We start from the raw sequence: 57,671 nt of genomic DNA, 5'->3' as shown, positions 1-57,671 counted from the left end.
TTCAGCACGATCTTCAGCAGTTTTAACAGCTGGATTCCATTTTATGTAATTCCCTTTTGTTTTGTAATCTTCATCGGTAAACCAAAGATGGTGTACACAAACCTCAGCCGTAATTTTTTTATCTTCTAACGGAATTTTATTCGTAAACAATTCCATTTCCTTTGCAGTCGAAAGATGAAAAATATGAAGTCTTGCTCCTGTCTTTTTTGCCAAAGCAACCGCTTTTGAAGAAGAAATATAACAAGCCTCAGCACTTCTAATCAAGTGATGCGCCGTTACCGGAATATCTTCTCCATATTGTTCTTTAAATTTCGCTAGATTATTTTGAATTGTAGTTTCATCTTCGCAATGAACCGCAATTAACATTGGAGTACTTGAGAAAATTTTCTCCAAAGTCTCTTCTCTGTCAACCAACATATTTCCAGTTGAAGAACCTAGAAAAATCTTAATTCCTGCAACATTTTTTGGATTTGTTTTTAGAACCTCTTCCAAATTATCATTTGTTGCTCCCATCATAAACGAGTAATTCGCAAATGATTTTTGAGACGCAATCTGGTATTTTTCTTCTAATATTTCCTGAGTAACCGCATTCGGAACTGTATTTGGTTGTTCAATAAAAGAGGTAATTCCTCCCGCAACTGCCGCTCTTGATTCTGATTCAATATCACCTTTGTGCGTTAATCCCGGTTCTCTGAAGTGAACCTGATCATCAATCACGCCAGGAATTAAATAATTCCCTTCGGCATCAATCACTTTGCAATCTGAAGTTTTAAGGCTGATGCTGTCTGAAACCTCAACAATCAAATCATTTTCGATCAATACATCACCTTCAAAAATTGATCCTTCGTTTACAATTTTAGCGTTTTTTATTAAAATCCTGTTCATCGCCTTTTGTTTATAATGTATTGAATAATTTTTTTAATCGAAGAGAAATTACACCGAGAATAGCTTCCTTAATAATGGCGTTGCTCATTTTAGAAACTCCTTTTGTTCTGTCTGTAAAAATAATTGGAACTTCAGTTATCTCAAATTTACCACAATAAGTTCGATATTTCATCTCAATTTGAAAAGCATATCCAACAAATTTGATTTTGTTCAGATTAATTTTTTCCAAAACCTCTCTTTTATAACAAACAAAACCTGCTGTAGCATCATGAATTTTCATTCCGGTAATGAACTTAACATAAACCGAAGCAAAATACGACATCAAAACACGGCTTAAAGGCCAGTTTACCACATTTACACCGGTAACATAACGAGATCCAATAGCTAAATCGGCACCTCCAAAATGACAGGCGTCAAATAATTTTTCAAGATCATTTGGGTTGTGTGAAAAATCGGCATCCATTTCAAAAATAAAATCATATTTACGTTCTAGCGCCCATTTAAAACCATGAACATAGGCCGTTCCCAAACCTGATTTTTTTGCTCTTTTTTCCAAAAATAATCTGTCTGGATATTCTTCCTGTAATGCAATTACTTTATTTGCGGTATGATCTGGAGAATTATCATCAATAATTAAAAGATGAAAAGATTTATGTTGCGAAAGAACAGCTCTCACTATACTTTCGATGTTTTCAATTTCGTTATAAGTAGGAATTATGACAATGCTATCACTCATTTTTTTCTCGGTAATTTCACCGCAAAAGTAAACTTTTTATAGCATTTGCTTCATAATAAATCTATAATAAAACTATTGATATAAAAAATTACTAATTTTGTGACACTATGATTGAACACCTTCATCCACGAATTATTGAAAACAAAGACTGGGCAACTGCTTTATTTGTCCTGACTTTTGCCGTTGTTGCAATTACAAAATCTGCTTATGAAACCCGATTTTCGGAATTCAGTAAGCTTATTATTTCTGATAAATATGCCAAAATCTACCGCGATAACAGCCACATGAAAAGCAGTTTTACAGTTGGATTATTTTTTGTACAAATTATCTCGTTTGCTTTTTTTATTCAACTGGCGATGCATATTTTTTCAGAAAATTCAAAAGCCGCAGAAATTGTATTAAAAACCGACTGGATTTTATTTATTCAGATTGCAACATTCCTTCTTTATTTTATTTTGGCGAAGTATTTAGTCGAAAAAATTGTTGCAACTTCCTTTAATATTGAAGAATTTGTCGATCTTTTTAACTTACAAAAAGTCACATATCGAACTTATATTGGCGTTTTATTGCTTCCTATCAATGCGGTTTTATTTTATTATGACAATATTCCGAGCATTGTTCCGTTGGCAATCATAGGTATTTCGCTGTGTATAAGTATATACTCCTATTTTATTTCAATTAAAACGTATCAAAATGCAATAATCAGCAAGTTATTTTATTTTATTTTATATCTTTGCGCTCTTGAAATAGCCCCTTATTATTTTCTCTATTATTGGATAACAAAAGGGAGTGCTTAGAAAATGTTTATAATATGAAAGTGAAAACAATTTTGGTGTCACAGCCTGAACCTAAAGTGGAGAATTCTCCTTACTTTGAGCTCCAACAAAAACACAAAATAAAAATTGATTTCAGACCATTTATTCATGTGGAAGGGGTTAGCGCAAAAGAGATTCGATTGCAAAAAATCGATCTTAATCATTACACTGCGATCATTTTAACAAGTCGAAATGCTGTAGATCATTTTTTTAGAGTGGCTGATGAAATGCGTTACAAAGTTCCAGAAGGATTGAAATATTTTTGTCAATCTGAGGCTGTTGCATTTTACCTTCAAAAGTATGTTGTGTACAGAAAACGTAAAATTTACGTTGGAGCAAAAGATTTTGCAGACTTATCTCCGCTAATCAAAAAGTACAAAGACGAGAAGTTTTTACTTCCTGCATCTGACCAGTTAAACGCGGATGCTCCTGTAACACTAAACAACCTAAAAGTGGATTGGGCACAGGCTATTTTTTACAGAACTGTAATGAGTGATTTGTCTGATTTGGCAGATGTTTATTATGATGTTTTGGCATTTTTTAGTCCAACAGGAATTAAATCTTTGTTTAAAAACTTCCCTGATTTTAAACAAAACAACACCAGAATTGCCGTATTTGGAAGCACAACTCAAAAAGAAGCTTTAGATCATGGTTTAAGAATTGATATTCTTGCTCCAACTCCTGAAACTCCTTCTATGACAATGGCTTTAGAAAAATACATCGCCGAAGCAAACAAAGGAAAATAACCTAGAGAATAAAAATATACAATTTTTTAAAATCCAAATTCCAACTTAATCACTTGGGATTTGGATTTTTTGTTTTTATAACAATTCTTCGATTTCGGAATTTGGAATTTCCGTTTTCAGAGCAATTTAATTACATTTGATTTCTATTTAAAACCCAAATCACAAAAAATAGTTTCAAATTTTAAGTTATGAAAATTAATTCCCTAATAATTGAAATTGACGGTATCGACAAAGAGATTCTTCGTTATTTAATGGACGATGCCCGAAAACCCATATTACAAATCGCCAACAAAATTGGTATTTCTGGCGCTGCAATTCATCAGCGATTAAAAAAACTGGAGCAATCTGGTGTTATTTCAGGATCAAAATTCACTGTAAATCCAAAAGTTTTAGGCTACAATACAATGGCATTTATTGGAGTTTATCTGGACAAAGCTTCCCGAAACTCAGAAGCCGTAAAAGAATTGAGAAAAATCCCCGAAGTTTTAGAATGTCATTACACAACAGGAAACTGGTCGGTTTTGATTAAAATTATTTGCCGTGACAATGAGCATTTAATGTCTCTTTTAAATAATAAAATCCAAGCTATTGAAGGTGTTTCAAGAACGGAAACTTTTATATCGCTTGACCAGCAGATTGATAGACAGATTCAACTTTAGAATTAGAAAATGTGTCAATTTGATAATTAGATAATTTAAAAGCCAAATTTCACGATCAATGATTAACATAGCACGAAAAGAAATTAAAACATTAATTTTTTTTACCATCTACTTTATAATAGGGTTCTTGGCAGAGAAGGCAGTTCCAAGCGGTGTATGCACTCCAGGTGCAGGTTTTTTGCTGTTTTTACTTTCAATTCCAACAAGCATTGTTTTGGCTCTTGTACTTCTTTTTCAAATACTACAAATCAGAAAACATACAATATGTAAATTCATTTTACATTATACTCGGAATTTGGACAATTCTTTTTTTATTAATGTATTTCAACAATTAAAAATGTCATATTCCGAAATTCAATTAACTTGAAAAATAAAACCCGATAGGTTTTTGAAACCTGTCGGGTTTTATATAAAATTATCTAATTGACTAATTTTCTAATTATAAAATTAATTCCTCCTACTTCCCGAATAAATTGAAATATAGTATAACAATGTTGCAATTGATCCAATTGCTGCAACCACATAAGTTCTTGCCGCCCATTTTAAAGCATCTTTTGCCCCTGCTTGTTCTTGCTGTGTCAACATATGCTTATTTTCAAGCCATGCCAACGCTCTGTTGCTCGCATCATATTCGACTGGCAATGTAATAATCGAAAATAAAGTCGTTGCCGCAAAAAGCACAATTCCAACTAACAATAATTGCGGAAAAGCTTTAATCATTAAGATTCCTGCAAGTAAAATCCACTGCATGAAATTTGACGCGACATTTACAATCGGAACTAATTTTGAACGCATTGTAAGCCATTCATACCCGACAGAATGCTGTACCGCATGCCCACATTCGTGCGCTGCAACAGCCGCCGCCGCCGCGTTTCGATGATTGTAAACCGCTTCACTTAAATTTACTGTTTTATTTGACGGATTATAATGATCGGTTAATTGTCCCGGAGTCGAAATAACACGAACATCTGTAATTCCGTTATCAGCAAGCATTTTTTCAGCGATTTCTTTACCGCTCATTCCGTTTTGCAATTGCAATTTAGAGTATAACTCGAATTTGCTTTTAAGTTTTGAACTCACCATCCAGCTAAACAACATTATAGCTCCGGCAAGTAATAAATATCCACCTCCCATATTTGTATTTTTTTGATTGATTTTTAAAGTTACAAAATCAATCACAATTTCTGAACCATTTTAACAAAATGACATTTTGGCATTTTTCAGCACAAAAAAAGCTTTACAATACTGCAAAGCTTTCCGATTTAAGACTCTAATTGATTATTTACTTCCTCAAACTTTTCAATTAGACTGTTTATTTTTAATTGTTGTTTTTTAATTTGTTTCGGACGAATGTAAAACCAATTAAACAAAATCCATAGCAAAGTGATTCCGTAAGTCAAACTTGCGCCCAGAACGCTCATTCTGCTCGCATATTCATACATGTAAAGACAAATTCCCGTTGTTAAAAGCAAAAAGTACAAACTCATCATATTTGTCTGTAAAAATTGTTGTTTCTTTTGAATCAAAATTAATTTTTGAAGATATTCCTGATTCGTCTGCGTTGCATCAATGTCTTTATAATTGCTGAATAATTTATTCGAAACAAACAGATAAATTACCATTGCAAGTATTGTTAAAACAATTCCGATTTTAGTCGAAACAAATTGCGGCTGATAATAAATCCATATAAAAATTATAAAAGCACTGGTTGCAAAAAGCATAATATTTGTCATCCATAAACTACGCAAAGATGCTTTTTTAAATTTGCTTAATCTAGAAAGCAAATCCTGCATATCGGGCTGACTTACGGTTTGTTTTTTCCATAAATCGTTGAAGTTTATATTATTGTTTTCCATTTTCTTTAAATTTTTGAGTCAATTTTTCTTTAATTCTGTGAATCTTCACTCTTACATTTGCTTCTGAAAGACCAACGATTTTTGCAATTTCAGCTTGCTTCACTTCTTCTAACTCCAGCGAAATAATGATACGATCGGTTTCGGGCAATTCGGCGATGCATTTGTATAAAAACTGAATCTGCGGTTCGATTGATTGCTGTTTTTCTTCCGAAAGATGAATTGGTAATTCTGATTTTGGAAAACGCTTTTGCTTTTCAATTTGTCTCAAACAATTATTAGAAGCAATTCTAAAAATCCAGGTTCCAATGGCCGATTCGTTTCTAAATGTACCCAGCTTTTGCCAAACAATTATAAAAGTTTCCTGAGCTAAATCCTGTGCAATATCATAATCATTGACAAAACCCATGCAAAGCCTGAATATTCGATCCCAATATGTTTTGTAGATTTGTTCAAATTCCATTCTTATTATTTTATAAAAGTGTTTAATTGTGCCAAATACCAATCTTTGTCATCATACATAATAAAATGAAGACCTTTGTTTGCATATTGAAAATTGGCTGTTTTTAGATTTTTATACTGATCTTCAATTGCTGGTTTTAAATTTATAAAATAAGACTCTAATAAAATTAACGCCGGACATTTTATCTGTGCGATTTTAGCTCTTAAATCTGTATTTGAGAAATCACAATACATTTGTCCGAATGTTTTTCTATCTGATTTTGCACTCCAATCGACAACCATATCTAATTTTGAAGCATCAGCCAAAAGTCTTGGCATTGTTTTTTTCTGCATTTCAAGAAATTGAGCATCAGTCATTCCGGTCATTTGATTTACTACGGCTGTACAGTCATTATTTTCTTTTGATTTGAAAGAAGGATCCATTAGCGCAGCCATACACGGAAGCGCATCTACCACTACAATTTTCCCAATTAATCCCGGATAATCAGCAGCGATTGCTAATGCCAATCCGCCTCCCATACTATGACCAATTAGAATTGGTTTTACGATTTTGTTTTCTTTGATATAATTAGCGATTTCTGTTTTCCAATTTTCAAATGAAGGATTTTGTTCTGGTTTTACTCCAGCAAAACCTGGCATTGTAAGTGTATAACAAGTGAAATCTTTTTCGAAAGCAGTTTTGGTTTCATTCCAAACTTCGCCAGAAGAAGCAAATCCGGGAATGAAAACTATGGATTGTTTTCCTTTTCCAGTTTTAAGAACTTCGAAAGGATATGATTTTGTTTGTGCAAAAACATTTAAACATAATGCTGAAAATAAGAATGCGATAATTAAGATGATATACTTTTTCATTTTTAATAGTTTTAAGTTGTTAATTTAATCGGATCCGTCCTTTTGATACGGCAACTATTAAAATGTTACAAAAGTTTTTAAAAATTTAATTATTAAATTCAAAACTCCAATGTTGATGCAGGTTTTTAACCGCAAAGTACGCGAAGGTTTTTCGCAAAGAACGCTAGGTTTTCCGCCACGAATTCACGAATTAATAGAAAAAAATTCGTGAATTCGTGGCGGAAAAAAACTGCACAAAAAAAATCCCAAACTCCAATCGTAAAATTGGAATTTGGAATTTTTATATTGGATTTTTAAAATTAACCTACAAGGTTGATGATTTTTCCAGGAACGATAATCACTTTATTTGGTGTTCTACCGTCTAATTGTTTTTGTGTTCTTTCGTCTTTCATAACGATTTCTTCGATTTGTGCTGCGGTTAAATCCAAAGGCAATTCGATAGTGAAACGCATTTTTCCGTTGAAAGAAACTGGGTATTCTTTATTTGTTTCAACCAAATGACTTGCCTCAAAAATTGGGAAAGCTACTTCAGAAATTGAAGTTGTATGTCCTAATTGTGACCATAATTCTTCAGCAATGTGTGGTGCGTATGGCGAAACCAAAATTGCTAATGGTTCCAAAATAGCTCTTGAATGACAATTTTGAGCAGACAATTCATTTACACAAATCATAAATTGAGAAACCGAAGTATTGAAAGAGAAATTCTCGATATCTTCTGCTACTTTTTTGATTGTTTTATGCAATGATTTTAGGTTGTCTTTTGTTGGTTCGTCATTGTTTACGATTAAACCATTATCATCAAAATACAATCTCCATAATTTTTTCAAGAAACCAAAAACTCCAGAAATACCAGCCGTATTCCAAGGTTTTGCCTGCTCTAACGGACCTAAAAACATTTCGTATAAACGCAATGTATCAGCACCGTATTCTGCACAAATATCATCTGGCGTAACCACATTATAGTATGATTTCGACATTTTTTCTACTTCACGGCCTACAATGTATTTTCCGTTTTCGTCTAAAATAAATTCTGCTGTATTGAAATCTTCTCTCCAAGCTTTGAACTTTTCGATATTCAATTCATCCGAAGAATTAACAAAATGGACATCAACGCGAATTGGCTGTACATTTTGACCTTCAATTTTATTTTTAGATACAAAAGTATTTGTTCCTTCTAATCTGTAAACATAAGCCGTCGTACCTAAAATCATTCCCTGATTAATCAGTTTTTTGAATGGTTCTTCGGTTGGAGCAAAACCTTTGTCTTTTAAGAATTTGTTCCAGAAACGAGAATACAATAAATGTCCGGTTGCGTGCTCGCTTCCTCCAATGTATAAATCTACATTTTCCCAGTAAGCCAAAGCTTCTTTGCTTGCGAATTCATTTTCATTGTGTGCATCCATATAACGCATCCAATACCATGAACTTCCCGCCCAACCTGGCATTGTATTTAATTCTAAAGGAAAAACCGAAATATTGTCAACTAAATCTGTATTGACAACTTTGTTTTGTTTTGTATCCCAAGCCCAAACTGCCGCGTTTCCTAATGGAGGCAAACCGTCTTCAGTTGGCAAATATTTCTCTACTTCTGGTAAAATAATTGGCAAATGTTGTGTATCGATCATTTTAGGCAATCCATTCACATAATAAACAGGGAATGGCTCACCCCAATAACGCTGACGAGAAAAAACAGCATCACGCAAACGGTAATTCGTTTTTCCTGTTCCTTGACCTATTTTTTGCAATTCGCTAATTGCTGCGTAAGTTGCATTTTTATAATTTAATCCGTTTAAGAAATCAGAATTTGCGATTTCAACGTTGTCTTTTGATCCGTAAGCGGCTTCAGAAATATCAACATTGGCGAAGATATTTTTGATTTCCTGCATTCCGTTTTGACCTTTGAAGAAATTAGCAAACGCGTAATCTCTTTCGTCTCCGCAAGGAACCGCCATTACAGCACCTGTTCCGTAACCTGCCAAAACATAATCACCAATCCAAACCGGAATAGCTTCTTTTGTAAAAGGATGTTCAGCATAAGCTCCTGTAAATACTCCTGAAATGGTTTTTACATCAGCCATACGCTCACGCTCCGAACGTTTTGCTGTTTTTTCAATATACGCTTCAACAGCTTCTTTTTGTTCTGGAGTTGTAATTTTAGCAACCAAATCATGTTCTGGTGCCAAAGTCATAAAAGTAACTCCAAAAATAGTATCAGGACGAGTAGTGAAAACCTCGATTACTTCATCATGGCTTTTCACATTAAAAGTTATCAAAGCACCAATCGATTTCCCGATCCAGTTTCTTTGAGATTCTTTGATTGACTCACTCCAATCGATATCATTTAAACCTTGAAGCAAGCGTTCGGCATAAGCAGAAATTCGCATACTCCATTGTGTCATTTTTTTTCTTATAACAGGAAAACCTCCACGTTCCGAAACGCCGTTTACAATTTCGTCATTTGCCAAAACAGTTCCTAAGCCAGGACACCAGTTTACTTCGGTTTCTGCCAAATACGTCATTCTGTATTGCAACAAGATTTTTTCTTTTTGATCTTCAGAATAAGCATTCCATTCGTCAGCAGTAAAAATTGCAACGTTATCGTCGCAAACTGCTTCGACTAATTTATTTCCTTCTCCTTCAAATACTTTTACAAGCTCAGAGATTTCAAAAGCTTTTCCTTGTTTTCTGCAATACCAAGAATTGAACAATTGAATAAAAATCCATTGTGTATGTTTGTAATAATCCGGATTTGAAGTACGTACTTCACGTGCCCAATCAAATGAGAATCCGATTTTATCTAATTGTTTTCTATAACCAGCAATTTGTTTTCCTTCTTTGTCAACTCCACCGTCAATATTTACGCGAGTCGTATCTTCCGGACGCTGTCCTGTCTGAATTGCATATTGTTCAGCCGGTAATCCGAAACTGTCGTAACCCATTGGGTGCAAAACATTGAAACCTTGATGTCTTTTGAAACGAGAATACACATCTGAAGCTATATAACCCAGCGGATGCCCAACATGTAATCCTGCTCCTGACGGATAAGGAAACATATCGAGAACATAATGCTTCGGTTTTTCAGAGTTATTTTTTGCTGCAAAAGTTTGATTTTCTGCCCAATATTTTTGCCATTTGGCTTCAATTTCGTTTGGATTGTATTTCATTTCTAAGTGACTAAGATTCTAAGTTACTAAGGTTCTAAGCTTTTCACTAATTAATTATCGCGCAAATTTACATTTATTGTGGCTTGTTCCAAAGCTATTTCCTTGACAAACAAATAAAATAACAAAATACTTATTTTTAATTACGTAAAAATACTTATTTTTGCATTTAAAAATACGTATCAAATATTTCTTTTTTATAAAATATTTGAAAAAAAAGAACGAATACTTTTACGCATTAATGTTTATTTTTATAAAGTTATTAGAACAAAATGAGTATGGATAAAAAATATTCGATTGAAGTTCGGGTTTGGATTGAAGAAGCTGAAGGCGCATTTCTTGGAATTGGAAAAATTTGGCTTCTTGAAAACATCAAGAAAACCGGATCAATTACCAATGCAGCAAAAGAGATGAAAATGGCGTATCGTCAGGCTTGGCAATTGGTTGAAGAAATGAATCAACGTGCCGAAAGTCCTTTAGTAGAAAAACTTCTTGGCGGAAAAGGCGGTGGCGGTGCAAAATTAACCGAAGCCGGTGAAAGAGCAATTTCTGTTTTTTATGAAATTGAAAAACGTATTAAAGAATTTGCTCAAAAAGAAACTCTAAACCTGAAATTTTAAAATAAATTTCTTTAAAAAACTTTGAGAGTTGAACCGCAACGCATCATACAATTTTTATTTAAACTTATGCTAATACTATAGAGTTTGCAAAGCAATATAAATACAAAGCTTTGCGTTTTTTTGCTAAAGATTAAATGATTTACACAAATTTAAAAATCATTTTAAACCTTTTAATCTTGTTGCTATTCTCTTTTATTTTACTAACTCTTCGAAAGTCTTAGCGAACTTTGGAGTTAAATCACTTTATTTAGAAAATTTATTGAAAATTTGTGCACTTTTCGATGAAAGACAAATTTATTCAATATCTAATTGTACATTTATAGTATAAAAGTTCGTTAATAACTTTAAATAAAGAAATTCTTTATTATTTTTACCACATAATTTAAGCATACTATGAGTTCTAACTTTGATAAATTTCAAAAGCGCAGGTTAATTTCCTCTTATTTTTCGGTAGTATTAAGTGTATTCTTGGTTTTATTCCTTTTGGGAGTGCTGGGATTATTCATTATTAATTCTAAAAAATTGGCTAATGATTTTAAAGAAAAAATCGCAATGACGGTTTTCTTTAAAAATGAGGCTAATGATAGCGTTATCAAAGCATTCAATGCAGATTTAAAAAGAGCGCCTTTTGCAAAATCTTTTGTTTATGTTTCTAAAGAAAGAGCAGCAAAAGAGCATACTGATATCATTGGAGAAGATTTCTTGACTTTCTTGGGAGAAAATCCGTTATTGAACTCATACGACATACATCTAAAAGCGGATTATGTTGAAAGAGACAGTATTTCTAAAATTGAAAGCAAACTGCGCCAAAATACAATGATTGAAGATATTGTTTACGATAAACAATTGATAAATCTGGTAAACGACAACATCAAAAAAGTAAGTATGTGGATTTTGATTATCAGCGGATTCCTTGCTGTAATTGCAGTTTTATTAATAAACAGTTCACTACGTCTTTCTATACATTCTAATCGTTTTATTATTAAAACTATGCAAATGGTTGGTGCAACAAAATCGTTTATTCGTAAGCCTTTTGTTATGCGTAGCGTAAAATTAGGAATGTTAGGAGCAGCCTTAGCAATCGTAGCTTTAATTGCACTTTTAATTTATGTTGAAACTAATTTCCCTGGCTTAGGAATTTTAGAGGACAAAGTACTAATCGGACTGGTTTTATTGGCTGTTTTTGGATTAGGCGTTTTAATTACATGGGTAAGCACACATTTTGCAACACAACGTTTTCTGAATTTAAGAACTGACGATCTGTACTAATTTTAGATTTAAAACACCTCTGAATTCCCTTAGGATAGCACATAAATAACCTTAATTTTTGCAAGGTTTAACAAAATATAAAAATGAAAAACAACAATATTAAAGAAGGAAAACAAGATAACCACGAATTTCTTTTTGACGGCATTAACTACAAAATCTTATTAATTGGAATTGGAGTTATTGCGTTAGGATTTATTTTAATGTCAGGCGGAGGAAGTAACGACCCGAATGTTTTCAACGAAGATATTTTCAGTTTTAGACGTATTCGTTTAGCTCCAACAACTGTTTTAATTGGTTTTGGAATTACTATTTATTCTATTTTCAAAAAATCTAAATAGACTCCTTAGACATCTTAGACACCTTAGATCTTTAAATTAGTCTTTTCTAAAAAAATCTAAGAAGTCTAACATTCTAATAATCTAACAATCTAATAAATGGATACATTACAAGCTATCGTTCTTGCCATTATTGAAGGAATTACAGAGTTTTTGCCTGTTTCTTCAACAGGACATATGATTATTGCCTCTTCTTTTTTTGGGATTGCGCATGATGATTTTACTAAACTTTTCACGATTGTAATTCAACTTGGCGCGATACTATCGGTTATAATTTTATACTTCAAACGTTTCTTTCAGACGTTTGATTTTTATTTCAAACTTTTAGTAGCATTTATCCCTGCAGTTGTACTCGGATTATTATTAAGCGATTTTATTGATGGCTTATTAGAAAACCCAGTTACAGTCGCAATTTCACTTTTGATTGGAGGAATAATTCTATTAAAAGTTGACGAATGGTTCAATAGCCCAAATACAGCCGAAACTTCACAAGAAATCACTTATTTGCAAGCCTTCAAAATTGGATTATTTCAATGTATTGCCATGATTCCGGGAGTCTCTCGAAGCGGAGCAAGTATTGTGGGTGGAATGTCACAAAAATTATCAAGAACTACAGCTGCTGAATTTTCATTTTTCCTGGCAATTCCTACAATGTTAGGCGCAACGGCAAAAAAATGCTACGATTATTACAAAGCAGGATTTGACTTATCTCATGATCAGGTAAACATGTTGGTTATTGGAAATATTGTTGCTTTTGCTGTAGCACTTTTAGCTATTAAAAGCTTCATTGGATTTTTGACTAAAAACGGTTTCAAAGTTTTCGGTTATTACCGAATCATTGCCGGTATCGTTTTATTACTGATCCACTTTTTCATTCACCCGCTTACCATTATATAATGACACCTGAAGAATATTTAGAAGGACAAGTTTTATTGATTGACAAACCATTAAAATGGAGTTCATTTCAAGCTGTCAATAAATTAAAATACCTTTTAATTAATAAAGTCGGACTTCCAAAAAAGTTCAAAATTGGTCATGCCGGAACTTTAGACCCTTTGGCAACTGGCTTATTATTAATCTGTACTGGAAAATTCACCAAAAGGATTTCTGAATTGCAAGGTCAGGCCAAAGAATATACAGGAACATTTTTCATTGGAGCCACTACTCCATCTTATGATTTAGAAACAGAAATTGATCAGACTTTCCCAACAGATCATATTGACGAAACATTAATTTACGAAACCGTAAAACAGTTTTTAGGTGAAATTGATCAAAAACCGCCTATTTTCTCTGCTATTAAAAAAGATGGCGTGCGTTTATATGAACATGCACGAGCAGGAGAAACTGTTGAAATTGCAAGCAGAAAAACAACAATTCACGAATTTGAAATTACTAGAATTGAATTACCTGAAATAGATTTTAGAGTTGTTTGTTCAAAAGGAACTTATATTCGTTCACTTGCTTATGATTTTGGAAAAGCAATGAATTCGGGATCACATTTAACTGTTTTGCGCCGTACTAAAATTGGCGAATATGATGTTAAAAATGCGATCGATATTACTTTATTTGAAGAAAGCTTAAAGTAATAAAAAAGCACATTACAAATAAGCAGTAATGTGCCAAGCTCGTAAATCAAAGTATAGTTATTCCATACTTATTCCCTCTGAGTTAATAGTGAGGCACATTTTTCCCTCCAAATAAAAAGGTTGAAAAGAAATCATAGAATCTTTCGAATAACTTTTTCATAATAGTGATTTTTTAATAGTTAAACATTAAATAAACACCAATAAAAAGAGTAAATCAGAAAATTAATAATAGAAGTGGGATAGTTTTACTAAGATACAAAATTTTCCTCCAAATAAAAATTTTAGAGCCTTTATTTAACATCTTATTTAGTTTATTATCAACACGTTATCAACAATTATTTTGCCCGTTATTTTTTCAAAATAAAAGCATTATAACCGATTATACTTGATGTTTTCCATAATTTCCAGAAGTTCTTCCTGAACTGAAATTCCTTTATCAGCCAAGTACCATAATTGCAAATCGGTTTTTATTTTTTCATCAATTGGCCCAACTTCTCTTTTGTGTTTTGCCATCAACTCTGTCGCGCCTTTTGGTCTTGGTCCCCAATCTGCACGAACGATTCCCGCTTCTTTACAAATCACAATTACTTTCGGGATTGCTCTTCCGCCGTTGGTCAAATAATGATTCATCAAGTCATCATTTTCATCACGAAGCACTATTCGCAAATCGATTTTTTTATCTGATGCAAGCGCCATTTTATTTAAAATAGGTAGAATCTGAGCTGCATCACCACACCAGCCTTCTGAAATTACAAGCCAGATATAATGATTATCCAAATGCTGTAGTTTTGAAATTGTATCTTCAGAAATTACGATCGTCTTTTCCAATCGGTTCATTCGGGTTTCATTTAGTTTCGAATAATTGGTCAAACTGTCAGATTGTTCGTTTCCGGTTGATTTTCCTTCTGACAATAAATCGGTTACTAATTTTCGATATTCAATATAAGAGTGACTATTGAATAATGCTTTGGCTACGATACTTTTCATAAATAGTTATTTTGCTTAGCATAAATTTACGGATTTCTGAAGATTGAGGAATGACTTTTATCAGATTTGATACAAAAAAACTGTAAAAACTCTTTATAATTTTAAAATCAAGGCCGCAATTATTTTTTTTGTAAACATTATTTCTAAAAATCAGAATATGTCTATATTTGCACAAATTAACGCAACACAAACATGAAATATAAAAGAATTCTTCTAAAACTTAGTGGCGAGGCCTTAATGGGTGATTTACAATACGGAATTGACCCGAAAAGATTAGGCGAATATGCTGACGAAATCAAGCAAATTCACGACAAAGGAGTAGAAATTGCTATTGTTATTGGAGGAGGAAATATTTTTAGAGGCGTTGCCGGAGCAAGCTCAGGAATGGACAGGGTGCAGGGAGATTACATGGGAATGCTTGCAACTGTTATTAATGGAATGGCTTTGCAGGGCGCACTTGAAGACAAAGGAATGAAAACTCGTTTGCAAACTGCTTTGAAAATGGAATCTATTGCAGAACCATACATCAAAAGAAGAGCTGATCGTCATCTTGAAAAAGGCAGAATCGTAATTTTTGGAGCCGGAACCGGAAATCCATATTTTACAACAGACACTGCAGCTGTTTTGAGAGGAATCGAAATCAATGCTGATGTTATCCTGAAAGGAACACGTGTTGACGGAGTTTATGATTGTGATCCTGAAAAAAATGCTTCAGCAGTAAAATTTGATTTCATTTCATTTGACGACGTACTTAAAAAAGGATTAAATGTAATGGATACTACTGCTTTTACATTAAGCCAGGAAAACAAATTGCCAATCGTTGTTTTTGATATGAACAAAATTGGAAACCTTTTGAAAATCTGCGCAGGCGAAAATATTGGAACTGTAGTAAATATATAGTCCTCAGCAACAGTTTACAGTCACATAATACGACTTTAACTGAAAACTGAGAATGAAAACTGAAAACTAAAAAAAAATGAGTGAAGAAATAGATTTTATATTAGAAAGTACTGAAGAATCAATGAATGGTTCGATTGCACACTTAGAAAAAGAATTTCTAAATATTCGTGCAGGAAAAGCTTCTCCGGCAATGCTTGGAGGTGTTTTTGTTGATTACTACGGAGCTGCAACACCACTTTCTCAAGTATCAAAAATCAGTGTTCCTGACGCTAGAACAATTACTTTGCAGCCGTTTGAAAAAAATATGCTACAAGCAATTGAAAAAGCAATTATGATTGCAAACATCGGATTTAACCCGATGAATAATGGTGATGTTATCATTATCAGCGTTCCGCCTTTGACAGAAGAGCGTCGTCGTGATTTGGCAAAACAAGCAAAATCTGAGGCTGAAGATGCTAAGATTGGTATCCGTAATTCTCGTAAAGATGCAAATACTGATATTAAAAAATTAGAAAAAGAAGGAACTTCTGAAGACATTTGCAAATCTGCTGAAGAAGAAGTTCAAAACTTAACAAATGCTTTCACTAAAAAAATTGATGAGTTATTAGCTGCAAAAGAAGCTGAAATCATGAAAGTGTAATTACATTTGGCACAAAATAAAAAATCCGTTTGGCAAAATAGCGTCAGACGGATTTTTTTATTCTTATTTTTGCATACCAAAAGTAAAATCTTTTCGTTTTTGAAACTATAACACGCTGTATGAAGCTATTTTGTTTTTTGACTTTGTTTTTCACGCTTACCATTCAGGCGCAGTTTCAAATAAACGGAATTGTTACCGATCCACACAATAAACCGCTTCCTTTTGCAACCATAACTACAGCAGACAACAACAATACTATTACAGATGTTGATGGGAAATTTGAACTTAAAATCAATTCAAAAACGACCACTTTTGCTGTTTCCTATATTGGTTTTCAGACAAAATTAGTTCCTGTTGTAGAGAAGAAAAAATTTTATCCCGTTTCGCTTTCTCAAAAAACAGATGATTTAAAGGAAGTCGTTGTTTCAAATGAAAATCCAGCATTAGCAATTATAAAAAAAGTTATTGCGAATAAAAACAAAAACAATCCGCAGAAAAAACTCAGCAGTTTTGAATACAAAACATACAACAAACTGATTGTTACAGCAAATCCGGATTCGATCGACGGCCGAATCGATTCTTCAGCAACATATAAAGATTTCAATAAAAAGCAAATCAACATTGATTCTTCGGATTATAAGTTTAAAGAAATCATAAGCAAACAGCATTTATTTCAAACGGAGAAAGTTTCGCAATATCAATTTGGAAACAATAAATTAAAAGAAACCATTTTAGGCACAAAAATGGCAGGATTTAAACAGCCTGTTTATGAAATTATCGCTTTCAACTTGCAGTCTATTTCGATTTACGATTCGAAATATGAATTGTTTGAAACCAAACATCAAAGTCCAATCGCTGACAACGCATTTTCTGATTATAATTACAAACTTTTGGACACAGTTCCCATTAAAGGTCGAAATACCTTTATGATTTACTTTAAAAACAAGAAAAGAAAAACAAATGCACTAGAAGGTGTTTTATATATTGATCAGGAAAATTTTGCTGTTGCAAAAGCTGTAATGCGTATAAAAGCCGTTTTAGATATTAGCGGTATACACGAATTTGAATATGTGCCAGAGGAAAAAATCTGGTTCCAGAGTAATACCACTTTTAAAATTGTCAAAGGGAAAAATGACGATGATATTAAAATTTTGGGCGGAACGATTCAGTTTGATGGTGACGTTGAAGACAATTATGAACGAAGAAAAAAAGTAGCTTCTGATTTTACTTATTTAATTTCTGAAAGCAATAATTTCGATATTCATTACAACACAAATCCTTCGATAAAAAATCCGTCGCTTTATATTGAAATTAAAGATGATGCCAATAAAAAGCCCGAAGAATTCTGGAATACTTACCGAAAAGAAGCTTTAGATCTTAAAGGTCAAAGAACCTATCAATTAATAGACAGTTTATCGTTAAGCAAAAGAATTGAAAAACGTCTTGGTTTGGGCCGAAAAATCATCAATGGTTATCTTCCTATCGGGCCAATTGATTTGGATTTAAAAAAAGTCATCAGTTATAATAACTATGAAGGATTTCGTTTAGGTCTGGGAGGCGTTACAAACGATCGATTTTCCAAAAACTTTAGAATTGAAGGTTATGGCGCGTACGGAACAAAAGATGGCGCTTTTAAATACAATATAGGTTCTGGCGTTTTATTGGACAAAAACACTAATACTTGGATCAACGGATCGTATACAGATGATGTCCGCGAGATTGCGAGTACCGTTTTTGCCGTTGATAAACGTGTTTTCAAAATCTATGATCCGCGTCCAATCAACATTAGTACTTTCTACAAATATATTGCTTGGAAAGCCAATGTTCAGACCAAAATTATTCCGAAAACTGAAGCTGTTTTTGAATTAGCAAGAACTTATGTTGAGCCAAAATTCGATTATCTTTTCAATTTAAACGGACAATTATACTCGAATTACATCATGACTACTGCAATGGTTTCAATTGTTTGGGCGCCATTCAGTGAATTTATGCAGACTCCAACTGGCAGAACAGAATCAGACAAAAGATTTCCGAGGTTTACTTTTCAATACACACAATCGCTTCCAAATGTCCTCGAAAACGACTTTACATTCAGTAAAATAGATTTCAAAACAGAGTATGAAAAAAAGTACCTAAACGGACAAAAAACAAGCTTACTTTTACAAGGCGGTGTCGCAATGGGCGATGTTCCTATTACGCATTTGTACAATACGATGCCAAATAATTTAACCAAAGAAACCGTTATTCAGCGTATTACTTTTGCCGGAAGAAACAGTTTTGAAACCATGTATTTTAATGAGTTTTTCTCCAGCCAATATTTATTCTTTCAAATAAAACATGGTTTTGACCGAATTAAAATCATGAAAAAGGTTCGACCTTCTTTAGTTTTGGTTACAAGAATGGCTTGGGGAAATATGGAAAAACCTGAACAGCATGTTGGTCCAGATTATAAAACTTTAGACAAAGGTTATTTCGAATCCGGAATTGAGTTAAACCGAATTTTTAAAGGTTTTGGACTAGGGGGATTTTATCGCTATGGACCAAATCAATTGCTGAAATTTGAAGATAATATTGCAGTTAAGATTTCTTATGTTATTGATTTGGGGCTTTAATTTTAAATTCCCATTTTTTCAGCCACTAATTCACGAATTTCACCACTTAACTTTGTGAAAATTTTTCCGCTGAATTTCACAAATTGATTTTGTTACAATTTGTGAAATTTATGGTTAACAAACTGCGCAAAGAAATGCGATAAATTTGTGAATTCGTGGCTATAAAAAAAATCCCAAACTCCAATCATAACAATTGAAATTTGGGATTTAAAGCATTAAAATTTAAAACTATTTAAGGTTTAAGAATCAAAACAGAAGGCGTATTATTCAACCAAGTGCTTTGAGATTCGATCAATTTTTTCCAGCTGTCTAAACTTATGATCATTAAGTTTTGCGTTTCTAAAAACTCTTTCTTAATTGTTCTGTCATGCATAATCATAATATGATTTGGAGCAATCTGTTCAATCGAGCGAATTGTTTCCTGAATATCGCGAGTATTTTTCACTTCACCGCTCGCATCTAAAACTGTAATCTGAGAACCATTATTATTGATCAGTTTTTTAGCATATTCAATTAAATAAGCATCTTCTTTGCTAAAAACCGGCATAAAAACCTGATCAACTTCTTCTAAATCTTTGTCAATAAAAATCCCGACCGGCATTTTACTTTTTGCAATAATATGACGTGTTCTTTCATCAAAAGGAGAATTTTCAAACAAACCTTCTTTTCCTGTAAATTTATCTATCAATCGGTCTGGATTTACTATTCTGGTTGTAAATCCAAGGATTTTTCCAAGTAAAGTTCCATCAAAAATAGATTGTCCCAATCCAACAAGCAACAAATCATATTCGCCTTGATTAGCCGAATCAATAATATCAGCATCGATATCATTTGTTACTTTAAAAACACTATTTATCTTTTGATCCAAATGTTTTGATTCTTCAATAATAGGAATCAGCATTTTTCGCTCGTGATCTTTGACGTCAAATGAATGGATTTCTGTACTTAAAGACAAATGCATTGCCGTTACAACAGAATTGTCGCCCTGTTTTTTAACTAAGCTATTTGCAATTTTTAGCAATTTTTTTCCTCTTTCAGGAGTGGCAAAAGAAAGCAGAATCTTGTATTTGCTTTTGGTTCCAATTTCTTCTGGAACTGCTGTAACTTTATCTTTAAAAACAAAATTGATAAAATCTAAAGCTGGTCCGGTCATAAAAGTTGTGATCAAAGCCATGATTACCATCATTGTAAAAATCTCTGTAGATAATACTCCCAAATCATAACCAATATTCAAAACAACCAATTCCATCAATCCACGTGTGTTCATTAAAGCACCGATTGCCAAACTGTCTTTCCAGTTTTGCCCGACAAATTTTGCTGCTAAAGCACTTCCAAAGAACTTACCTACAACAGCAACAACAATAATTAATCCAGTGATTTTCCATAAAGCAGGATCATTCAACAATCCGATTTGTGTACGAAGACCCGTAAATACAAAGAATAAAGGCAAAAGAACAATTATCGAAACATCTTCCACTTTTTCGATAAAAATATTTCTGAATTTACTGTTTTCCGGCATAATCGCTCCGGCTAAGAAAGCTCCAAATAATGCGTGAATTCCAATTAATTCAGCGGCATATGCCGAAAATAAAAGTGTCAGAAAGAAAATCGCAACGACAGGTTTATTCAAACTTTCGCGAGTTGAATTTAAATCACCAACACGTTTTAAGAAAGGACGAACAATTTTCAACATGATAATCACATACAAAATCGCCAAACCAATTACATAAAGTGAACTAGCTAATGAACCTGCTTTTACAATCGCAATTACTACTGCCAAAATACACCAAGCCGTAATATCATCGGCTGCCGCACAGGTAATGGCGATAGTTCCAAGTTTGGTTTTTTGAAGACCTCTCTCCTGCACTATTCTAGCCAGAACCGGAAATGCGGTAATACTCATAGCAATTCCCATAAACAATCCGAACGAAGAAAATGCAACGCCTTGAGGAGCAAAAGTTCCGTAAATAAAATAAGCAAGTGTCAATCCTAAAGCAAATGGAATAACAATACTGGCGTGACTAATTACAACAGCATCGTGCGCTTTATTCTTCAAAACTTTCAAATCCAATTCCATTCCGATAACGAACATGAAAAGAATAAGACCGATCTGACTTAAAAACTGAAGATTACCTAAAGACTCCTTTGGGAATAAAGCGGCTGAAAACTCCGGAAAATACATTCCAACTAAAGATGGCCCGAGAACAATTCCCGCAATCATTTCTCCAATTACAGATGGCTGTCCGATTTTTCTAAAAAACCATCCGAATAAACGCGCAACTAAAATAATGGTTACAATCTGTGCTAATAATATGGCAAGAGGATGTTGCAGGTTTTCAACCATTGAATTCAAAAAATCATTCCAATGATTACTTTCTATTTTTTTTTCTAATACATTTCGGCCCGCTTCAAGAGATGAACCTTGTGAAATTATCCAATATATCAAAGTCGTAAAACCGCCAATTACTGTAATGTAAAATAAGGAGTTTTTAAAGTTATTCATAATTCGTTTTTTTAAATTATGGAACAAATATCAGAAGTCCACTTTACGTGAAAAAGCAATTTTACCGCTAATTTTAAATCTATGTAATAAGTCCGTAAAACTTTGTAATAAGTTATATTTTCACCTTTTTCAAAAAGTCTGCGCGGTACGTTTCGCTGAGAATAAGCGTTATATTTTTATTGTTTTCTTCCAAATGATGCAGCACAATTTCGTTATGATTAAAAAATTTAATCGCTTTTACCGCAATGATTTCTTTTTTATTCACACGACAAAAATCAGCATCAGGCAATTCGTTTAAAAGTGTATCAAATTTAACATTTTTCAGATTCAGAAAACTGCCATCTGTCAATAAAACAGTTTTATCCCGACTATCGCCTAAAGCTGTTTTTATATATTGAATTTGATTAAAATAAAGCAACGTTTTGCCTTTGTCAGTATTTAATTGAATAAATTTCTTTTTAACATCTGGTTTATCAAAACGTTCAACAGCTTTGGCAATCGCTTTTTGCAGACGCTCTAATTTTACCGGTTTTGTAATATAATCAACGGCATCAATATTAAAAGCATCGGCAGCGTATTCCTTGTAAGCCGTGCAAAAAATAACCAATTTATTTTGGAGCATTTCAGCCAAATGAAGTCCGTCGATACCTGGCATTTCGATATCCGAAATCAGCAAATCAAAATCAAGATTAGCCAAATCAGACAAAAGTTTTTCAGGATTATTATATGTTTTTACGATTTCCAGTTCTGGAATTTGTTCGCAAAGCATTTTCAAATATGTTAATCCTGGAAGCTCATCGTCCAGAAGCAAGCATTTCAGTTTTGTATCCAAGTAAATCTATTTTTAGATGAGCAATATAAACATCGTTTTCTACAAACTTATCGAGCTTGAAATTATTCTTGTAAATAATTCTAAGGCGATGCTCTAAAGTGGCATGTCCAAAACCGCTTCGTTCTTTTTTCAATACTTTTTTATCTGAAATTTTATTCGAAACCGTCATAAAAAAAGCATTATCCTTAAACTCAAAAACAACCGATATAAAAGCATCGGCACTTTGAAGATCAGCATGTTTAAAAGCATTTTCAATTAAATCAATCGAAATTAACGGTGCCAATAAAGGTTGATCATACAATTTGTCATCTTTATTGATATTGGTTTTGATTTTCAATTCAAAAAGCGGGCTGATCTTGATTTTATTGATTTCGATCAAATTCAGTGCAAAATCTATTTCTTCTTTGGCTGTAACAAATTTCTTTTTGCTTTCGTATAAAATATAATCCAGAACATTGGCCAATTTATCTAAAGCGAAATAAGTCTGATAAGCGTGCGACTGAATCGAATTTAAAATATTCTTAAACAAATGCGGATTCAGTTTTGATTCTAAAGTTTCGAGCTGCAAATCATTAACTTTTACTTCGAGTGCATAAAAACTTTTTTCGGCGTCATCTTTTGCTTTTTTTGCCTGCATTAATTGGTAAATCATAAAGCAGATGATAATGACAAGCAATAAAAGAATCGCTAAAAAAATAAAAGTTGTGGTATTGTTTTGCTGCATTGATTATGAATAATTAAAAGTTTTTTGCCCACTGATTTTGCGGATCAAACTGATTTACACAGATTTTCAATTGTTTTGTTTTGACTAAATTTTAAAAAAGAAATCTGTGTAAATCAGTTTGATCCGTTTTATCCGTGAGCTATCGTTTAATGACTAGAAACAAACTTCAACCCAATAATTGAAGCAATCAAAGTTGTAAGGAAAAATATTCTCCAGAAAGCTGCCGGTTCTTTAAAAATAAAAATCCCGACTAAAACAGTTCCAACTGCTCCAATTCCTGTCCAAACCGCATAAGCCGTTCCAATTGGCAAAACCTGAGTTGCTTTATATAATAAAATCATACTGATTGAAAGACATACAAAAAAACCAATCATCCAATAAGTTGATACAATTCCGGTTGTTTCTTTTGCTTTTCCAAGACAAGATGCAAATCCTACTTCAAAAAGTCCTGCAATAATCAATAAAATCCAATTCATTTTCTTTTCAATTTTAAATTAACTGCAAATATGAGAAAAGCTAACGACTAAACAGCTAAAAATAGGAAAATTATCACAATTTAAATAATTGCAAAATTATGTTAACATTGCGTAAAATACAATCGATTGTTTATGATTTTGAGGCATTTTCACTACATTTGCAACCATTTTTAAAGATTTTATGAAAAACGCTATTCAAGTTGGCTTTTGGGAAAAACTGGCCCGAATCATACTTAAAAACAGAATAACAATTCTGATTATCCTTTCTGCATTGACTATTTTCCTTGGTTATCAATGGAAAAACCTTTCTATGACTTATACCGAAGCAAACCTGCTTCCAAAAGATCATATTGCAAATAAAGAATATCAAAAATTCTTAGACAAGTTTGGTGAAGAAGGAAATCTTATTGTAATTGGTTTTAAAGATCCAAAATTCTTCACGCCAAAAAACTATGCCGCGTGGAATGAATTAATGACAGGTTTAAAAAAATCGAAAGAAGTTGATTTGGTTGTTTCTTTGAACGATTTGAAAAAACTGGAAAAAGATACTATTAACGAAAAATTCGTTTTAACGCCTTTTATCGATCAAAGCAAAGCCTTAGATCCTGCCTATTTAAAAAGTGTTCAACACGATTTATTCAACAATTTGCCTTTTTACGAAGGATTATTATTCAACAAAGAAAGCGGAAGTGTTCGCTCGGCGATATATATCAATAAAGCTTTAGTAAACACTCCGGAAAGAAAGACTTTTATACTTGAAAATCTAGTTCCGAAAATCGCTAAATTCGAAAAAACCACAGGAATTGATTTGAAAGTTTCGGGAATGCCGTACATCAGAACAATTAACGCAGATGATATGAAAGGCGAAATCGGACTTTTCATTGGCGCTGCTTTACTGACGGTTTCGTTGATTTTCTTTTTCTTTTTCCGTTCGTTCAGAGCGACATTTATTTCAATTTGCATTTTAATTGTCGGCGTAATCTGGTCATTTGGAACGCTGGGATTATTTGGATATAAAATCACGATTTTAACCGCTATTATTCCGCCGCTGATTATCGTAATCGGAATTACAAACTGTATTTTCCTGATTAATAAATACCAGCAGGAAATCAAATTACATAACAATCAAGCAAAAGCGTTGCAACGTGTTATTTCTAAAATTGGAGTTTCGACTTTAATGACGAATTTAACTACAGCAATTGGTTTCGCAACGTTTATGATTACTGGAAACGACTTGCTTTTTGAGTTTGGTTTAGTGACTTCAATCAACGTAATTTCTGTTTATTTATTGACACTTTTTATTGTGCCAATTATCTACAGTTTCTTGCCATTGCCAAAAGAAAAGCATTTATACCATTTAACTAAAACTTATATTTCAACGTTATTAGACAGTGTTGAAAACATTGTAAAAGGCAAACGAAAAGTCGTTTATATTATTTACGGTTTACTTTTGGTTTTCAGTGTAATTGGAGTTGCTCAAATGAAAGTTTCAGGAAGCTTGATTGGCGAGATGCCAAAAAGCGCTTCTTTCTTTAAAGATATTTTATTCTACGAAAAAGAATTCAACGGCGTTATGCCATTGGAAATCATGATTGACACCAAAAAGAAAAAAGGTGTTATGAAAGCTTCGACAATTCGTAAAATGGATGAATTGCAAAATACAATTGCTGAAATTCCTGAATTGGCAAAACCAGTTTCTGTAGTGAATTTGGTAAAATATTCGAAACAGGCTTTCTACAATGGAAATCCGGAATATTACCAATTGCCAACTTCGCAAGAGCAGGCTTTTATTTTGAGTTATGCTAAAAATGCAACAAAAAACAGCAAAGAAAACTTAATGAAAGCGTATGTTGATTCAACTGGACAATATGCGCGAATCACCACTTTCATGAAAGATATTGGAACGGATGAAATGGCAAAAGTGGAGAAAAAATTACATTCAAAAATTGATGAAATTTTCCCGAAAGACCGTTTTGAAGTTACCGTTACCGGAAAAGCATTAGTTTTCCAAAAAGGAACTTCGTATTTGGTTGACAACTTAATTGAGTCATTGATTTTCGCAATTTTGACGATTGCCATACTGATTTTATATTTATTCCGTTCGTTCAAAATGGTAATGGCATCGGTAATTACAAATATTTTACCGCTTTGCATTACGTCTGGGTTAATGGGTTATTTCGGAATTCCGTTAAAACCGTCTACGATTTTGGTATTCAGTATCGCCTTTGGAATTTCGGTTGATAATGCGATTCAGTTTATGGCGAAATACAGACACGACTTGCTTCAAAGCGGCGGAAAAGTGAAGAAATCGGTTTTCAGTGCATTAAGAGAAACTGGAATTAGTACTTTTTATACTTCTGTAGTTTTGATTTTAGGTTTTGCGACTTTTACATTGTCAAGCTTCAGCGGAACAATTGCTCTTGGAGGATTAATTTCTTGTACTTTGGCTTTTGCGATGTTTGCTAATTTGGTTGTACTGCCTTCGTTGGTTTTGACTTTTGAGAAAAAGAAAACTAAGAAAGAGGAATTGTTGGAGAATTTGGAGGAGTAAGGTTTTGTTTGCCACGAATTTCACGAATTGGCACAAATTAATTTAAAAATGGAATGAAATCAAAGCTGAATGCAACTGAATTTAAAAATAAGATTAAGAGCAATACGGTAATTGGAAATCCAAAACTTAAATTTATTAGTCCATTTTGGTTATTTAGAATATTTAAAGGAATTTCGAAACCTTTCTATGGAGATTTTGATGATTCAGCATTTCGTTTAACGATAAATACGACTGTATCGCCAACATTTTATACAATCAAGGGCAAATACAAAACATTAAACAGAATATTAGATATTAGTTATGCAATTGAACCAACACATAAACTTTCAATCATTTGGATAAAGTATTTTCCAATTATTGCATTTGTTTTAGCAAATTCAGTTCTTATCAGTCAAGAAGAAACTTCTTTACAAGTATATTTAATTTTTAACTTGTTTATTGTTTTTTCAATGTTTTATATAAGATGGCGTACCAAACAGGAAATGAAAAATTTAGAACGAAAGTTCAATGAAATATTTGAGATTATAATTTAATTAAAAAATATATTCATAGTTTGTCATTCCGAGGAACGAGGAATCACACTCGAAACTCGACAAAGATTGGCGATTTACTTTTCGGAATTACTAGTGTGATTCCTCGTTCCTCGGAATGACAAAAATAAAAAAACAATTGGGACTTTTGAAAACGAGTGCCCTAGCCCCGATAGGAGCGGTATCCTTTTTCTTGCTCCTTTAGCAAGAAAAAGATATAGCGGATAGCGGGAATCAGCTTCAAAAATTAATTATTATCGTTTATATTTGCAATTCGATATAAAAAACACTGGTTTTATTTTGATGTAAAATCAGCAATCTATAAATCTAAAATTAAAATGAAACACACAAAGGTTAAAGACTTATTAAACAGTACGACGACGCTACAGGAAGTGAATGCAAAAGGATGGGTGAGAACTTTTAGAAATAATCAGTTCATCGCGCTTAATGACGGTTCTACAATTAATAATATACAATGTGTTGTTGATTTTGAAAATACTCCGGAAGAAACTTTAAAAAGAATCACTACTGGAGCTGCGATTTCTGTAATTGGAACTTTGGTTGAAAGTAAAGGTGCGGGTCAGAAATATGAAATTCAGGTTAACAAACTTGAGATTCTTGGAGATTCAGATGCTGAGAAATTCCCAATGCAGCCTAAAAAACACTCTTTAGAATTTTTACGTGAAAACGCTCACTTGCGTGTACGTACAAATGCTTTTGGTGCAATTATGCGTGTACGTTCGGTATTGTCATTTGCGGTTCACAAATATTTTCAGGAAAAAGGATTTGTGTATGTAAACACGCCAATTATCACTGGAGCTGATGCTGAAGGTGCTGGAGAAATGTTCCAAGTAACTTCATTGCCTTTAGATAATCTTCCAAAAAATGAAGAAGGAAACATTGATTTCAAAAAAGATTTCTTTGGAAAACATACGAACTTAACGGTTTCTGGACAATTAGAAGGTGAAACTTTTGCAATGGCTTTGGGTCAGATTTATACTTTTGGACCAACTTTTAGAGCGGAGAATTCAAATACTTCTCGTCACCTTGCTGAGTTTTGGATGATTGAGCCAGAAGTTGCTTTCAATGATTTGGATAACAACATGGACTTAGCTGAAGATTTTATTCAGTATGTAATTAAATATGCTTTAGACAATTGTCAGGATGATTTGAAATTCTTAGAAGGAAGACTTTTAGAAGAAGAAAAATCAAAACCACAAGCTGAAAGAAGCGAAATGAGTTTGTTAGAGAAATTGAACTTCGTTTTGGAGAACAACTTCAAACGTGTTTCTTATACGGAAGCAATTGATATTTTAAGAGATTCAACTCCAAATAAAAAGAAGAAATTTCAATATATCATCAACGAATGGGGAGCTGATTTACAGTCAGAACACGAGCGTTATTTAGTTGAAAAACACTTTAAATGTCCGGTAATTTTATTTGATTACCCAGCAAACATCAAAGCGTTTTACATGCGTTTGAATGACAACACAGAGCCAGGAAGAGAAACAGTTCGTGCAATGGATATTCTTTTCCCTGGAATTGGAGAAATCGTTGGTGGTTCTGAAAGAGAAGAACGTTACGATGTTTTGGTTGAAAAAATGAAAGCATTAGAAATCGACGAAGAAGAATTATACTGGTATTTAGATACGAGAAGATTTGGTTCTGCAACGCATGCAGGTTTCGGTTTAGGATTTGAGCGTTTAGTATTGTTTGTTACTGGAATGACAAACATTAGAGACGTAATTCCTTTCCCAAGAACTCCGGGTAGCGCAGAGTTTTAATCGATTTAGTTTAAAAAAGTTTCAAGTTTCAGGTTTCAAGTTATTGGAACTTGAACTAAAATAATAATATTTGTTTCAGGTTTCAAGTTTCAAGTTGTAGCACGTTCTGCAGCCTGAAACTTGAAACTTGAAACTTTTAACAAAATCAAATGCTAAAGCAATTTTTAAATTTAAAATTATCCCAAAAATTATCTCCACAGCAAATTCAGCTGATGAAGTTAATTCAATTGCCTACGCAAGCTTTTGAACAACGTTTATTAGAAGAAATGAACGAAAATCCTGCTTTGGAAGCTGGAAAAGAAGAAGAATACGAAGCAGACGAATACGCTAATGAAGACTACGACGATTATGATGATGCAGAATCAGACAGAATCGAAGCAGACGACATTAATATTGACGAATATCTAAGCGACGACGATACGCCTGATTACAAAACTCAGGTAAACAACTACAGTGATGATGAAGAGCGCGAAACTCCTTTTGCTGCTCCGATAAGTTTTCATCAGGATTTGATCAATCAGCTGAATACTTTTATTTTAAATGATGAAGAACGCGAAATCGCCGAATTCTTAGTTGGAAGTATTGATGACATGGGTTATATCCGAAGAAGCATTTCGGATATTGTTGACGATATGGCTTTTACTCAGGGAATTTATACTGATGAAGCAATGGTCGAAAAAATGATGACGGTAATTCACGAATTGGAACCTTCAGGAGTTGGTGCACGTGATTTACAGGAATGTTTATTATTGCAATTAAAGCACAAAACACCAACAGAATACGTTGATTTAGCGATTGATATTATCGAAAATCAGTTTGATGCTTTTACGAAGAAACATTACGATAAATTATTGCAGAAATACAGCGTTTCTAACGAACAGCTTAAAAAAGCGATTCACGAAATTGAAAGACTGAACCCAAAACCGGGCGGTTCTTTTACAGGCAATAATAAAGTTACAGAAAATATAGTTCCGGATTTTGCTATCAGAATTATTGACGGAGAATTAGAACTGACTTTAAACGGAAGAAATGCTCCTTCCCTGCACGTTTCGAAAGATTATCAGGAAATGATGCAGACGTATAAAGATTCTCGTGATAAATCATCGGCACAAAAAGATGCGGTTCAGTTTATCAAACAAAAACTGGATTCGGCTAAATGGTTTATTGACGCGATTAGACAACGTCAGGAAACACTTTTTGTAACGATGAATGCGATTATGCATTATCAGGAAGAATATTTCTTAGACGGTGACGAAACCAAACTAAAACCAATGATCTTAAAAGACATTGCCGATATGGTTGGTTTGGATATTTCGACAATTTCCCGAGTTGCTAACAGTAAATATGTTGAAACGCCATACGGAACAAAACTAATCAAAGAGTTTTTCTCTGAAGCCATGAAAAATGATCAGGGAGAAGATGTTTCGACTTTGGAAATCAAAAAAATTCTTAAGAATACAATTGAAGAAGAAGACAAAAAGAAGCCTTTACCAGATGATCAATTGGCTGAAATCTTAAAAGAAAAAGGATATCCAATTGCCAGAAGAACCATTGCAAAATACCGCGAACAACTTGATATTCCGGTTGCAAGAATGAGAAAGAAGATATAAAACTTAACTTCTACAAAATAAAAACCCCGACAGACCAAAAAGCTTGTCGGGGTTTTTATTTCTTTCTTATTCTCATCATTAAACTGGACTGAAGTCCAGCCCTACAATATGAATCGAGCCGAAGGCTCTTTCTCAGTTCCGAAGGAACGAATTATTTTGTAGAGCTGGACTTCAGTCCAGTTTAAACAAAGGATATAAAACAACAAACCCGACAAATTTAAAATCTGTCGGGTTTTATTTTTATGTTTTTCAAGCTTATTTATATTGATCCGGCAATATTTTCACCGTAAACAAAAACACTTTCTTTTTATCACTGTAACTATAAATCAAAGTATAATCATTATCTCTAAAAACCTGAAGTCCGGGATTTGCTTTGGCTGTGCTTAAGAGACTTTTTTCAATTTCTTTTTTTATAACATCAGTCTCTGCAGTTGTTTTCTCAACATTTATCAAGGTCAAATTGTATTGAACAACTTGCTTTTCGTGCAAACTCACACTATCCAACCGAATTCCTTCCTGAATATTTAATGGGCAATTTTTATTGTATTTCGCAACTAATTCAACAATTTCTGAATTCACCTCATCTTTGCTTTCAGAAAGATAAAACTGAAAAAAAACAGCCAAAACACCCGCAATTCCAATAACAGCTAATAATAAAATATTTTGTTTTTTACGGTTTTGTTTATCCTGCATAATTTAAATTTTAAATAAAATTTGAAACCTATTTTTCCTGAATTTTCTTCATGGCATTAAAATACGCAGCACGGCTAAGCGGCTCATATTCTTCCGTTTCTCCGAGCATTACTAATTTATCATTATCTGTTTTTCTGAAACTATAATTAGCAAGATTTCCTGTTCTGGTACAAACAGCGTGAACTTTGGTAACATATTCGGCTGTTGCCATAAGTGCCGGCATTGGTCCGAAAGGATTTCCTTTAAAATCCATATCAAGACCGGCAACAATTACACGAATTCCCTGATTGGCTAAATCATTGCAAACTGTAACAATTTCATCATCAAAAAACTGTGCTTCGTCAATTCCAATAACGTCGCAACCTTGCGCTAAAATCAAAATATTAGCTGCCGCCGGAACCGGTGTAGAACGAATTTCATTAGCATCGTGAGACACTACCATTTCGTCATGATAACGGGTATCGATAGCGGGTTTGAAAATTTCGACTCTTTGTTTGGCAAATTGCGCGCGTTTTAATCTGCGGATTAATTCCTCGGTTTTACCCGAAAACATTGATCCACAAATAACTTCAATCCAACCAAATTGTTCTTTGTGATTTACTGTATTTTCGAGAAACATTTTGTATTTTTCTGCCTTTAAAAATGAATAGTTTTTATTACTTTGTACTGGTAATAAATCGACGTAAAAATGTGCTGTTTTACATTTTTTCAAAAGTAGAAAATTTTTATCAAATCGGAGATTTGGAATTGCTTATTAACAGAAATAAAAAATTATCTTTTGAATTTCTTCAAGATTAAAGACATTCAGACATCAAATACACTAAAATACCTTATTCACTATAATTTCAACAGTTATGAAAAAAAAATTGGAAGCCGATTTAATCAGCATTGCACATCGAATTTTAAAACTTAAAAACAAATCCGATATCAATCAATTGTACCTTGAAACACAGAAATTATATGAGAAATTAGCTATTTTAAAATTTGTCGATGAAAATTTCGACGAAGTAAAACCTACAATCAGTCACAGTGAAATCAGTTCTGAAATCGAAACTATTTTCGAAAAAGAAGAAAAAGCACCAGTAGAAGCTATAATTGAAACTCCAATTGCAATTGAAGAAACTCCTGAACCAGCAATTGTTGAAGAAATAATTGCCGAAATTCCAGAAGAAACTACTCAAGAGCCAATTGAAGAAGATACTCAGGAATCTATTGAAGAACCTATTGTTGAAAAAGTAGAAGAAACTGAAGCAATCAAAGAAACTGAAACTGCAGAAAGTGCTAAAGATCCAATTATTGAGAAAATCCAAGCAGCTGTTTCTGAAGCTAAAAAAACAATCGAAGCAAATGATCTTTCATTTAAAACAGTCAACGATTTAAACCCAATTCCGGATTTTAAGCCCGCTTTTGAATTAGAGAAACCATCAGAAATAGAAGAACCAAAAGTAGAAAGTTCATCAAAAACAACTTCAGCTCCAATTGCGTTCGAAGATTTCGGAATCAATTATGCTGATGCACAGTTTGTAAAAGTAGACAGTTTTGAAGCCGTTTCTCCAACACCGACTCCGACATTTGATTTTGCAGAAAAGAAAGTTGTTGAAACTGCCGTTTTAGAAACTAAATCAGAACCAAAAGCAACAACTTTAAATGAAAAACTGGCAAAAGGTTTCCACATTGATCTAAACGACCGAATTGCGTTTACCAAAAATCTTTTTGGAAACAGTACCGAAGATTACAGCCGTGTGTTAAATCAATTACTGACTTTTGACACTTATAGCGAAGCACAGGAATTTATTGAAAACATGGTAAAACCAGATTATAATAACTGGGAAGGAAAAGACGATTACGCAGAACGTTTTCTGGGAATCATCGAGAAGAAATTCGCATAACACTTTTCACATCTCACATTTTACATTTCACGAATAAAAAAATATGTCAAAATTATATATCGTTCCAACGCCAATTGGCAATCTTGAAGACATGACTTTCAGAGCCATTCGGGTTTTGAAAGAAGTCGATTTGATTTTGGCCGAAGATACTCGCACAAGCGGAAAACTCCTAAAGCATTTTGAAATTGGCACGCACATGCACAGCCATCACATGCATAACGAGCACAAAACCACCGAAAATTTAATTGCCCGTTTGAAAGCTGGCGAAACCATCGCTTTAATTTCAGACGCTGGAACTCCGGCAATTTCAGATCCGGGATTTCTTTTAACTCGCGCCTGTGTCGAAAATAAAATCGAAGTAGAATGTCTTCCTGGCGCAACGGCTTTTGTTCCTGCTTTAGTCAACAGCGGACTTCCAAATGACAAATTCGTTTTTGAAGGTTTTCTTCCTGATAAAAAAGGACGCCAGACTCGATTTTTGGCTTTAGCCGAAGAAACCCGAACGATGATTTTATACGTTTCTCCGCATAAACTCGTTAAGACTTTAGCTGAATTTGTGCAGTATTTTGGAGAAGACAGACAAGTTTGTGTTTCGAGAGAATTATCAAAAATGCACGAAGAAAATGTCCGCGGAACTGCAAAAGAAGTTTTGGCGCATTTTGAAAAAACCGCACCGCGTGGCGAAATTGTCGTTGTCGTTGCCGGAAAAACAATAGAAAAAGAAGCTAAGAAAAGTAAATATTCTAAGGACGAAGAAGAATAAATAATCATTTCAGCCACAGATTAAAAAGATTTTCACAGATTATTTAAATAAAAATCCTTTTTAATCCTTTTAATCTGTGGCAAAAAAATCAAACTATAATCATGAGCATTCAAGCCTTTTTAGAAAAAGTAAAACAAACTCCATCACAAATCACATTTCCTGAAACTATTGCAGTAATCGAAGAAAATTACATTTTTACTCCAACTGCTTTTCAAAACGGAACACAGCATAACGCAGCCGGGGAAAATTCAGGTTCCTGTAAATTATTTTCTTTCGCAAAATTGCAAAACTTAAGCAAAGAAGAAACTTTAGCATGTTTTGGCGCTTTTTATTTTGAAGAAGTTTTAGGAGATCCAAACGGAACAAATCACCAAAACATTCGAAATTTTATCAACTTAGGTTGGGATGGAATTAAGTTTGAAGGAAATGCTTTAGAAGCTAAATAATACAAAATATATTCTGCCATAGATTAAAACAGATTAAAAAATCCTTTTAAATCATTTATCCCGATAGCTATCGGGAGTGGCAAAAAAAATTACCTATCCAGATTAAACGATTTTCGATTTCTTCAATCTAAAATCTAAGATCTAAAATCTACAATTAAAAAATGCGTTGGACATTAAAACCAAAACCTTCTGAAGATAAAATCAAACATTTGGCACAAGCTTTAAATGTAGAAGATTTTGTAGCAACACTTTTGATTCAGCGTGGCATTGAAACTTTTGAAGATGCTAAAAATTTCTTTCGTCCTTCATTAGAACATCTTCATGATCCGTATTTAATGAAAGATATGGACAAAGCGGTTTCCCGAATCGAATCGGCAATTGAAAACCACGAAAATATTCTGGTTTTTGGCGATTATGATGTCGACGGAACAACCGCAGTTTCTTTGGTTTCTTCGTACTTAAAATCACATTATCCAAATATTGCAACTTATATTCCCGATCGTTACGATGAAGGTTACGGAATCTCATATAAAGGAATTGATTACGCCGATGATAATGGAATTTCCTTAATTATTGCACTCGATTGTGGAATCAAATCAATCGATCATATCGCCTACGCGAAAGCAAAAAACATCGATTTTATTATTTGTGATCACCACAGGCCAGGAGAAACGCTTCCAGATGCTGTTGCCGTTTTAGATCCAAAAAGAGAAGACTGCTCCTACCCTTATGATGAATTATGCGGTTGTGGAGTTGGTTTTAAATTGATTCAGGCTTTAGGTCAAAATCGAAATGAAACCGTAGAAGATCTTGTTTCCTATCTGGATTTGGTTGCAACGGCGATTGCTGCCGATATTGTTCCGATTACGGGAGAAAATCGTGTTTTAGCTTATTTCGGTTTAAAAGTCATTAATAGTGAACCAAGACCGGGAATAAAAGCTCTGGTTCATCAGGTTAAAAAGAAAGTTTTAGACATTACAGATGTTGTTTTTATTATTTCGCCGCGAATAAATGCGGCCGGAAGAATCAAACACGGAAATCATGCTGTTGAGCTTTTAACCGAATTTGATTTGGAACAAGCGCAACAATTTGCTTCAGAAATCGAACAATACAATGCCGACCGAAAAGATTTAGACAAAAAAATCACCAAAGAAGCTTTCCAACAGATTGTAGAAAACAACGAAGAAGAACGTTTTTCTACGGTTGTATTTCAGGAAGACTGGCACAAAGGCGTAATTGGAATTGTAGCTTCAAGATTAATCGAAACCTATTATCGTCCAACTTTAGTTTTTACTAAAAGTGGCGACAAATATGCTGCTTCTGCCCGATCTGTAAAAGGTTTTGATGTTTATAATGCATTAGATGCCTGCGCAGAACATTTGGAACAATTTGGAGGACATATGTATGCAGCCGGAATGACTTTAAAAGCAGAAAATTATCAAACTTTTAAAGACGCTTTTGAAAAACAAGTTTCAGCAACTATCCAACCAGAAATGCGAACTCCGGAAATTGAAATTGATGCAGAAATTGATTTCTCTGATATAACGCCAAAATTGATTCGAATATTAAAACAATTCGAACCTTTTGGCCCACAAAATATGACGCCGGTTTTTATGACTTCTGATGTAAAAGATACCGGTTATGCTAAAACTTTAGGTTCAGAAGACGAACATTTAAGGCTCTTCGCAAAACAAATCAACTCCGATGGAATCGCCGCAATTGGCTTTGGACTCGGAAAAAAAATAGATATTACAAAAAATCAAAACCCGTTTCAGCTGGCGTATACAATTGCTGAAAATGAATGGAACGGCACAATTTCAACACAGCTTATGCTGAAAGACATTAGAACAAATGGAAGAAATTAAATCAAGTAAACCAGATCCGTATCAGGCGCTTCGTTATAGAGAATTCAATGTATATTTATTACTGCGCTTCTGCATGGTTTTTGCCTGGGCAATGCAGTTTATTGTGATCGAATGGGAAGTTTATAGTTTAACTAAAAACCCGCTTTCACTAGGAATTATTGGTTTGATGGAAGTAATTCCAGCTGTTGGAATGGCTTTATTTGCCGGACATATTGTCGATCAAAGTGAAAAGAAAGGATTATTGGTAAAATGTATTCTGGGATTTTCTGTAATTAGTTTTGGATTGTTTTTATTGACTTGGCCAAAAATTGTTGGCGATTTATCTCAAACTGTTATTTTATATTCCATTTATGCTTTAGTCTTTTTGGGCGGATTGGTTAGAGCGTTTTTAGGTCCAACTACTTTCTCTCTTCAATCACTGATTATACCTAAAAAAGTATATCCAAATGCTTCTACGTGGAGCAGTTCAGTTTGGCAAATTGGAGCCGTTATGGGGCCAGCATTGGCAGGATTTTCAATTAACTGGATTGGTGTTCACTGGTCAATGTGTCTTGTTTTCGGATTCTCGCTTCTTGCATTAGTTGCCTTATCGCAAATCAGTAAAAAACCAATCGTAAATCCGAAGATTGGAGAATCGATAAAAGACAGTCTTACGGAAGGTTTAACTTTTGTATTCAAAAACCAAGTTGTTTTAGGCGCTTTATCGCTTGACATGATTGCTGTACTTTTTGGAGGCGCAGTAGCGTTATTGCCAATTTTTGCTCAGGACATTTTAAAAGTTGGTGCTGAAGGTTTTGGTATCTTAAGAGCAGCACCTGCAGTAGGATCTTTTATTACCATGCTCGTTTCTGCTTATGTGCCTTTGTATAAAAATGCGGGAAAAAAACTTTTAATCGCCATTTTTGTTTTTGGATTATCAATCATTTTATTTGGTCTTTCTACTTATTTCTGGCTTTCTGTTTTTGCTTTATTCTTAAGCGGATTGGCTGACGGAATTTCTGTAGTAATTCGCCAAACCATTTTACAGCTTAAAACTCCCGATCATATGCGCGGACGCGTTGGTGCCGTAAATTCAATTTTTGTTGGATCTTCAAATGAATTAGGTGCTTTTGAAAGTGGTGCAACTGCTAAATTGATGGGAACTGTGACATCTGTTGTTTTTGGAGGAAGCATTACACTTTTGACCGTTTTAGGTTTCGGTTTTATATCTCCTACTTTTAGAAATTTAGATCTAAAAAGAGATATGGAAGAGCATAATAATCAGGAATAATGAGATCTTTTATAGACTTTATTCAGAACAACAAAATTCGCTATCTACTCTTATCCTTCTTCACAAACAATTAAAAATCAATTATTAATAAGATTTATTAGCATTTTTTTATGCTTTTCTTAGTCAAGTGTTAATATAATGAGTATGTACCTTTGCAGCGCAAAAAAAAATTGCCATGAAGGACATCGAACAGATTTACCGCAACGATTTTGGAATTTCATTTTATTGGAAAGAAGGCAACGAAATTGTATCAGATAAAATTCAATTGCTTTTTAAACAAATGGGATTTTATTTTTCAGTTCAGGAATTAAATGAATTTCACGATTTAATTGAAGACTGCGTAACAGATCATAATGATTATGACACGCGTGGTGTAAAACGCACATTCGATAAATTTTTATTGAAAACACCCTATGTTGCAATAGATTTAGAAATATCACCAATTGAATTAAATTCCATTAAAGATTTGGTTGACGGTTCATTATTTCGACTTAATCTTAATGAATATATTTATGGTTCTGGCATGAACTAAAACATTCCTACCTTTCTAAAGAGACGAATCTTAACTTTTACTGTATTATAATGTGCCAACTGAGAAAAGATTTTTTCAAACTTTTATAAATTTTTTATTTAGAATTAATATAAATAATATTTATATTTGTTGAAATAAAAGGTTTTACGATGAGAGAAATAGAACAAATCTACCACAATAATTTTGGCATAGCTTTTTACTGGAAACAAAATAGTCAAACTATTATCGATAAAGTACAATTGGTTTTTAAAGAAACTGGTTTTTATTTTACAATATCAGAACTAAATCAGTTTTGTGATTTAATTGAAGATAGCATAATCGAAAACGCTTGTTGTGAAGCTTGCGAAATGAAATATTCCTGCCATAAATTTTTATTAAAAACGCCTTGCAATTCTATTGATTTAGCAGTTTCTATGACCGAATTGAAATCGATAAAAGACTTAGTTGAAGGTTCTCTATTTAAAATCGAACTCGACGAATATGTTTATGGAGTAGGCATGAATTAAGAATTATTCTAAATATTTTAACAGCATTTTTTCATTATTGAAATATATTTTGATTTACTTCAAAAAAAAGTATATTTACGGCAATGGAAAAAACACGCATTCTTTTTGCTTTTATACTTTTTACGGTAGTTTTTACAAGCTGCAAAAATTCTTCTGACGATTACATCGACCCGCGCGGTACTGATTATGCAGGCTCTGAAAGCTGTATTCAGTGCCATCAAACGCAATATGACATGGCTTTGAAGAGCTCTCATTTTAAAGCGACTGCTCCGGCAACTTTAGAAAACGTACTTGGTGATTTTGACAAAGGCAATCATACTTTTATTTATGACAAAGACACAAAACTAGTCATGGAAAAACGCGGCGACAGTCTTTTTCAGATTTTATATAAAAACGGAAAAGAAGTTCAGTCGCATAAATTTGAAATTGTATTTGGAACAAAACATGCGCAGACTTCAGTATATTGGCGTGAAAACAATACTTACGAGTTACCTATTTCTTATTATAACTCTATAAATAATTGGGCAACAAGTCCAGGTTTCCCAGCAGATAAACCTTATTTTGACCGAATGGTAGTGAAAGACTGCTATTCTTGCCACGCCTCAAATGCCAGCAGCCGAGATGTGAATCAAAATTCTGCAGAAAAAAACATGATGTCTATGGATGTTGAAGATATCATCAAAAAGGAAACGATTGTTTATGGAATTGATTGCGAACGTTGTCATGGTCCGGCTAAAAAACATGTCGAATTTCATTTGAAAAACCCGAATGTAAAAATTGCAAACAGCATTACAAGTTTTAAAAATTTAAATAAACAACAAAGACTAGATGCCTGCGCACTTTGTCATGCTGGAAATGATGGAATGAAATTAAAATCTCGTTTTGATTTTAAACCGGGAGATAATTTATCTGAGTTTTACAGAGCAACCAGAAGCATTACAGATACAGCACAATTTGATGTCCATGGAAATCAATTTCGATTAATGGCGCAAAGCAAGTGTTTTATCAATAGTGAAAAAATGGATTGCATTACATGTCATAATCCTCATGAAAATGCTTCTAAAAATATGGCTTCGTATTCCAAAATTTGTATGAATTGCCACCAAGGCTTGAAACACAATGAAAAAACGCTCAAAATAATGCCGGAAAAACTAATGGCTTCTAATTGTGTGGAATGTCATATGCCGAAAAAAGCATCAGGAGCAATTAAATTTCAGCTTTCAAGCAGTAAGCAACTTTCTGAATATATTCTGCGAACGCATAAAATCGGTATTTATCCAATGGCTGCAAAATAAGCAACATAGCATTTAACTCGATAACTTTTGACTTTCGACTTTAGGCTTTCGACTTTTGACTAACTTATTTTTCGAATTTTTTAAGTTCAAAATTCTCACCATCAAAAACCCCATAAGTAAAATAACCAATCCAATCGCCAAGATTTACATAATTTGAATCTTCTCCAACTGGAATTATCATAGGTAAATGGCGATGCCCAAAAATGAAGTAATTGTAATGTTTGGTTTCGAGTTTACGTTTGGCGTATAAAACCAACCATTCGTTTTCTTCACCTAGAAATTTCACATCTTCATCGCCCGAAATCAATTTATTTTTAACCGAAAGATATTGCGCTAAACTAACACCAACATCTGGATGAAGCCAACGAAAAAGCCATTTTGAAAACGGATTCGTAAAAACCTTCTTCATTCGTTTATAACCTTTGTCGCCAGGACCTTTTCCGTCACCGTGACCAATTAAAAAGGTTTTTTCGTTAAAAGTAAATTCTTTGTTATCGTGATAAACCGGAATATTCAATTCGGTTTCAAAATAATCATTCATCCATAAATCATGATTTCCGACGAAAAAATAAATCGGAATTCCGCTGTCGCGAATTTCGGCTAATTTTCCCAAAATACGCACAAAACCTTTCGGCACAACCGTTTTATATTCGAACCAAAAATCAAATAAATCACCAAGCAAAAAAATAGCTTCTGCATCTTCTTTAACCTCGTCAAGCCAAGCCACGAATTTTTTTTCGCGTGGCAAACTCAACTCAGGAGTTGGCGCACCAAAATGCTGATCTGAGGCAAAATATATTTTTTTCATTTATTTTTTGTGAAATATGATTTGTGAGATGTGAAACGTTTTACTTTTCACAATTTACTTTTTACTAATTACAAATTATCACTTGCGTACCATTCTGCAAATGAAGATTCTGTTTCCTGAAGTTTAAGAGAAAAAAGAGAAATTCCTTTTGGAAGGCGAGCCACAATTCTTTCAGCAAAATCAACCACCATATTTTCACTTGTTGGCTGATAATCAACTAAAATAACATGGTGACCACGATTTTTCAATTCGTTTGCCAATTCGATATGCGGTGTAGTTTGATTGAAAACCGTTGCATGATCAAACTGATCGACGATTTCTTCTTTTACAATTTTCTTTAGGTCAGAAAAATCAATTACCATTCCGAATTTCACATTCGATCGGTCTGTAATTGGCGAACCAATAACGGTTACCGACAATTTATAACTGTGTCCGTGAACGTTCTTGCATTTTCCGTCATAACCGTACAAAGCGTGACCGGTTTCGAAACTAAATTGTTTTGTAATTCTGATATTACTCATCGATGTTTAATTTTAAGCTTGCAAATTTACAAATTAATAACCGTTTTCGTCTCTTTTTTTAGCACGGTTATACATCCACAAAGCAATTCCGCCTAAAATCAGAAACGGAATAAAAGATCCAATGACAACACCAATCTGATAACCGCTGTCTGGTGCATTTTTAATTTTCTCTGCAACGTCAACTTTTTGAAATAATAAAATAAGTTTCATTTTACAATTATTTTAATTTAGCCACAGATTAAAAGGATTAGTTAGATTATTCTAAAATCCTTTTAATCTGTGGAATCTGTGGCAAAAAATTATTTTTTAAACTGAGTCAAAGCATTTCGGCTAAAATCAGACAAAACCAATTTACCTGTAATTGCCGCACGTTCAAACAAAAGCGATTCCCATTGTTCAGTGCCTTCCCAAATGATTTTTTTCATTTCGTATAAAGCTTCAGGATTATAAGAACTCAGTTTTTCCGCAAAATGATCTACTTCCGAGTCAAGATTGGCCGCATCGCATAAAACTGAATATAACCCTTTATTAAAAGCCCATTCAGCCGTTTTCCATTTTTCAGGAGCTAAAGTCATTTCAGACATAGCCGTTTTACCAATTTTTCGGGAAACAGCAGGTTCAATCACAAATGGTCCAATTCCTATTGCGAGTTCAGATAATTTGACATCACTTAGCAATGTCGCGAAAGTATAATCGCAAGCCGCGATAATTCCAACACCGCCTCCAACTGCTTTTCCCTGAACGCGCCCAATGATTAATTTATTGCAATTGCGCATTGCATTGATCAAATGAGCAAAACCAGAAAAAAATTCAGTTCCCTGTTCTTCATTTTCAACCTGTAAAAGTTCATCAAAAGAAGCTCCGGAACAAAATGCTTTTGCTCCTCCGCTTTTTAAAATAATAACCGAAACCTCTTCATTTCGGCTTAAGGAATTAATCTCTGCCGTAAGGCGATTCAATAATTGACGCGGAAAAGAATTACTCGCAGGATGACCAAACTGAACCGTTGCGATAGTATTTTGAAAGGAAGTTTCTAAACTTCCATTTGCATTTTCTAAACTCATAAAAAACAGATTTAAAAGTAAAGTTACGCTTTTGAAAAATAATAGTCCCGAAACTCTCTGAAATTTGTTTTTTGAAAATTATTTAACTTTATTTGTTAACGTATTGAGAGATTACCTTATTTAATTTTTCAACCTCAAAGTTAAAAAGGGGGATTAGCTCATTTGGCTAGAGCGTCCCGATGAAAAATCGGGAAGGTGACAGTTCGAATCTGATATTCTCCACAAAACAAAGCACGGGGGATTAGCTCATTTGGCTAGAGCGCTACGCTGGCAGCGTAGAGGTGATCGGTTCGAATCCGATATTCTCCACTAATAATTTAAAAAATACCCAAACAGATAATTGATTCTGTTTGGGTATTTTCATTTATATCAAATTATGTTTTACACTTATATTTTATATTCTTCTTTGCTCAACAAATATTATATTGGGTCTTGCCAAAATATTGAGCAACGTTTACAAGATCATTTAAATAGCAGAAGCAAATTCACAAAAAAGGCTAAAGATTGGGAAATAAAATATTTTGAAACCTTTCCTACTCGAAGTGAAGCTTGTCAAAGAGAATTACAAATCAAAAAAATGAAAAGCAGAAAATATATCGAAAACCTAATTACAACAAAAGGCTAGAGTATCCCGATGCATCGGGAAGGCGACCGGTTCTCCCGATGCATCGGGACGGTATTCTCCACAAAATAAAAAACCCTTGTAAATTCTGTTTTACAAGGGTTTTATTTTTTTAGAAAAACTAATTTCTAATTATTTTTCATTTGCCGAATCATCAGCATCCACTCTATCTTTTTCTGCTTTTTTGAAATCGTTATTCAGCAAATTTTCCAATTTCTTTTTCTCTCTCTGGTTTTTTCTGATTGTCAGCACAACCAAAACTATAACCAAGATTACCACAATTCCTATTATATTCCAATTGATATCCATAAGGTGAATTTTATTCTAAAAATAAAGCTTTTTTGATTTCTGTATATTATCTAAAAGTTAAGCCTGTTATTTAAAAAATAAGTAAGAACCTTTTTATTATTTACAAAAAACAATTTATGTATTAATTTGAAAGCTTTTTTTGCCCTAAAATTAACTATTAAGCAATTTTAGAGCTTTTTAAAATTACTATTTTAAATAAAAAACAAAAATTTAACCTTAAATTGAGAATTAATCAACATGTTGTTTGTACTTTTGCAAAAAATTTAAGTAGAATATTCTTCTAAAGAAGACCAAAGCACGTTCAAATCTTTAAGAAAAAAATAAGTATCTGTTTTTGAATTAAGTATCATTTTTAAATATTTCTGAATTAGTACCCCGAAATTATTAAGATAGGAAATTCACATTATAGATAAATACCAAAAAGCCATGACAAAAGTTATGGCTTTTTTATTAAAAAACCTACCTCAATAAAAAACCCAACCTGATCGATCCATAAAAATACCCCGAATTAGTATCAATTCCAGGATCTTTCAACTCTCGGCCTCGGTAAAGAAAAGAATACGAAATATTGAATTTGTTATGGCGGTATTTCAAACCAAACTCGGCGTTGAAACGAAGCGGTTCTAAATCGAAAGTTACTGGACTCGTGTCGCTGAACATGCTTCCTTGAATTGTAGCATCATAAAACTGATAATTCACACTTGGCATGGCATAAAAATAAAATTCACGGATTTCATATTGTGGTACTGAACTTACAGAAGCATCATGCAAATTGGAATCGTAAATTGGCTGGAGTTTTTTAAACCCAATTCGGGTGAGAAATCCTGTTGAAACGCCTGTAAAAATAGTTCCCAAATTAGCTTCTGACTGAAAATGAAGATCTATAAAATCATTGTGTTTACTCGGAAATAATTTCTTCGAATACATAGCATGCGCCTGAACAGCAAGAGCATTATGCAACTGATTTTCCCAACCATACACTCTTTTATAACCAATAAGATGATGAAAACTTTCCTGAGTTTCTCGTCCAAAAGCATTTGGCCCCATGTAACCCAATTGAAAATCAGTTTTTAGGGCTGATTCACTTTGGTAGAAAAAACTGCGTCCAACTTCTGCGAAAAGATAACCGGTAAAAGGACGATCATTAATATCTACAGCCGTTTGATTGATATATCTTGGATTGTAAATGTATTGCCCTAAACGAAATTCGGTTATTTTTTTATTGATTTTTTCGTTTTCGTTTTTGGATAAATAACGAAAAAAAAGCTCTAAACCATTGGTATAATACATATCATTTTTAGACGATGTATATAAATCATTATCAGAGATAAAACCGAATTCTTTTGTATTTCCCTGTCCGAAAACCAAAGTTGTTACGAGCAGAAAAACCGCCAGAAAAACGTTTTTATTTACCATCGTAATTTATTTTTCCAACGTAGCGCATTTCGCGAACAATTCTTTCTTTTCGTCTATTAATATAACTTGAAGAACCTGTTGCCTTGAATTTTCTTGGATTTGGAAGAATTGCGGCAATTCCTGCAGCCTGCATCGGTGTCAAGCTCGAAGCATCACGGCGGTACCAATGTTCAGTCGCTGCATAAGCGCCATAAACTCCGTCGCCCATTTCTATACTGTTCAAATAAACTTCCATGATTCTTTCTTTGCCCCAGATGATCTCAATCAAAACAGTAAAATAAGCTTCTAAGCCTTTTCGCAGGTAACTTTTTCCTTGCCATAAAAATACGTTTTTGGCCGTTTGTTGCGAAATGGTACTTCCGCCTCGGATTCGGCGACCGCGTTCGTTGCTTTTATATGCTTTTTGAAGTGCTTTAAAATCGAAACCGTTGTGTGATAAAAAAGTTCCGTCTTCGCTGGCGATTACCGCTTTTTGAAGATTATTCGAAATTTTTTCAATTGGTTCCCAGTCATGATCGAAATAAACTTCCTTACCCGCCATTTTATTTTCGATGGCGCGAATAATCATTAAAGGAGTAAAAGGCACCGGAACATATTTAAAAAAGATAACAGAACCTATTGACAATCCAAAAAACCACAGCATTGCTTTGATAAAAAACCATTTGACTTTTTCGCCAAAGGTTTTATTTGTTTTCTTTTTTGCTGCTGGTTTTGGTTTACTTGTTGCCGGCTTTTTTGGTGCTGGTTTTTTGGTTGCTGCCATTATATTAAATCTGCTAATTCTGTTCCTATTAAACTTCCTATTGCCACGCCCATTCCGCCTAAACGCACTCCGCAGAATACATTTTCAGAAAGTGCTGACACAACAGGATTCTTACTGTTCCCGATTCCCATAATCCCGCTCCAACGATGCGCAATCTGAAAATCCTGATTTGGTAAAATTACATTTTTCAGCAAATCTTCCAATTTATTTTGGATAATTTTCGTGTTACCAAATTCGGTTGTGGTTTCTCCTTCAAAATCAAGGTTTCGGCCTCCGCCAAGTAAAATCCGATCGCCGATATTTCTAAAATAATAATATCCTTTATCTAAATGAAACGTTCCTTTTATATCTAAATTGTGAATGGGTTCTGTAATTAAAACTTGCGCTCTGGCCGGTTTTACAGCACCATTTGTCAATGATCCGGCAAAACCATTTGTTGCAAAAAACAGTTTTTGGGTTTTAAAACTAAAATCGTTTAATGCAATTTCGACCTGATTTCCTAAATCAGAATAACCCGTCACGGTTTGCTGATTCAAAATTAGAATATCTGCTGCAACGGCTTGTCTCAACAATTCCTGCATCATATTTCCGGTATCGATCTGCGCTTCAAACGGATTAAAAATTAAATATTCCTGAATATTTTCAAATCCAAAACGATCGACTTCTTTCGAAAAAACATCAGCTTTGAAAAGCGGTTTTAAAACTTCATTTATAAACGGAATTTTCGAAATACATTCACTAAATCCGAGTTCGTCGTCTTTCAAAAACAATTCGTATCCGCCATGAGGTTTAAAATCAATTGCTGAATCACCTAGTCTTTTTCGGAGCATTTGTAAACCTTTCCATCGTTTTTCAATCAGCGCCACAACATCATCCTCAGAATGTGTTTTTAAATCATCTAAAATTTCAGAAAGACTTCCAAAACAAGCAAAACCGGCATTTTTTGTACTAGCGCCTTGCGGCAACATTCCTCTTTCTAAAACCAAAATTTTAGCAGCAGGAAATCTTTCGCGTAAGCGCAATGCAGCATGCAAACCAACAATTCCGCTGCCTACAATTGTATAATCAATATTTGTAAACCAATTTTTCAGTTCCCAATAACTCAATTCCATATTCAGACTTTTTTATAAAAATAATGATTTTTTTGAACCATATAAGTAATATAAGTTCATTTAAAAAAATTAGTCTCACATTACACATCGATGTCAGGCCGAGCGAAGTCAAAGCCTACGCACTGTGCGCCCTTCGACTTCGGTCAGGATGACATCCTTACTTTAAAAGCAATAAACTTTAACAGAAAATTGGAATTCTCATTTTCACAGAATGGAATTTAAATGTTGTATTTTTAGCGCACAAAAATTACAAGTTTTATTATGAAAAAAGTTTTATTCACAACCTTAATAATGATGAGTTTAAATGCTATCGGACAAAATGTAATGTCTCCGGAATTGTTATGGAAATTAGGACGAGTTACTGCACTTGGACTTTCAAAAGATGAAAAAAATATTGTTTTTAAAGTTTCTACACCTTCTGTAGCAGAAAACAAATCAACTTCAAAATTGTATATTATTCCAGTTAATGGAGGTAATGCTACTGAAATCAAAGACACAAAAGATGTTTTAAAAGATAAAAATGTTTCGCCTGACGGAAAATTTTTGGTTTACAATGAAGAAGTAAAAATTGATAAGGTTTTAGGAAAAGATTTTTATCCAAATCTTGACAAATCTGATGCTCAAATTTATGATGGTTTGGATTACCGCCACTGGGATACCTGGAACGAAGGCAAATTCAACCATGTTTTTTATAAAGAGAATAAAGATGGCGCTGTCGGAATCGATATTTTAAAAGGCGAAACTTTTGATTCTCCTCAAAAACCTTTTGGTGGCGACGAAGATTATATTTGGTCTCCTGATGGAAAAAGCATTTTGTATGTATGCAAGAAAAAAGCAGGAACTGCTTATGCTGTTTCGACAAACACAAACATTTATGAGTACAATTTAGAAACTCAAAAAACAATCAACAGAACCGAAGACAATCTTGGTTACGACACTGCTCCGCAATTTTCTCCGACAGGAAATCTGACTTGGCTGCAAATGAAACGTGACGGTTATGAAGCGGATAAAAACGACATTATTGTTGAATTTAAAGGAATCAAAACTAATTTAACGGCAAATTGGGACGGAACTGTAGATCAATTTATTTGGAGCAAAGACGGAAAAAATGTGTTTTTTGTTGCTCCGGTTGATGGTACAAAACAGCTTTTTACAGTTAATTTTCCTGGTTTGACTAAAATGGCAATTAACGTTCGTCAAATTACAAACGGAGATTTTGATGTGGCTGACTTAGTTGGCTTTGCGGGCGATGATATCATTGTTACAAGAACTGACATGAATCATGCAGCTGAAATTTATTCTTATAATTTGAAGAAAAACACTTGGAAACAAATTTCAAATGTAAACACAGATACTTACAAAACATTAACGCTGAGCAAAACAGAAAAACGTTATGTTACTACAACTGACGGCAAAAAAATGTTGGTTTGGGTAATTTTACCTCCAAATTTTGATGCTACAAAAAAATATCCAACTTTATTATTTTGCCAAGGCGGACCACAAAGTGCGTTGACACAATCGTATTCTTTCCGATGGAATTTTTCTTTAATGGCTGCTAAAGGTTATGTAGTAGTTGCACCAAATCGTCGCGGAATGCCAGGACATGGTGTAACATGGAACGAACAAATCAGTAAAGATTGGGGCGGACAAGTTATGGACGATTATCTTTCTGCAATTGACGATGTTGCTAAAGAAAATTATGTTGACAAAAGCCGTTTAGGATGTGTTGGTGCAAGTTACGGAGGATATTCGGTATTTTATTTAGCGGGAATCCACAACAACCGTTTCAAAACTTTCATCGCTCATGATGGGGTTTTCAATACTGTTTCAATGTTAGGAACTACTGAAGAAGTTTTCTTTAACAATTGGGATTTTGGCGGAGCATATTGGGAAAAAGATAATGCTGTGGCTCAAAAATCATATACAACTTTCAATCCGGCAACTTTAGTGCAAAACTGGAACAGACCAATCTTGATTTTCCAAGGAGGAAAAGATTTCCGTGTGCCAATCGGGCAAGGGCAAGAAGCTTTTCAGGCAGCTCAATTAAGAGGATTAAAAAGTCGTTTTGTTTATTTTCCAGATGAAAACCACTGGGTTTTACATCCGCAAAATGCACAAGTTTGGCAAGGCGAATTTTTTAAATGGCTGAACGAAACGCTATAATTTAAAAAATAAGAAACATTTTAATAGCCACAGATTTTATATAATCTGTGGCTATTTTCTTTTCTGAACCTTTGAATTATATAACACTTTCGGTCGTATTTCTCTTTTTAAAACAGATTTTTTTGAATAAATTGCAGAGAATTCGATTTTAAAACCACCACATTCCCACTTTAAAAATCTATGGAAAGCAAAAAAAGTTACACAGCCATCAAAGTGCTTTTCAGCTATGTTGCATTACTTGCATTGGTTGTTACCGTGGGATGGTTCTTATATTCTGAGAATGTAGTTTATAATAAATTAGAAGATAAAATTGCATTTGAAAAAACAAAAATCTTAAGAGTCAGCAAGCTTTTCTCGAACGTTTACAAAACAGAAAGTTTAGCACGAAAAACCATTCAAACCAATTCTGATAAAGACTTTAAAAGTTATGTAATTGAAAGCGATTCTCTCCGCGCGCGAATCGACACTTTAAAGCAAATTGTTACTACAGAATATCAAAAAGTGCTTTTAGACAGCGTGACTTATTTATTGGCAGAAAAAACCAAAAATATTCAGCAGCTAAAAACCATAAAAAATAAGGCCGACGATGAAGTTTCAGTAAATTCAGCAATTGACGAAATTACCAAAATGGAGTTTAAGCTTCGCAAATTAGAACTTCAGGATTTTACTAAAAATCCAAATCAGTTGGGCGCGTATCAAAAAAATGTGCTTCAAAAATACGTCGATTATCTCAATCAGAATATTCCGGATGACAGCACCAATACGCTGAGTAAAAAAGCTTCGGACTCGATTTTAGCAAATTCAAAAAAACTTTTAAGCTCCGTAAAATTAAGAGCCGAAAAGAAAAAAGAATCTTTGAATTTTGAAGAAAACAAATTGCTGAAAAACGAAATCGCAATTTCTGACCAACTGCGAAAAGTACTTCGAATTATCGAACGCGAAATCATCATCAACTCCATTAAAAACAATTCTTTAAAAGAAAAATCACTTAAAAAAGTAAATGAAATCGTAACTGCTTCGGCTATTATCGGTTTGATTCTGACGATTTTCTTTTCTATTTTAATTGTAAGTGATTATTCGAAATCACAATTGTATAAAAAACAGCTTGAAATCGCGAATTTCAAAACAAAGAATCTTCTTAAAAGCCGTGAACAATTGATCTCGACCGTAAGTCATGATTTAAAAACGCCGTTGAGTACCATTGTGGGTTATTCTGAACTTCTAGGCAATTCTGATGTTAATACAAAACAGTCTTATTTCATTAACAATATCAAAAACTCCTCTGAATATATAACACAGTTAGTTCAGGATTTACTGGATTTTTCTCAGATAGAAGCAGGAAAAATTACAATTGAAAAAGTCCCGTTTTCATTACCACAGATTATTGATGAAGTCGCCAAAAGTATTCAAACCGTTTACAAACAAAAGAACATTGACTTAATAATCAATGTTGATGAAAAATTAAATTCAAAAATTGTTGGCGATCCATTTCGCCTGAAGCAAATTTTAAGCAATATCATTGGAAATGCCTATAAATTTACAGAAGAGGGCTATATCAGAATTAATGCTTTTTTGACTGAAAACAATGATTTTTTTACGATCACAATTGAAGATACCGGAATTGGAATCGAAAAAGGAAATCAGAAATTAGTTTTTGAAGAATTTGCACAGGCGAATGAAAACATCGAAAAAAAATATGGCGGAACAGGTTTAGGCTTATCAATTTGCCAAAAAATAATTTCGATTTTAGGAGGAACATTGCAGCTTGAAAGTGTTTTTGGGCAAGGTAGTACTTTTGAAATTCAGCTTCCATTATTATTTGACACTAGTACGAATACAATTAAAGAAATTAAAAAACCTATTTTACTTCCAACCAAATCACAGACTTTTGTTGTTATTGATGATGATATTAATCTACTGAATTTGACCAGCGGCGTTCTGAGACAGGAAAAACATCAGGTTTTGTCTTTTAGCAATGCCAGTAAAGCTTTGGAAGTTATTCAGAAAACGAATTTTGATTTTGTTATTACCGACATTCAAATGCCAGAAATAGATGGTTTCATGTTTTTAGAAAAACTTAAAAACAGCACTTTTTATCAAAATCAGCCAGTAATTGCTTTGACCGGAAGAGCAGATCTTGACGCTTCAGTTTATTCAGATGCAGGATTTATAACAGTTGTGAAAAAACCCTATTCACCAAAAATATTGCTGGAAACTATCCGAATTATTTTAGGAAATGAAACACTCCCTCAAGTTGAAACACACGAAACTGAAGAAAAAACATCAACTAAATTATATTCATTAGAAACTCTTAAAGATTTTCTGGGTCATGATAAAAATGCTTTAAATGATGTTTTAAAATCATTTATAGAAAGCACAAATGAAAATTTAGTCTATTTGGAAAGTGCCATTGCTGATGAAAATGCTGCAGAAATAAATGCAATTGCACATCGAATTGCGCCGATGTTCAAACAAATTGAAGCAAATGAGATTGCCGGAATTTTAATAGTTTTAGAAAAAAATGATTTTAAAATTGCTGAAGCAAAAAACATTTATTCCGATTTAAAAAACAAAATCACTTCACTTTTTAAAATCCTAGAAGACGAAATCATTTAATCAATATTGTATTGCTTCAATTTATTATAAAGTGTCTTTCTTGTAATTTTAAGCAGTTTTGCTGCTTCCGATTTATTGTTTTGCGTTTTTGAAAGTGCATGAATGATGGTTTCTTTTTCATTTTCAGATAAAGAAAAACCAGCCACTGATTCAAATGAATTCTGCTTTTGAATCTGAAAAAATTCGGCAGGCAAAACTTCGCTTTCAATATAATTTCCACGAGTCAAAAGTGTAGCACGTTTTACGCAATTTTGAAGTTCACGCAAATTCCCTGGCCAATTGTAACTTTGAAAAATAGTCACCACTTCTGGCGAAAATCCAATAATATCTTTATTGAGTTGTTGATTGGCTTTTTCCAGGAAATAATCCGCAAAAACCATTAAATCTTCTCCTCTTTCTTTTAATGAAGGCGAAAGAATCGAGAATTCATTGATTCTATGGTATAAATCTTCTCTGAAATCGCCGTTTTTTACTGCTTCACGTAAATCTTCATTTGTTGCAGTTATGATTCGGATATCGACGTTTATTTCTTTATTACTTCCAACGGGTTTTATTTTTCTTTCCTGAAGTGCTCTCAATAATTGAATTTGATTCTCATAAGAAAGATTTCCAATTTCATCCAGAAAAAGCGTTCCACCATTTGCAGCTTCAAAATAACCCATCTTATCGCTGATTGCTCCGGTAAAAGATCCTTTTAAATGTCCAAAGAATTCACTTGCCGCTAATTCTTTCGGAATTGCACCACAATCAACTGCAATAAAATTATTGTTTTTTCGAGTACTTTGCTGATGAATGCTTTTGGCAATAATTTCTTTTCCGGTTCCGCTTTCGCCGATAATCAAAACAGACATATCTGTCGGACTTACCAATTGAATATGATCTAATAATTTTCGTGAAGCGACAGAAATTCCTCTTACGAATTCATTTTCAGAAGAAACTTGTTTTTTAGCTGGTTTCTTCTCTTTAGAAACAACCTCCTCAGTTTCATTATTATTTTGCAACGCGTTTGTAATGACTAATAAAACCTCATCGGGATTAAAAGGTTTCGAAATATAATCGGCTGCACCATTTTTTATCGCTTTTACAGCTGTATTCACATCAGAATAACCTGTCATCATAATAACAGGAATGTGCGGATGAGAATTTTTGAATTCGGTCATTAGTCCGATACCATCAGAATCAGGCAGGCGAAGATCAGTCAAAATCAAATCGAATGATTCATTTTTGATTGCTGATCTGGCTTCTGCAGCAGAGAAAGCTATTGTTACCTCGTATGCTTTTTTTATTAGAAATTTCTCTAATAATTTACAAAACGAAATATCATCTTCTATCAATAATATCTTTGACATCTGTTTTTAAGGACTTTTTTTGCTAAAATAATACTATTAAAGTTGTATTCTCACAAAATTATGCAAAAAAAAAGAGACTGCTATAAGCAATCTCTTTTTCACCAAAAACATAAATCTAATTCACCTAATTATATTTATAATATATCTATTATATTTTCAGCCAATTGCCATTGACATCTGAATAAACAGTAGCCTTCTGATCCTTAACTGATATTTCTAATTTGTATTCTTTTTTCTCATTTACATAAGCTTTTTCCAATTTTGCATTTGGATAAGCAGTCTGCAGAGCAGTTTTTACCGCCGCCGGCACAGCGTCTACAGTTACTTCTGTATATTCTGTTTGAACTAAAACGGATGTTTTTTCTTTAGTTAAAAGTGTTTCCGCAGTTGCCGGAATAGACAAACTTGCTAAAACAACAACAGCTGTCACGATGGCTAACTTTTTCATAATGCTCTTTTTTTTAAGAATTATTTTTTAATAATATTTCCAGAAGCATCTGTAAAAAAAGTATACTTTTTCTCTCCGCTTGCTATGACAAGTTTATATTCGTTCTTCGCGTTTTTATATGCTTTTTCTAGTTTTGTACCTGGAAAAGATTTTTCGATAGTCGATTTCACTGCTGCCGGAACAGCATCTGCAGCAACCTCAGTATATTCATCCTGAACATTTACTGATAGAACCATTTCAGTTTTTGCAACAATAGTTGCAGCATTGATTGACAAACTTCCAAAAACGACAGCTGCCGATAAGATTAACTTTTTCATAGTGGGGATAGTTTAAATAGTTACTTTTTAAGAATATTTCCTTTTTCGTCAGTGTAAACTGTTGATTTCACATCTCTCACGATAATGTCAATTTTATATTCTTTTTTATCGTTTACATACGCTTTATCAAGTTTTACACCAGGATAAGCATTGTCTAAAGCAGTTTTGATGGCTGCCGGAACAGCATCTACTTCTTTGTATTCATCCTGAAATTTCACTGTTGCTACATTGGCAACAATTGGTGTGGCTTGTATTGACAGCCCTCCTAAAAGGATTGCTGCCGATAAGATTAACTTTTTCATAATGTAATATTTTTAGTTGTTGAACTTCTTATTTTTTGATCCAAGATCCATCTGCATTTGCATACAGAGAACCCACTTTATCACCTACTGTAATTTCAAGCTTATATTGTGAAGCTGTATTTTTGTAAGCTTTATTAAGTACTGCTGTTGGATATGCTTTTTTAAGCGCATCTATAACTGCAGAAGGAACTTCTTCATTTTTAATTTCTGTGTATTCATCCTGAACAGAAATTGATTTTACGATTGAATTTGTAATTGGAGAAGTTGAAGCAAATGATGTTAAACTTCCCAAAACGATTGCGGCTGATAAAAATAAATTTTTCATAGTGTGTATATTTAATAGAGTTAATTAATTTGATTGGAACAAAAAGGGATTATTTTTTAACCCATGTTCCGTCTGCATTCGCATAAACAGAACCTACTTTGTCACCTACAGTAACGTCAAGTTTATATTGTGATGCAGCATTTTTATATGCTTTTGAAAGCACTGCATCTGGGTAGGCTTTTTTAAGTGCGTCTGTAACTGCAGTAGGAACTTCTTCTAATTTAATTTCAGTGTACTCGTCTTGAATTGAAACTGTTTTTACGATTGAATTTGATATTTGAGAAGTCGAAGTCGAAGCAAATGATGTTAAACCTCCCAAAACGATTGCGGCTGATAGAAATAATTTTTTCATGATAATAGTATTTTAAGATAGTTAATTTGATTTTAGTATTTTTTATTTGAAAATACATGGGACGCTTTTTAGATTATTTTTGAATCCAAGTTCCGTCGGCGTTAGCAAAAAGATTCCCTTCTTTGCCTCCAACTGTTACATCCAGTTTATATTGTGCTTTTTCATTTTTGTATGCTTTAGAAACTACTGCATTTGGAAATGATTTTTTTAAAGCGTCAGTAACTGCAGCTGGCAATTCTTCTAATTTAATTTCAGTATATTCATCCTGAATTGAAACTGTTTTTACAATAGAATCTTCATTTGAAGAGTTTGCTGCGAATGAAGTTAAACTTCCCAAAACAATAGCGGCTGATAATAATATCTTTTTCATAATGTAAATTTTAGTTTTGTTTATAGTTGTTTACGCTTTAGATAATGAAATTATTATGCCGTAAAGTAAAAACATACCTCCATCACACCTAATCCCTTGTTTTTAAAGGACTTTTCATTATCATGCCAAAATTTTCAAATTGTAAAAAGTGTGTAATTCTCTAAATGAGTGTGTAAAAATTATACACTTTTAGTGTTTCCTAACTTATGAAAACAACAAAACCCGATAAGTTAAAAACTCATCGGGTTTGTAGTAAAAATAAAAAAGGCTGTCGAAATCGACAGCCTTTTAAAATTATTCTGGACTATTCATTTTGAAAGTATCCATAAATGCAGTTGTATAATCACCTGCAATATATTTTGGATCATCCATTAATTGTCTGTGGAAAGGTATTGTAGTTTTCACACCTTCGATTACGAATTCATCCAAAGCTCTTCTCATTTTACTGATAGCTTCTTCACGAGATTGTGCAGTTGTAATCAACTTAGCAATCATAGAATCGTAATTTGGTGGAATGCTGTAACCAGAATAAACGTGAGTATCTAAACGTACTCCGTGTCCTCCTGGCATATGAAGCGTAGTAATTTTTCCTGGTGAAGGACGAAAATCGTTATAAGGATCTTCAGCATTAATACGGCATTCGATAGCGTGTAATTGTGGTAAATAGTTTTTACCTGAAATTGGAATTCCAGCTGCAACCATAATTTGCTCGCGAATCAAATCGTAATCAATTACTTGTTCAGTAATTGGGTGTTCAACCTGAATACGAGTATTCATTTCCATGAAGTAGAAATTTCTGTGTTTGTCAACTAAGAATTCTACAGTTCCAGCTCCTTCGTATTTAATGAACTCAGCAGCTTTTACAGCAGCTTCTCCCATTTTAGTACGTAATTCGTCTGTCATGAAAGGCGAAGGTGTTTCTTCAGTAAGTTTTTGGTGACGACGTTGTACTGAACAGTCTCTTTCAGAAAGGTGACATGCTTTTCCATAAGAATCTCCAACTACTTGAATTTCGATATGACGTGGTTCTTCAATAAGTTTCTCCATGTACATTCCGTCATTTCCAAATGCTGCAGCAGCTTCCTGACGTGCGCTTTCCCAAGCTTTCAAAAGCTCATCTTCTTTCCAGATAGCACGCATTCCTTTTCCACCACCACCTGCAGTAGCTTTCATCATAACCGGATAACCGATTTCTGCTGCTGTTTTTTGTGCATGCTCATAAGATTCTAATAATCCGTCTGAACCTGGTACACAAGGTACTCCTGCCGCTTTCATTGTAGCTTTTGCAGAAGCTTTATCTCCCATTCTGTCGATCATTTCAGGAGCTGCACCAATAAATTTGATTCCGTGCTCTTGACAAATTTTTGAGAATTTAGCATTCTCAGAAAGGAAACCGTATCCTGGGTGAATTGCATCTGCATTTGTAATTTCTGCAGCAGCAATAATATTTGACATTTTTAAGTACGATAAGTTACTTGGTGGGGGACCAATACAAACCGCTTCATCAGCAAACTTAACATGTAAGCTTTCTGCATCGGCTGTAGAGTAAACGGCAACTGTTTTAATTCCCATTTCCTTACATGTACGAATTACACGAAGTGCAATTTCTCCTCTATTCGCAATTAATATTTTTTTAAACATCTTATTTTAATTAGATAATTAGACAATTTGATAATTAGATAATTTTAGATGTCTGATATTAATTCTGCAGATCATCTAAAACCTAAAATCTAAAATCTAAATTTATTTATGATGGATCTACTAAGAATAAAGGTTGATCAAATTCAACTGGAGACATATCGTCAACAAGAATTTTAACAATTTTTCCTGAAACTTCTGATTCGATTTCGTTGAATAATTTCATTGCTTCAATTACACAAAGAACATCTCCTTTTGCGATAGTGCTTCCTACTTCAGTGAAAACTGGTTTGTCTGGAGATGGTTTTCTATAGAATGTTCCAATGATTGGAGATTTTATAGTAATGAATTTAGAATTTTCAGCCGGAGCCGCTGCTTCACTGTTTACATTTACAACAACCGGAGCAGCCACTTGAGGAACAGCAGCCTGTGGCAATGCAGCCTGAGCTGGTAATTGCTGTACATAAGTAGCCTCAGTTACATTTGTTTCTAAAGTTGTTCTGATAGTGATTTTTACATCATCCATTTCTAACTTTACCTCAGCAACTCCCGAATTTGCTACAAATTTGATTAGGTTTTGAATTTCTTTTAAATCCATAATGATTCGTTTTTAGTTTTGATTTATTTTGTATCGTAAGCCCATTTTAAATAGATAGATCCCCAAGTGAATCCACCACCGAAAGCGGCTAAAATAATATTATCTCCTTTTTTGAATTTGTGTTCAAAATCACTTAATACTAATGGCAAAGTTGCTGAAGTTGTATTTCCATATTTTTCAATATTCATCAACACTTTTGAATCTTCAAGATTCATTCTGCTTGCAGTAGCATCAATAATACGTTTGTTTGCTTGATGTGGCACTAACCAATCTACATCTTCGTTAGTCAAATTGTTTCTTTTAACAATCAATTCACTAGCGTCGGCCATGTTGGTAACTGCATATTTAAAAACAGTTTTTCCGTCTTGAATAATGTTGTGTTGTCTGTTTTTAACGGTCTCTTCTGTAGTTGGGATTAGAGAACCTCCAGCAGAAATTTTAAGAAAATCGCGTCCTACACCATCACTTCTTAGGTATTCATCTTGTAAACCTAAACCTTCATAATTTGGTTCAAACAAAACAGCACCTGCTCCATCTCCAAAAATAATACAAGTAGATCTGTCTGTGTAATCTACAATTGATGACATTTTATCGGCACCAATTAATAAAACTTTTTTGTAACGTCCTGACTGTACGTAAGCCGCAGCAGTTGACATTCCGTATAAGAAACTTGAACATGCAGCTTGCAAATCATATGCAAATGCATTAGTAGCTCCAATTTCTGTTGCAACATAAACTCCTGTAGAGGCTACTGGCATATCTGCAGTAGCTGTTGCCATTATAACCATATCAATCTCTAACGGATCGATATTTGCTTTCGCTATTAAATCCTGCGCTGCTTTTATAGCAAGAAACGATGTTCCTTTGTCAGCATCTTTCAGAATTCTTCTTTCTTTAATTCCGGTACGAGTGGTAATCCATTCGTCATTGGTATCAACCATTGTTTCTAAAACTTTGTTTGAAAGTACAAAGTCAGGAACATAAGCTCCAACAGCGGTAATTGCGGCTGTGATTGTATTCATTATATTCTATTATTTCCTTTCAAATACAGTGTATTTGAAAAATTTTTAAAAGACTTGAAAATTACAAAAAAAAACGTAACGAATTTGTCTATATTTTCCTAAAAAACGAAAATTATAACCAACAAAAAAAACTCTCACTATGTGAGAGTTCTAGTATAATTTACAAAAA

At 33.5% G+C, this 57,671-nt stretch carries 58 protein-coding genes and 2 tRNA genes (1 of these 60 only partly in view); 28 read left to right on the top strand and 32 right to left on the bottom strand.

What is annotated here, in order from left to right; translation table 11 throughout:
* Together GQ47_RS22340 and GQ47_RS22335 are read right to left on the bottom strand one after the other, a co-directional pair.
* On the bottom strand, positions 1-885 hold the 5' portion of the coding sequence (locus GQ47_RS22340) for a dihydroorotase (RefSeq protein ID WP_035653312.1). Its footprint begins 456 nt before the window's first position; only the first 885 of its 1,341 coding nucleotides appear in the window; it begins with the start codon at positions 883-885; its stop codon lies off the left edge, out of view.
* Positions 886-895: 10 nt separating this feature from the next.
* A complete protein-coding gene (locus GQ47_RS22335) occupies positions 896-1,621 on the bottom strand; it encodes a polyprenol monophosphomannose synthase (RefSeq protein ID WP_035653310.1) in 726 nt (241 codons plus the stop codon).
* Positions 1,622-1,728: 107 nt separating this feature from the next.
* On the opposite strand from GQ47_RS22335, the gene GQ47_RS22330 reads away from it, so the two are divergent.
* The 3 genes from GQ47_RS22330 (at position 1,729) to GQ47_RS22320 (ending at position 3,841) form a co-directional block, all read left to right on the top strand.
* Positions 1,729-2,418 (top strand): DUF4271 domain-containing protein, encoded by a 690-nt coding sequence (locus GQ47_RS22330; RefSeq protein WP_035653307.1) that lies wholly within the window; start codon positions 1,729-1,731, stop codon positions 2,416-2,418.
* Between the two features lie 14 nt (positions 2,419-2,432).
* The gene (locus tag GQ47_RS22325) at positions 2,433-3,182 is read left to right on the top strand and encodes a uroporphyrinogen-III synthase (RefSeq protein WP_035653304.1); all 750 of its coding nucleotides are present in this window, start codon (positions 2,433-2,435) and stop codon (positions 3,180-3,182) included.
* Positions 3,183-3,370: 188 nt separating this feature from the next.
* Positions 3,371-3,841, top strand: coding sequence for an Lrp/AsnC family transcriptional regulator (locus GQ47_RS22320; protein WP_035653302.1), 471 nt, complete (start codon positions 3,371-3,373; stop codon positions 3,839-3,841).
* 447 nt (positions 3,842-4,288) lie between these two features.
* On the opposite strand, the gene GQ47_RS22315 is transcribed toward GQ47_RS22320, so the two are convergent.
* The 5 genes from GQ47_RS22315 to leuS all read right to left on the bottom strand — a co-directional run bounded on the left by GQ47_RS22315 (position 4,289) and on the right by leuS (position 10,172).
* Positions 4,289-4,975 (bottom strand): zinc metallopeptidase, encoded by a 687-nt coding sequence (locus tag GQ47_RS22315; protein WP_035653534.1) that lies wholly within the window; start codon positions 4,973-4,975, stop codon positions 4,289-4,291.
* Between the two features lie 128 nt (positions 4,976-5,103).
* The gene (locus tag GQ47_RS22310) at positions 5,104-5,697 is read right to left on the bottom strand and encodes a DUF485 domain-containing protein (RefSeq protein ID WP_035653299.1); all 594 of its coding nucleotides are present in this window, start codon (positions 5,695-5,697) and stop codon (positions 5,104-5,106) included.
* Positions 5,684-6,157 carry an RNA polymerase sigma factor gene (locus GQ47_RS22305; RefSeq protein ID WP_035653298.1) on the bottom strand — a complete coding sequence of 158 codons (474 nt, stop codon included), beginning with the start codon at positions 6,155-6,157 and terminating at the stop codon, positions 5,684-5,686. The genes GQ47_RS22310 and GQ47_RS22305 overlap by 14 nt, the downstream gene beginning before the upstream one ends.
* A gap of 5 nt (positions 6,158-6,162) precedes the next feature.
* Entirely contained in the window at positions 6,163-7,008 is an 846-nt protein-coding gene (locus tag GQ47_RS22300; protein ID WP_035653296.1) for an alpha/beta fold hydrolase, read from the bottom strand.
* Between the two features lie 299 nt (positions 7,009-7,307).
* Positions 7,308-10,172: a leucine--tRNA ligase gene (leuS, locus tag GQ47_RS22295; RefSeq protein ID WP_035653295.1), complete on the bottom strand. Its 2,865-nt coding sequence runs from the start codon at positions 10,170-10,172 to the stop codon at positions 7,308-7,310.
* A 275-nt stretch (positions 10,173-10,447) separates the two neighbouring features.
* Here leuS and GQ47_RS22290 point away from each other — a divergent pair, with 275 nt between their 5' ends.
* The 5 genes from GQ47_RS22290 to truB all read left to right on the top strand — a co-directional run bounded on the left by GQ47_RS22290 (position 10,448) and on the right by truB (position 13,979).
* Positions 10,448-10,789 carry a winged helix-turn-helix domain-containing protein gene (locus tag GQ47_RS22290; RefSeq protein ID WP_238568023.1) on the top strand — a complete coding sequence of 114 codons (342 nt, stop codon included), beginning with the start codon at positions 10,448-10,450 and terminating at the stop codon, positions 10,787-10,789.
* A 393-nt stretch (positions 10,790-11,182) separates the two neighbouring features.
* The gene (locus GQ47_RS22285) at positions 11,183-12,058 is read left to right on the top strand and encodes a cell division protein FtsX (RefSeq protein ID WP_035653291.1); all 876 of its coding nucleotides are present in this window, start codon (positions 11,183-11,185) and stop codon (positions 12,056-12,058) included.
* A gap of 83 nt (positions 12,059-12,141) precedes the next feature.
* The gene (locus GQ47_RS22280; protein ID WP_035653289.1) at positions 12,142-12,396 is read left to right on the top strand and encodes a DUF3098 domain-containing protein; all 255 of its coding nucleotides are present in this window, start codon (positions 12,142-12,144) and stop codon (positions 12,394-12,396) included.
* Between the two features lie 96 nt (positions 12,397-12,492).
* Entirely contained in the window at positions 12,493-13,290 is a 798-nt protein-coding gene (locus GQ47_RS22275) for an undecaprenyl-diphosphate phosphatase (RefSeq protein ID WP_035653287.1), read from the top strand.
* Positions 13,290-13,979 carry a tRNA pseudouridine(55) synthase TruB gene (gene truB, locus GQ47_RS22270; protein WP_035653285.1) on the top strand — a complete coding sequence of 230 codons (690 nt, stop codon included), beginning with the start codon at positions 13,290-13,292 and terminating at the stop codon, positions 13,977-13,979. Before GQ47_RS22275 ends, truB begins: the two co-directional genes overlap by 1 nt.
* A gap of 369 nt (positions 13,980-14,348) precedes the next feature.
* Here the strand turns inward: truB and GQ47_RS22265 are convergent, their stop codons facing one another.
* Positions 14,349-14,966 (bottom strand): thioredoxin family protein, encoded by a 618-nt coding sequence (locus GQ47_RS22265; RefSeq protein WP_035653283.1) that lies wholly within the window; start codon positions 14,964-14,966, stop codon positions 14,349-14,351.
* A gap of 192 nt (positions 14,967-15,158) precedes the next feature.
* Between GQ47_RS22265 and pyrH the strand changes: the two genes are divergently transcribed.
* From pyrH to GQ47_RS22250, 3 genes are all read left to right on the top strand, one after another.
* Complete coding sequence (pyrH, locus tag GQ47_RS22260) at positions 15,159-15,866, top strand: UMP kinase (RefSeq protein WP_035653280.1); 708 nt, start codon at positions 15,159-15,161, stop codon at positions 15,864-15,866.
* A 76-nt stretch (positions 15,867-15,942) separates the two neighbouring features.
* A complete protein-coding gene (gene frr / locus GQ47_RS22255) occupies positions 15,943-16,506 on the top strand; it encodes a ribosome recycling factor (protein ID WP_035653278.1) in 564 nt (187 codons plus the stop codon).
* A 119-nt stretch (positions 16,507-16,625) separates the two neighbouring features.
* Positions 16,626-19,118, top strand: a complete 2,493-nt coding sequence (locus GQ47_RS22250; protein WP_035653275.1) for a DUF5686 family protein — start codon at positions 16,626-16,628, stop codon at positions 19,116-19,118.
* A gap of 232 nt (positions 19,119-19,350) precedes the next feature.
* Here the strand turns inward: GQ47_RS22250 and GQ47_RS22245 are convergent, their stop codons facing one another.
* The 4 genes from GQ47_RS22245 to GQ47_RS22230 all read right to left on the bottom strand — a co-directional run bounded on the left by GQ47_RS22245 (position 19,351) and on the right by GQ47_RS22230 (position 23,653).
* Entirely contained in the window at positions 19,351-21,621 is a 2,271-nt protein-coding gene (locus tag GQ47_RS22245; protein WP_035653273.1) for a cation:proton antiporter, read from the bottom strand.
* 112 nt (positions 21,622-21,733) lie between these two features.
* A complete protein-coding gene (locus tag GQ47_RS22240; protein ID WP_035653271.1) occupies positions 21,734-22,453 on the bottom strand; it encodes a LytR/AlgR family response regulator transcription factor in 720 nt (239 codons plus the stop codon).
* Complete coding sequence (locus tag GQ47_RS22235) at positions 22,416-23,177, bottom strand: sensor histidine kinase (protein ID WP_035653269.1); 762 nt, start codon at positions 23,175-23,177, stop codon at positions 22,416-22,418. The genes GQ47_RS22240 and GQ47_RS22235 overlap by 38 nt, the downstream gene beginning before the upstream one ends.
* Positions 23,178-23,323: 146 nt before the next feature.
* Positions 23,324-23,653 carry a DMT family transporter gene (locus GQ47_RS22230; protein ID WP_035653268.1) on the bottom strand — a complete coding sequence of 110 codons (330 nt, stop codon included), beginning with the start codon at positions 23,651-23,653 and terminating at the stop codon, positions 23,324-23,326.
* Positions 23,654-23,834: 181 nt separating this feature from the next.
* On the opposite strand from GQ47_RS22230, the gene GQ47_RS22225 reads away from it, so the two are divergent.
* The 4 genes from GQ47_RS22225 to rpoN all read left to right on the top strand — a co-directional run bounded on the left by GQ47_RS22225 (position 23,835) and on the right by rpoN (position 30,128).
* Positions 23,835-26,204, top strand: a complete 2,370-nt coding sequence (locus tag GQ47_RS22225; protein WP_035653266.1) for an efflux RND transporter permease subunit — start codon at positions 23,835-23,837, stop codon at positions 26,202-26,204.
* Positions 26,205-26,257: 53 nt separating this feature from the next.
* Positions 26,258-26,737, top strand: coding sequence for a hypothetical protein (locus tag GQ47_RS22220; RefSeq protein ID WP_035653264.1), 480 nt, complete (start codon positions 26,258-26,260; stop codon positions 26,735-26,737).
* Positions 26,738-27,072: 335 nt separating this feature from the next.
* Entirely contained in the window at positions 27,073-28,518 is a 1,446-nt protein-coding gene (gene asnS, locus GQ47_RS22215) for an asparagine--tRNA ligase (RefSeq protein ID WP_035653263.1), read from the top strand.
* A 149-nt stretch (positions 28,519-28,667) separates the two neighbouring features.
* On the top strand, positions 28,668-30,128 hold the full coding sequence (gene rpoN, locus GQ47_RS22210; RefSeq protein WP_035653262.1) for an RNA polymerase factor sigma-54: 1,461 nt from the start codon (positions 28,668-28,670) through the stop codon (positions 30,126-30,128).
* Between the two features lie 255 nt (positions 30,129-30,383).
* Here the strand turns inward: rpoN and GQ47_RS22205 are convergent, their stop codons facing one another.
* Both GQ47_RS22205 and GQ47_RS22200 read right to left on the bottom strand, forming a co-directional pair.
* A complete protein-coding gene (locus GQ47_RS22205) occupies positions 30,384-30,821 on the bottom strand; it encodes a hypothetical protein (protein ID WP_035653261.1) in 438 nt (145 codons plus the stop codon).
* 28 nt (positions 30,822-30,849) lie between these two features.
* On the bottom strand, positions 30,850-31,440 hold the full coding sequence (locus GQ47_RS22200; RefSeq protein WP_035653260.1) for a thymidine kinase: 591 nt from the start codon (positions 31,438-31,440) through the stop codon (positions 30,850-30,852).
* A gap of 235 nt (positions 31,441-31,675) precedes the next feature.
* On the opposite strand from GQ47_RS22200, the gene GQ47_RS22195 reads away from it, so the two are divergent.
* The 8 genes from GQ47_RS22195 to GQ47_RS22160 all read left to right on the top strand — a co-directional run bounded on the left by GQ47_RS22195 (position 31,676) and on the right by GQ47_RS22160 (position 39,387).
* Positions 31,676-32,710 carry a hypothetical protein gene (locus tag GQ47_RS22195; RefSeq protein WP_035653256.1) on the top strand — a complete coding sequence of 345 codons (1,035 nt, stop codon included), beginning with the start codon at positions 31,676-31,678 and terminating at the stop codon, positions 32,708-32,710.
* 43 nt (positions 32,711-32,753) lie between these two features.
* Positions 32,754-33,473, top strand: a complete 720-nt coding sequence (gene rsmI / locus GQ47_RS22190; RefSeq protein ID WP_035653253.1) for a 16S rRNA (cytidine(1402)-2'-O)-methyltransferase — start codon at positions 32,754-32,756, stop codon at positions 33,471-33,473.
* A 101-nt stretch (positions 33,474-33,574) separates the two neighbouring features.
* Entirely contained in the window at positions 33,575-33,919 is a 345-nt protein-coding gene (locus GQ47_RS22185; RefSeq protein ID WP_035653251.1) for a HopJ type III effector protein, read from the top strand.
* A 161-nt stretch (positions 33,920-34,080) separates the two neighbouring features.
* Positions 34,081-35,784: a single-stranded-DNA-specific exonuclease RecJ gene (gene recJ / locus GQ47_RS22180; RefSeq protein WP_035653249.1), complete on the top strand. Its 1,704-nt coding sequence runs from the start codon at positions 34,081-34,083 to the stop codon at positions 35,782-35,784.
* Complete coding sequence (locus GQ47_RS22175) at positions 35,771-37,054, top strand: MFS transporter (protein ID WP_035653246.1); 1,284 nt, start codon at positions 35,771-35,773, stop codon at positions 37,052-37,054. Before recJ ends, GQ47_RS22175 begins: the two co-directional genes overlap by 14 nt.
* Before the next feature lie 175 nt (positions 37,055-37,229).
* The gene (locus GQ47_RS22170; RefSeq protein ID WP_035653244.1) at positions 37,230-37,586 is read left to right on the top strand and encodes a hypothetical protein; all 357 of its coding nucleotides are present in this window, start codon (positions 37,230-37,232) and stop codon (positions 37,584-37,586) included.
* A gap of 149 nt (positions 37,587-37,735) precedes the next feature.
* A complete protein-coding gene (locus tag GQ47_RS22165; protein WP_035653242.1) occupies positions 37,736-38,092 on the top strand; it encodes a hypothetical protein in 357 nt (118 codons plus the stop codon).
* A gap of 83 nt (positions 38,093-38,175) precedes the next feature.
* The gene (locus tag GQ47_RS22160; protein ID WP_035653239.1) at positions 38,176-39,387 is read left to right on the top strand and encodes a cytochrome c3 family protein; all 1,212 of its coding nucleotides are present in this window, start codon (positions 38,176-38,178) and stop codon (positions 39,385-39,387) included.
* Between the two features lie 64 nt (positions 39,388-39,451).
* Here GQ47_RS22160 and GQ47_RS22155 read toward each other — a convergent pair whose 3' ends face one another.
* From GQ47_RS22155 to GQ47_RS22145, 4 genes are all read right to left on the bottom strand, one after another.
* The gene (locus tag GQ47_RS22155) at positions 39,452-40,195 is read right to left on the bottom strand and encodes a UDP-2,3-diacylglucosamine diphosphatase (protein WP_035653237.1); all 744 of its coding nucleotides are present in this window, start codon (positions 40,193-40,195) and stop codon (positions 39,452-39,454) included.
* Between the two features lie 68 nt (positions 40,196-40,263).
* Positions 40,264-40,716, bottom strand: coding sequence for a 6-pyruvoyl trahydropterin synthase family protein (locus GQ47_RS22150; protein WP_035653234.1), 453 nt, complete (start codon positions 40,714-40,716; stop codon positions 40,264-40,266).
* 33 nt (positions 40,717-40,749) lie between these two features.
* Entirely contained in the window at positions 40,750-40,926 is a 177-nt protein-coding gene (locus GQ47_RS23680; protein ID WP_193745239.1) for a hypothetical protein, read from the bottom strand.
* An 89-nt stretch (positions 40,927-41,015) separates the two neighbouring features.
* Positions 41,016-41,780 (bottom strand): enoyl-CoA hydratase/isomerase family protein, encoded by a 765-nt coding sequence (locus tag GQ47_RS22145; RefSeq protein ID WP_035653232.1) that lies wholly within the window; start codon positions 41,778-41,780, stop codon positions 41,016-41,018.
* 147 nt (positions 41,781-41,927) lie between these two features.
* Here GQ47_RS22145 and GQ47_RS22140 point away from each other — a divergent pair.
* The 3 genes from GQ47_RS22140 (at position 41,928) to GQ47_RS22130 (ending at position 42,405) form a co-directional block, all read left to right on the top strand.
* Positions 41,928-42,002 (top strand) — tRNA-Phe (locus tag GQ47_RS22140).
* A gap of 13 nt (positions 42,003-42,015) precedes the next feature.
* Positions 42,016-42,089 (top strand) — tRNA-Ala (locus GQ47_RS22135).
* Between the two features lie 67 nt (positions 42,090-42,156).
* Positions 42,157-42,405, top strand: coding sequence for a GIY-YIG nuclease family protein (locus GQ47_RS22130; protein ID WP_035653229.1), 249 nt, complete (start codon positions 42,157-42,159; stop codon positions 42,403-42,405).
* A 129-nt stretch (positions 42,406-42,534) separates the two neighbouring features.
* Here GQ47_RS22130 and GQ47_RS23675 read toward each other — a convergent pair whose 3' ends face one another.
* From GQ47_RS23675 to GQ47_RS22115, 4 genes are all read right to left on the bottom strand, one after another.
* The gene (locus GQ47_RS23675) at positions 42,535-42,711 is read right to left on the bottom strand and encodes a hypothetical protein (protein ID WP_193745238.1); all 177 of its coding nucleotides are present in this window, start codon (positions 42,709-42,711) and stop codon (positions 42,535-42,537) included.
* A gap of 459 nt (positions 42,712-43,170) precedes the next feature.
* Entirely contained in the window at positions 43,171-44,127 is a 957-nt protein-coding gene (locus tag GQ47_RS22125) for a lipid A deacylase LpxR family protein (RefSeq protein WP_035653227.1), read from the bottom strand.
* Entirely contained in the window at positions 44,117-44,890 is a 774-nt protein-coding gene (mtgA, locus tag GQ47_RS22120; protein WP_035653225.1) for a monofunctional biosynthetic peptidoglycan transglycosylase, read from the bottom strand. The genes GQ47_RS22125 and mtgA overlap by 11 nt, the downstream gene beginning before the upstream one ends.
* Positions 44,890-46,002, bottom strand: coding sequence for an NAD(P)/FAD-dependent oxidoreductase (locus GQ47_RS22115; protein ID WP_035653223.1), 1,113 nt, complete (start codon positions 46,000-46,002; stop codon positions 44,890-44,892). The genes mtgA and GQ47_RS22115 overlap by 1 nt, the downstream gene beginning before the upstream one ends.
* Before the next feature lie 261 nt (positions 46,003-46,263).
* Between GQ47_RS22115 and GQ47_RS22110 the strand changes: the two genes are divergently transcribed.
* Together GQ47_RS22110 and GQ47_RS22105 are read left to right on the top strand one after the other, a co-directional pair.
* Positions 46,264-48,165 (top strand): S9 family peptidase, encoded by a 1,902-nt coding sequence (locus GQ47_RS22110; protein WP_035653221.1) that lies wholly within the window; start codon positions 46,264-46,266, stop codon positions 48,163-48,165.
* Between the two features lie 180 nt (positions 48,166-48,345).
* Complete coding sequence (locus GQ47_RS22105; protein ID WP_035653218.1) at positions 48,346-50,781, top strand: ATP-binding response regulator; 2,436 nt, start codon at positions 48,346-48,348, stop codon at positions 50,779-50,781.
* On the opposite strand, the gene GQ47_RS22100 is transcribed toward GQ47_RS22105, so the two are convergent.
* The 10 genes from GQ47_RS22100 to GQ47_RS22055 form a co-directional block, all read right to left on the bottom strand.
* Positions 50,778-52,130 (bottom strand): sigma-54-dependent transcriptional regulator, encoded by a 1,353-nt coding sequence (locus tag GQ47_RS22100; RefSeq protein WP_035653215.1) that lies wholly within the window; start codon positions 52,128-52,130, stop codon positions 50,778-50,780. The genes GQ47_RS22105 and GQ47_RS22100 overlap by 4 nt on opposite strands.
* A gap of 148 nt (positions 52,131-52,278) precedes the next feature.
* Complete coding sequence (locus GQ47_RS22095) at positions 52,279-52,578, bottom strand: PepSY-like domain-containing protein (protein ID WP_035653213.1); 300 nt, start codon at positions 52,576-52,578, stop codon at positions 52,279-52,281.
* Between the two features lie 20 nt (positions 52,579-52,598).
* On the bottom strand, positions 52,599-52,895 hold the full coding sequence (locus GQ47_RS22090; RefSeq protein WP_035653210.1) for a hypothetical protein: 297 nt from the start codon (positions 52,893-52,895) through the stop codon (positions 52,599-52,601).
* 20 nt (positions 52,896-52,915) lie between these two features.
* On the bottom strand, positions 52,916-53,197 hold the full coding sequence (locus GQ47_RS22085; RefSeq protein ID WP_035653207.1) for a hypothetical protein: 282 nt from the start codon (positions 53,195-53,197) through the stop codon (positions 52,916-52,918).
* Between the two features lie 28 nt (positions 53,198-53,225).
* Positions 53,226-53,522, bottom strand: a complete 297-nt coding sequence (locus GQ47_RS22080) for a hypothetical protein (protein ID WP_035653204.1) — start codon at positions 53,520-53,522, stop codon at positions 53,226-53,228.
* A gap of 49 nt (positions 53,523-53,571) precedes the next feature.
* Positions 53,572-53,874: a hypothetical protein gene (locus GQ47_RS22075; RefSeq protein WP_035653201.1), complete on the bottom strand. Its 303-nt coding sequence runs from the start codon at positions 53,872-53,874 to the stop codon at positions 53,572-53,574.
* A gap of 73 nt (positions 53,875-53,947) precedes the next feature.
* Positions 53,948-54,244, bottom strand: a complete 297-nt coding sequence (locus tag GQ47_RS22070; protein WP_035653199.1) for a hypothetical protein — start codon at positions 54,242-54,244, stop codon at positions 53,948-53,950.
* A 294-nt stretch (positions 54,245-54,538) separates the two neighbouring features.
* Positions 54,539-55,885: an acetyl-CoA carboxylase biotin carboxylase subunit gene (gene accC / locus GQ47_RS22065; RefSeq protein WP_035653196.1), complete on the bottom strand. Its 1,347-nt coding sequence runs from the start codon at positions 55,883-55,885 to the stop codon at positions 54,539-54,541.
* A 106-nt stretch (positions 55,886-55,991) separates the two neighbouring features.
* Positions 55,992-56,480, bottom strand: coding sequence for an acetyl-CoA carboxylase biotin carboxyl carrier protein (gene accB / locus GQ47_RS22060; protein ID WP_035653194.1), 489 nt, complete (start codon positions 56,478-56,480; stop codon positions 55,992-55,994).
* A 23-nt stretch (positions 56,481-56,503) separates the two neighbouring features.
* Positions 56,504-57,502 (bottom strand): beta-ketoacyl-ACP synthase III, encoded by a 999-nt coding sequence (locus tag GQ47_RS22055; RefSeq protein ID WP_035653192.1) that lies wholly within the window; start codon positions 57,500-57,502, stop codon positions 56,504-56,506.
* Positions 57,503-57,671: the final 169 nt, after the last annotated feature.

Origin of the sequence: Flavobacterium sp. ASV13, assembly GCF_000745775.1 — a bacterium.
GTDB lineage: Bacteria > Bacteroidota > Bacteroidia > Flavobacteriales > Flavobacteriaceae > Flavobacterium.
The sequence above is the reverse complement of the archived record's forward strand: the minus strand, read 5'-3'. Positions and strand labels throughout refer to the sequence as shown.

Coding starts and splice junctions, on each gene's coding strand:
- accB (WP_035653194.1), bottom strand. CDS start 56,480: ATGGATTTAAAAGAAATTCAAAACCTAATCAAATTTGTAGCAAATTCG.
- GQ47_RS22075 (WP_035653201.1), bottom strand. CDS start 53,874: ATGAAAAAATTATTTCTATCAGCCGCAATCGTTTTGGGAGGTTTAACA.
- GQ47_RS22315 (WP_035653534.1), bottom strand. CDS start 4,975: ATGGGAGGTGGATATTTATTACTTGCCGGAGCTATAATGTTGTTTAGC.
- GQ47_RS22285 (WP_035653291.1), top strand. CDS start 11,183: ATGAGTTCTAACTTTGATAAATTTCAAAAGCGCAGGTTAATTTCCTCT.
- GQ47_RS22310 (WP_035653299.1), bottom strand. CDS start 5,697: ATGGAAAACAATAATATAAACTTCAACGATTTATGGAAAAAACAAACC.
- GQ47_RS22175 (WP_035653246.1), top strand. CDS start 35,771: ATGGAAGAAATTAAATCAAGTAAACCAGATCCGTATCAGGCGCTTCGT.
- GQ47_RS22115 (WP_035653223.1), bottom strand. CDS start 46,002: ATGGAATTGAGTTATTGGGAACTGAAAAATTGGTTTACAAATATTGAT.
- GQ47_RS22165 (WP_035653242.1), top strand. CDS start 37,736: ATGAGAGAAATAGAACAAATCTACCACAATAATTTTGGCATAGCTTTT.
- GQ47_RS22325 (WP_035653304.1), top strand. CDS start 2,433: ATGAAAGTGAAAACAATTTTGGTGTCACAGCCTGAACCTAAAGTGGAG.
- leuS (WP_035653295.1), bottom strand. CDS start 10,172: ATGAAATACAATCCAAACGAAATTGAAGCCAAATGGCAAAAATATTGG.
- GQ47_RS22080 (WP_035653204.1), bottom strand. CDS start 53,522: ATGAAAAATTTATTTTTATCAGCCGCAATCGTTTTGGGAAGTTTAACA.
- GQ47_RS23675 (WP_193745238.1), bottom strand. CDS start 42,711: ATGGATATCAATTGGAATATAATAGGAATTGTGGTAATCTTGGTTATA.
- GQ47_RS22185 (WP_035653251.1), top strand. CDS start 33,575: ATGAGCATTCAAGCCTTTTTAGAAAAAGTAAAACAAACTCCATCACAA.
- GQ47_RS22220 (WP_035653264.1), top strand. CDS start 26,258: ATGAAATCAAAGCTGAATGCAACTGAATTTAAAAATAAGATTAAGAGC.
- rsmI (WP_035653253.1), top strand. CDS start 32,754: ATGTCAAAATTATATATCGTTCCAACGCCAATTGGCAATCTTGAAGAC.
- frr (WP_035653278.1), top strand. CDS start 15,943: ATGAGTGAAGAAATAGATTTTATATTAGAAAGTACTGAAGAATCAATG.
- GQ47_RS22245 (WP_035653273.1), bottom strand. CDS start 21,621: ATGAATAACTTTAAAAACTCCTTATTTTACATTACAGTAATTGGCGGT.
- GQ47_RS22275 (WP_035653287.1), top strand. CDS start 12,493: ATGGATACATTACAAGCTATCGTTCTTGCCATTATTGAAGGAATTACA.
- GQ47_RS22095 (WP_035653213.1), bottom strand. CDS start 52,578: ATGAAAAAGTTAGCCATCGTGACAGCTGTTGTTGTTTTAGCAAGTTTG.
- GQ47_RS22100 (WP_035653215.1), bottom strand. CDS start 52,130: ATGTCAAAGATATTATTGATAGAAGATGATATTTCGTTTTGTAAATTA.
- GQ47_RS22070 (WP_035653199.1), bottom strand. CDS start 54,244: ATGAAAAAGATATTATTATCAGCCGCTATTGTTTTGGGAAGTTTAACT.
- GQ47_RS22280 (WP_035653289.1), top strand. CDS start 12,142: ATGAAAAACAACAATATTAAAGAAGGAAAACAAGATAACCACGAATTT.
- GQ47_RS22250 (WP_035653275.1), top strand. CDS start 16,626: ATGAAGCTATTTTGTTTTTTGACTTTGTTTTTCACGCTTACCATTCAG.
- pyrH (WP_035653280.1), top strand. CDS start 15,159: ATGAAATATAAAAGAATTCTTCTAAAACTTAGTGGCGAGGCCTTAATG.
- GQ47_RS22145 (WP_035653232.1), bottom strand. CDS start 41,780: ATGAGTTTAGAAAATGCAAATGGAAGTTTAGAAACTTCCTTTCAAAAT.
- GQ47_RS22130 (WP_035653229.1), top strand. CDS start 42,157: ATGTTTTACACTTATATTTTATATTCTTCTTTGCTCAACAAATATTAT.
- GQ47_RS22265 (WP_035653283.1), bottom strand. CDS start 14,966: ATGAAAAGTATCGTAGCCAAAGCATTATTCAATAGTCACTCTTATATT.
- GQ47_RS22300 (WP_035653296.1), bottom strand. CDS start 7,008: ATGAAAAAGTATATCATCTTAATTATCGCATTCTTATTTTCAGCATTA.
- GQ47_RS22110 (WP_035653221.1), top strand. CDS start 46,264: ATGAAAAAAGTTTTATTCACAACCTTAATAATGATGAGTTTAAATGCT.
- rpoN (WP_035653262.1), top strand. CDS start 28,668: ATGCTAAAGCAATTTTTAAATTTAAAATTATCCCAAAAATTATCTCCA.
- GQ47_RS22170 (WP_035653244.1), top strand. CDS start 37,230: ATGAAGGACATCGAACAGATTTACCGCAACGATTTTGGAATTTCATTT.
- GQ47_RS22195 (WP_035653256.1), top strand. CDS start 31,676: ATGAAAAAAAAATTGGAAGCCGATTTAATCAGCATTGCACATCGAATT.
- GQ47_RS22235 (WP_035653269.1), bottom strand. CDS start 23,177: ATGCAGCAAAACAATACCACAACTTTTATTTTTTTAGCGATTCTTTTA.
- GQ47_RS22150 (WP_035653234.1), bottom strand. CDS start 40,716: ATGAGTAATATCAGAATTACAAAACAATTTAGTTTCGAAACCGGTCAC.
- mtgA (WP_035653225.1), bottom strand. CDS start 44,890: ATGGCAGCAACCAAAAAACCAGCACCAAAAAAGCCGGCAACAAGTAAA.
- GQ47_RS22155 (WP_035653237.1), bottom strand. CDS start 40,195: ATGAAAAAAATATATTTTGCCTCAGATCAGCATTTTGGTGCGCCAACT.
- GQ47_RS22225 (WP_035653266.1), top strand. CDS start 23,835: ATGAAAAACGCTATTCAAGTTGGCTTTTGGGAAAAACTGGCCCGAATC.
- GQ47_RS22125 (WP_035653227.1), bottom strand. CDS start 44,127: ATGGTAAATAAAAACGTTTTTCTGGCGGTTTTTCTGCTCGTAACAACT.
- GQ47_RS22290 (WP_238568023.1), top strand. CDS start 10,448: ATGGATAAAAAATATTCGATTGAAGTTCGGGTTTGGATTGAAGAAGCT.
- asnS (WP_035653263.1), top strand. CDS start 27,073: ATGAAACACACAAAGGTTAAAGACTTATTAAACAGTACGACGACGCTA.
- recJ (WP_035653249.1), top strand. CDS start 34,081: ATGCGTTGGACATTAAAACCAAAACCTTCTGAAGATAAAATCAAACAT.
- GQ47_RS22330 (WP_035653307.1), top strand. CDS start 1,729: ATGATTGAACACCTTCATCCACGAATTATTGAAAACAAAGACTGGGCA.
- GQ47_RS23680 (WP_193745239.1), bottom strand. CDS start 40,926: ATGAAACTTATTTTATTATTTCAAAAAGTTGACGTTGCAGAGAAAATT.
- GQ47_RS22335 (WP_035653310.1), bottom strand. CDS start 1,621: ATGAGTGATAGCATTGTCATAATTCCTACTTATAACGAAATTGAAAAC.
- GQ47_RS22085 (WP_035653207.1), bottom strand. CDS start 53,197: ATGAAAAAGTTAATCTTATCGGCAGCAATCCTTTTAGGAGGGCTGTCA.
- GQ47_RS22320 (WP_035653302.1), top strand. CDS start 3,371: ATGAAAATTAATTCCCTAATAATTGAAATTGACGGTATCGACAAAGAG.
- GQ47_RS22305 (WP_035653298.1), bottom strand. CDS start 6,157: ATGGAATTTGAACAAATCTACAAAACATATTGGGATCGAATATTCAGG.
- GQ47_RS22055 (WP_035653192.1), bottom strand. CDS start 57,502: ATGAATACAATCACAGCCGCAATTACCGCTGTTGGAGCTTATGTTCCT.
- GQ47_RS22230 (WP_035653268.1), bottom strand. CDS start 23,653: ATGAATTGGATTTTATTGATTATTGCAGGACTTTTTGAAGTAGGATTT.
- truB (WP_035653285.1), top strand. CDS start 13,290: ATGACACCTGAAGAATATTTAGAAGGACAAGTTTTATTGATTGACAAA.
- accC (WP_035653196.1), bottom strand. CDS start 55,885: ATGTTTAAAAAAATATTAATTGCGAATAGAGGAGAAATTGCACTTCGT.
- GQ47_RS22160 (WP_035653239.1), top strand. CDS start 38,176: ATGGAAAAAACACGCATTCTTTTTGCTTTTATACTTTTTACGGTAGTT.
- GQ47_RS22105 (WP_035653218.1), top strand. CDS start 48,346: ATGGAAAGCAAAAAAAGTTACACAGCCATCAAAGTGCTTTTCAGCTAT.
- GQ47_RS22090 (WP_035653210.1), bottom strand. CDS start 52,895: ATGAAAAAGTTAATCTTATCGGCAGCTGTCGTTTTTGGAAGTTTGTCA.
- GQ47_RS22205 (WP_035653261.1), bottom strand. CDS start 30,821: ATGCAGGATAAACAAAACCGTAAAAAACAAAATATTTTATTATTAGCT.
- GQ47_RS22200 (WP_035653260.1), bottom strand. CDS start 31,440: ATGTTTCTCGAAAATACAGTAAATCACAAAGAACAATTTGGTTGGATT.